Annotated in this window: 54 protein-coding genes and 1 tRNA gene (2 of these 55 only partly in view); 33 read left to right on the top strand and 22 right to left on the bottom strand. The window is 64.8% G+C overall.

Annotated elements, in window-relative coordinates; all coding sequences use genetic code 11:
- Positions 1–194, top strand: the 3' portion of a protein-coding gene (locus tag ACFVV0_RS01435) for a hypothetical protein (protein WP_387057325.1). It extends 181 nt beyond the left edge of the window; 194 of the gene's 375 nt are visible here — the last part of the coding sequence; the start codon falls outside the window, past its left edge; it ends in the stop codon at positions 192–194.
- Positions 184–675, top strand: coding sequence for a hypothetical protein (locus tag ACFVV0_RS01430; RefSeq protein WP_387057323.1), 492 nt, complete (start codon positions 184–186; stop codon positions 673–675). The genes ACFVV0_RS01435 and ACFVV0_RS01430 overlap by 11 nt, the downstream gene beginning before the upstream one ends.
- A 343-nt stretch (positions 676–1,018) precedes the next feature.
- On the opposite strand, the gene ACFVV0_RS01425 is transcribed toward ACFVV0_RS01430, so the two are convergent.
- The 6 genes from ACFVV0_RS01425 to ACFVV0_RS01400 all read right to left on the bottom strand — a co-directional run bounded on the left by ACFVV0_RS01425 (position 1,019) and on the right by ACFVV0_RS01400 (position 9,483).
- Positions 1,019–2,221, bottom strand: a complete 1,203-nt coding sequence (locus ACFVV0_RS01425) for a Wadjet anti-phage system protein JetD domain-containing protein (RefSeq protein WP_387057321.1) — start codon at positions 2,219–2,221, stop codon at positions 1,019–1,021.
- Entirely contained in the window at positions 2,218–5,622 is a 3,405-nt protein-coding gene (locus ACFVV0_RS01420; protein ID WP_387057319.1) for an ATP-binding protein, read from the bottom strand. The genes ACFVV0_RS01425 and ACFVV0_RS01420 overlap by 4 nt, the downstream gene beginning before the upstream one ends.
- The gene (locus ACFVV0_RS01415; protein ID WP_387057317.1) at positions 5,619–6,347 is read right to left on the bottom strand and encodes a DUF4194 domain-containing protein; all 729 of its coding nucleotides are present in this window, start codon (positions 6,345–6,347) and stop codon (positions 5,619–5,621) included. Before ACFVV0_RS01415 ends, ACFVV0_RS01420 begins: the two co-directional genes overlap by 4 nt.
- Positions 6,344–7,819, bottom strand: coding sequence for a DUF3375 domain-containing protein (locus ACFVV0_RS01410; RefSeq protein WP_387057315.1), 1,476 nt, complete (start codon positions 7,817–7,819; stop codon positions 6,344–6,346). Before ACFVV0_RS01410 ends, ACFVV0_RS01415 begins: the two co-directional genes overlap by 4 nt.
- Before the next feature lie 384 nt (positions 7,820–8,203).
- A tRNA-Arg gene (locus ACFVV0_RS01405) sits at positions 8,204–8,275 on the bottom strand.
- Between the two features lie 38 nt (positions 8,276–8,313).
- A complete protein-coding gene (locus ACFVV0_RS01400) occupies positions 8,314–9,483 on the bottom strand; it encodes a tyrosine-type recombinase/integrase (RefSeq protein ID WP_387057313.1) in 1,170 nt (389 codons plus the stop codon).
- Positions 9,484–9,664: 181 nt separating this feature from the next.
- Here ACFVV0_RS01400 and ACFVV0_RS01395 point away from each other — a divergent pair, with 181 nt between their 5' ends.
- Positions 9,665–10,141, top strand: a complete 477-nt coding sequence (locus ACFVV0_RS01395; RefSeq protein ID WP_387057311.1) for a GNAT family N-acetyltransferase — start codon at positions 9,665–9,667, stop codon at positions 10,139–10,141.
- Between the two features lie 32 nt (positions 10,142–10,173).
- Here the strand turns inward: ACFVV0_RS01395 and ACFVV0_RS01390 are convergent, their stop codons facing one another.
- Together ACFVV0_RS01390 and ACFVV0_RS01385 are read right to left on the bottom strand one after the other, a co-directional pair.
- Positions 10,174–10,476, bottom strand: coding sequence for a helix-turn-helix domain-containing protein (locus ACFVV0_RS01390; protein ID WP_387057309.1), 303 nt, complete (start codon positions 10,474–10,476; stop codon positions 10,174–10,176).
- Between the two features lie 61 nt (positions 10,477–10,537).
- Positions 10,538–10,945 carry a hypothetical protein gene (locus ACFVV0_RS01385; RefSeq protein ID WP_387057307.1) on the bottom strand — a complete coding sequence of 136 codons (408 nt, stop codon included), beginning with the start codon at positions 10,943–10,945 and terminating at the stop codon, positions 10,538–10,540.
- 257 nt (positions 10,946–11,202) lie between these two features.
- On the opposite strand from ACFVV0_RS01385, the gene ACFVV0_RS01380 reads away from it, so the two are divergent.
- Positions 11,203–11,958: a hypothetical protein gene (locus ACFVV0_RS01380; RefSeq protein ID WP_387057305.1), complete on the top strand. Its 756-nt coding sequence runs from the start codon at positions 11,203–11,205 to the stop codon at positions 11,956–11,958.
- A gap of 304 nt (positions 11,959–12,262) precedes the next feature.
- On the opposite strand, the gene ACFVV0_RS01375 is transcribed toward ACFVV0_RS01380, so the two are convergent.
- The 3 genes from ACFVV0_RS01375 to ACFVV0_RS01365 all read right to left on the bottom strand — a co-directional run bounded on the left by ACFVV0_RS01375 (position 12,263) and on the right by ACFVV0_RS01365 (position 23,916).
- Positions 12,263–18,679: a DUF3320 domain-containing protein gene (locus ACFVV0_RS01375; protein ID WP_387057303.1), complete on the bottom strand. Its 6,417-nt coding sequence runs from the start codon at positions 18,677–18,679 to the stop codon at positions 12,263–12,265.
- A gap of 234 nt (positions 18,680–18,913) precedes the next feature.
- Positions 18,914–21,022, bottom strand: a complete 2,109-nt coding sequence (locus ACFVV0_RS01370) for a DUF262 domain-containing protein (RefSeq protein ID WP_387057301.1) — start codon at positions 21,020–21,022, stop codon at positions 18,914–18,916.
- Positions 21,023–21,918: 896 nt separating this feature from the next.
- Positions 21,919–23,916, bottom strand: a complete 1,998-nt coding sequence (locus tag ACFVV0_RS01365) for a hypothetical protein (protein ID WP_387057299.1) — start codon at positions 23,914–23,916, stop codon at positions 21,919–21,921.
- Positions 23,917–24,215: 299 nt separating this feature from the next.
- Between ACFVV0_RS01365 and ACFVV0_RS01360 the strand changes: the two genes are divergently transcribed.
- Both ACFVV0_RS01360 and ACFVV0_RS01355 read left to right on the top strand, forming a co-directional pair.
- Entirely contained in the window at positions 24,216–25,130 is a 915-nt protein-coding gene (locus tag ACFVV0_RS01360) for a restriction endonuclease (protein ID WP_387057297.1), read from the top strand.
- Between the two features lie 364 nt (positions 25,131–25,494).
- Complete coding sequence (locus tag ACFVV0_RS01355) at positions 25,495–26,010, top strand: hypothetical protein (RefSeq protein WP_387057295.1); 516 nt, start codon at positions 25,495–25,497, stop codon at positions 26,008–26,010.
- 1,009 nt (positions 26,011–27,019) lie between these two features.
- On the opposite strand, the gene ACFVV0_RS01350 is transcribed toward ACFVV0_RS01355, so the two are convergent.
- Positions 27,020–27,901: a hypothetical protein gene (locus ACFVV0_RS01350; protein WP_387057293.1), complete on the bottom strand. Its 882-nt coding sequence runs from the start codon at positions 27,899–27,901 to the stop codon at positions 27,020–27,022.
- Between the two features lie 467 nt (positions 27,902–28,368).
- On the opposite strand from ACFVV0_RS01350, the gene ACFVV0_RS01345 reads away from it, so the two are divergent.
- From ACFVV0_RS01345 to ACFVV0_RS01330, 4 genes are all read left to right on the top strand, one after another.
- Entirely contained in the window at positions 28,369–28,911 is a 543-nt protein-coding gene (locus ACFVV0_RS01345) for a hypothetical protein (RefSeq protein ID WP_387057291.1), read from the top strand.
- A gap of 93 nt (positions 28,912–29,004) precedes the next feature.
- Positions 29,005–29,772 (top strand): hypothetical protein, encoded by a 768-nt coding sequence (locus ACFVV0_RS01340; RefSeq protein WP_387057289.1) that lies wholly within the window; start codon positions 29,005–29,007, stop codon positions 29,770–29,772.
- 40 nt (positions 29,773–29,812) lie between these two features.
- On the top strand, positions 29,813–30,307 hold the full coding sequence (locus tag ACFVV0_RS01335) for a uracil-DNA glycosylase (RefSeq protein WP_387057287.1): 495 nt from the start codon (positions 29,813–29,815) through the stop codon (positions 30,305–30,307).
- Positions 30,308–30,884: 577 nt separating this feature from the next.
- Complete coding sequence (locus ACFVV0_RS01330) at positions 30,885–31,082, top strand: hypothetical protein (protein WP_387057285.1); 198 nt, start codon at positions 30,885–30,887, stop codon at positions 31,080–31,082.
- A 329-nt stretch (positions 31,083–31,411) separates the two neighbouring features.
- Here the strand turns inward: ACFVV0_RS01330 and ACFVV0_RS01325 are convergent, their stop codons facing one another.
- Positions 31,412–31,936, bottom strand: coding sequence for a hypothetical protein (locus tag ACFVV0_RS01325; RefSeq protein ID WP_387057283.1), 525 nt, complete (start codon positions 31,934–31,936; stop codon positions 31,412–31,414).
- A gap of 213 nt (positions 31,937–32,149) precedes the next feature.
- Between ACFVV0_RS01325 and ACFVV0_RS01320 the strand changes: the two genes are divergently transcribed.
- The 4 genes from ACFVV0_RS01320 to ACFVV0_RS01305 all read left to right on the top strand — a co-directional run bounded on the left by ACFVV0_RS01320 (position 32,150) and on the right by ACFVV0_RS01305 (position 33,750).
- Positions 32,150–32,554 carry a VOC family protein gene (locus ACFVV0_RS01320; RefSeq protein ID WP_387057281.1) on the top strand — a complete coding sequence of 135 codons (405 nt, stop codon included), beginning with the start codon at positions 32,150–32,152 and terminating at the stop codon, positions 32,552–32,554.
- Positions 32,551–32,832 (top strand): winged helix-turn-helix transcriptional regulator, encoded by a 282-nt coding sequence (locus ACFVV0_RS01315; protein WP_387057279.1) that lies wholly within the window; start codon positions 32,551–32,553, stop codon positions 32,830–32,832. The genes ACFVV0_RS01320 and ACFVV0_RS01315 overlap by 4 nt, the downstream gene beginning before the upstream one ends.
- Before the next feature lie 83 nt (positions 32,833–32,915).
- Positions 32,916–33,137 (top strand): GNAT family N-acetyltransferase, encoded by a 222-nt coding sequence (locus tag ACFVV0_RS01310; RefSeq protein WP_387059416.1) that lies wholly within the window; start codon positions 32,916–32,918, stop codon positions 33,135–33,137.
- Positions 33,138–33,231: 94 nt separating this feature from the next.
- Positions 33,232–33,750: a hypothetical protein gene (locus ACFVV0_RS01305; protein WP_387057277.1), complete on the top strand. Its 519-nt coding sequence runs from the start codon at positions 33,232–33,234 to the stop codon at positions 33,748–33,750.
- Between the two features lies 1 nt (position 33,751).
- Here the strand turns inward: ACFVV0_RS01305 and ACFVV0_RS01300 are convergent, their stop codons facing one another.
- A complete protein-coding gene (locus ACFVV0_RS01300) occupies positions 33,752–34,459 on the bottom strand; it encodes a Pr6Pr family membrane protein (RefSeq protein ID WP_387057275.1) in 708 nt (235 codons plus the stop codon).
- A 106-nt stretch (positions 34,460–34,565) separates the two neighbouring features.
- On the opposite strand from ACFVV0_RS01300, the gene ACFVV0_RS01295 reads away from it, so the two are divergent.
- Together ACFVV0_RS01295 and ACFVV0_RS01290 are read left to right on the top strand one after the other, a co-directional pair.
- Entirely contained in the window at positions 34,566–35,186 is a 621-nt protein-coding gene (locus tag ACFVV0_RS01295) for an HdeD family acid-resistance protein (protein WP_387057273.1), read from the top strand.
- The gene (locus ACFVV0_RS01290; RefSeq protein WP_387057271.1) at positions 35,183–35,494 is read left to right on the top strand and encodes a hypothetical protein; all 312 of its coding nucleotides are present in this window, start codon (positions 35,183–35,185) and stop codon (positions 35,492–35,494) included. The genes ACFVV0_RS01295 and ACFVV0_RS01290 overlap by 4 nt, the downstream gene beginning before the upstream one ends.
- Positions 35,495–35,525: 31 nt before the next feature.
- Here the strand turns inward: ACFVV0_RS01290 and purB are convergent, their stop codons facing one another.
- Both purB and ACFVV0_RS01280 read right to left on the bottom strand, forming a co-directional pair.
- Positions 35,526–36,905, bottom strand: a complete 1,380-nt coding sequence (gene purB, locus ACFVV0_RS01285) for an adenylosuccinate lyase (RefSeq protein WP_387057269.1) — start codon at positions 36,903–36,905, stop codon at positions 35,526–35,528.
- Positions 36,906–36,972: 67 nt separating this feature from the next.
- Entirely contained in the window at positions 36,973–37,362 is a 390-nt protein-coding gene (locus tag ACFVV0_RS01280; RefSeq protein WP_387059413.1) for a phage holin family protein, read from the bottom strand.
- Positions 37,363–37,449: 87 nt separating this feature from the next.
- On the opposite strand from ACFVV0_RS01280, the gene ACFVV0_RS01275 reads away from it, so the two are divergent.
- From ACFVV0_RS01275 to ACFVV0_RS01210, 14 genes are all read left to right on the top strand, one after another.
- Positions 37,450–38,559, top strand: a complete 1,110-nt coding sequence (locus tag ACFVV0_RS01275; RefSeq protein ID WP_387057267.1) for a histidinol-phosphate transaminase — start codon at positions 37,450–37,452, stop codon at positions 38,557–38,559.
- Between the two features lie 4 nt (positions 38,560–38,563).
- Positions 38,564–39,700 (top strand): thiamine pyrophosphate-dependent dehydrogenase E1 component subunit alpha, encoded by a 1,137-nt coding sequence (locus tag ACFVV0_RS01270; protein WP_387057265.1) that lies wholly within the window; start codon positions 38,564–38,566, stop codon positions 39,698–39,700.
- Between the two features lie 428 nt (positions 39,701–40,128).
- Positions 40,129–41,094, top strand: coding sequence for an alpha-ketoacid dehydrogenase subunit beta (locus ACFVV0_RS01265; RefSeq protein WP_387059410.1), 966 nt, complete (start codon positions 40,129–40,131; stop codon positions 41,092–41,094).
- 29 nt (positions 41,095–41,123) lie between these two features.
- Positions 41,124–42,545 (top strand): dihydrolipoamide acetyltransferase family protein, encoded by a 1,422-nt coding sequence (locus ACFVV0_RS01260; protein WP_387057263.1) that lies wholly within the window; start codon positions 41,124–41,126, stop codon positions 42,543–42,545.
- The gene (locus tag ACFVV0_RS01255; RefSeq protein ID WP_387057261.1) at positions 42,545–42,967 is read left to right on the top strand and encodes a GNAT family N-acetyltransferase; all 423 of its coding nucleotides are present in this window, start codon (positions 42,545–42,547) and stop codon (positions 42,965–42,967) included. Before ACFVV0_RS01260 ends, ACFVV0_RS01255 begins: the two co-directional genes overlap by 1 nt.
- A gap of 98 nt (positions 42,968–43,065) precedes the next feature.
- Positions 43,066–43,983, top strand: a complete 918-nt coding sequence (locus ACFVV0_RS01250; RefSeq protein ID WP_387057259.1) for a metal ABC transporter solute-binding protein, Zn/Mn family — start codon at positions 43,066–43,068, stop codon at positions 43,981–43,983.
- Positions 43,980–44,846 (top strand): metal ABC transporter ATP-binding protein, encoded by an 867-nt coding sequence (locus tag ACFVV0_RS01245; protein WP_387057257.1) that lies wholly within the window; start codon positions 43,980–43,982, stop codon positions 44,844–44,846. The genes ACFVV0_RS01250 and ACFVV0_RS01245 overlap by 4 nt, the downstream gene beginning before the upstream one ends.
- On the top strand, positions 44,843–45,748 hold the full coding sequence (locus tag ACFVV0_RS01240) for a metal ABC transporter permease (protein WP_387057255.1): 906 nt from the start codon (positions 44,843–44,845) through the stop codon (positions 45,746–45,748). The genes ACFVV0_RS01245 and ACFVV0_RS01240 overlap by 4 nt, the downstream gene beginning before the upstream one ends.
- Before the next feature lie 9 nt (positions 45,749–45,757).
- Positions 45,758–46,150 (top strand): Fur family transcriptional regulator, encoded by a 393-nt coding sequence (locus ACFVV0_RS01235; protein ID WP_387057253.1) that lies wholly within the window; start codon positions 45,758–45,760, stop codon positions 46,148–46,150.
- Positions 46,151–46,318: 168 nt separating this feature from the next.
- The gene (gene rpmB, locus ACFVV0_RS01230) at positions 46,319–46,555 is read left to right on the top strand and encodes a 50S ribosomal protein L28 (RefSeq protein ID WP_055857759.1); all 237 of its coding nucleotides are present in this window, start codon (positions 46,319–46,321) and stop codon (positions 46,553–46,555) included.
- The gene (gene rpmG / locus ACFVV0_RS01225) at positions 46,555–46,722 is read left to right on the top strand and encodes a 50S ribosomal protein L33 (protein WP_085367414.1); all 168 of its coding nucleotides are present in this window, start codon (positions 46,555–46,557) and stop codon (positions 46,720–46,722) included. Before rpmB ends, rpmG begins: the two co-directional genes overlap by 1 nt.
- 4 nt (positions 46,723–46,726) lie before the next feature.
- Complete coding sequence (rpsN, locus tag ACFVV0_RS01220) at positions 46,727–47,032, top strand: 30S ribosomal protein S14 (protein WP_387057250.1); 306 nt, start codon at positions 46,727–46,729, stop codon at positions 47,030–47,032.
- A gap of 235 nt (positions 47,033–47,267) precedes the next feature.
- A complete protein-coding gene (locus ACFVV0_RS01215; protein ID WP_387057248.1) occupies positions 47,268–47,555 on the top strand; it encodes an HU family DNA-binding protein in 288 nt (95 codons plus the stop codon).
- Between the two features lie 183 nt (positions 47,556–47,738).
- On the top strand, positions 47,739–49,649 hold the full coding sequence (locus ACFVV0_RS01210) for a cytochrome c oxidase assembly protein (protein WP_387059407.1): 1,911 nt from the start codon (positions 47,739–47,741) through the stop codon (positions 49,647–49,649).
- 34 nt (positions 49,650–49,683) lie between these two features.
- On the opposite strand, the gene ACFVV0_RS01205 is transcribed toward ACFVV0_RS01210, so the two are convergent.
- Positions 49,684–50,757, bottom strand: coding sequence for a hypothetical protein (locus tag ACFVV0_RS01205; RefSeq protein ID WP_387057246.1), 1,074 nt, complete (start codon positions 50,755–50,757; stop codon positions 49,684–49,686).
- Between the two features lie 89 nt (positions 50,758–50,846).
- On the opposite strand from ACFVV0_RS01205, the gene ACFVV0_RS01200 reads away from it, so the two are divergent.
- On the top strand, positions 50,847–52,127 hold the full coding sequence (locus ACFVV0_RS01200; RefSeq protein ID WP_387057244.1) for an ATP-dependent RecD-like DNA helicase: 1,281 nt from the start codon (positions 50,847–50,849) through the stop codon (positions 52,125–52,127).
- Between the two features lie 37 nt (positions 52,128–52,164).
- Positions 52,165–52,518, top strand: coding sequence for an FHA domain-containing protein (locus ACFVV0_RS01195; protein ID WP_387057242.1), 354 nt, complete (start codon positions 52,165–52,167; stop codon positions 52,516–52,518).
- A gap of 10 nt (positions 52,519–52,528) precedes the next feature.
- Here ACFVV0_RS01195 and ACFVV0_RS01190 read toward each other — a convergent pair whose 3' ends face one another.
- The 4 genes from ACFVV0_RS01190 to ACFVV0_RS01175 all read right to left on the bottom strand — a co-directional run bounded on the left by ACFVV0_RS01190 (position 52,529) and on the right by ACFVV0_RS01175 (position 54,720).
- Positions 52,529–53,176 carry a heme oxygenase (biliverdin-producing) gene (locus ACFVV0_RS01190; protein WP_387057240.1) on the bottom strand — a complete coding sequence of 216 codons (648 nt, stop codon included), beginning with the start codon at positions 53,174–53,176 and terminating at the stop codon, positions 52,529–52,531.
- A gap of 116 nt (positions 53,177–53,292) precedes the next feature.
- Positions 53,293–53,874 carry a hypothetical protein gene (locus tag ACFVV0_RS01185; RefSeq protein ID WP_387057238.1) on the bottom strand — a complete coding sequence of 194 codons (582 nt, stop codon included), beginning with the start codon at positions 53,872–53,874 and terminating at the stop codon, positions 53,293–53,295.
- A gap of 32 nt (positions 53,875–53,906) precedes the next feature.
- Positions 53,907–54,320 carry a DUF4383 domain-containing protein gene (locus ACFVV0_RS01180; RefSeq protein WP_387057236.1) on the bottom strand — a complete coding sequence of 138 codons (414 nt, stop codon included), beginning with the start codon at positions 54,318–54,320 and terminating at the stop codon, positions 53,907–53,909.
- 103 nt (positions 54,321–54,423) lie between these two features.
- Entirely contained in the window at positions 54,424–54,720 is a 297-nt protein-coding gene (locus ACFVV0_RS01175; RefSeq protein ID WP_387057234.1) for a DUF2470 domain-containing protein, read from the bottom strand.
- A 58-nt stretch (positions 54,721–54,778) separates the two neighbouring features.
- Here ACFVV0_RS01175 and ACFVV0_RS01170 point away from each other — a divergent pair, with 58 nt between their 5' ends.
- Complete coding sequence (locus ACFVV0_RS01170; RefSeq protein ID WP_387057232.1) at positions 54,779–56,047, top strand: serine hydrolase domain-containing protein; 1,269 nt, start codon at positions 54,779–54,781, stop codon at positions 56,045–56,047.
- Between the two features lie 28 nt (positions 56,048–56,075).
- On the opposite strand, the gene ACFVV0_RS01165 is transcribed toward ACFVV0_RS01170, so the two are convergent.
- Positions 56,076–56,231: the final stretch of a flagellar assembly protein FliW gene (locus ACFVV0_RS01165; RefSeq protein ID WP_387057230.1), read on the bottom strand. It continues 225 nt past the right edge of the window; 156 of the gene's 381 nt are visible here — the last part of the coding sequence; its start codon lies off the right edge, out of view; its stop codon occupies positions 56,076–56,078.

The raw sequence follows: 56,231 nt of genomic DNA, 5'->3' as shown, positions 1-56,231 counted from the left end.
CCCACCATCTGCTCGCGAAGGAGCTGAAGGCCAACGTGCGGCAAGTTCTCCGCGCCATAGATGCCGCACCCCCTCCGACAGGCGCATCGGTAACGCCCGCCGTTTGGAAGGAGATCTTGCCTCCACGGGGATACAAAGCACCCCACTTGCTGATGGGACTAGCCCGATGTCAAGGAGTCCACCATGACGAATGAAGACTTGAACAGGAGCGAGCTGAAGCCGGACCAGATCGCCTATCTGCTTCGGTCCGGCGAGTTCACGGCGGAAGAACTCGCCGAATCAGTTGCGACCGGCACGCGCGGCGGAGCTTGGCCGGATCTTCACGCCAGCCAAGAGGCTAGAGGTCTCCCGATCGATCAGATCGTGACGCGGCTGCGGGCCACGATCGGTGTCCGCCTGGTGGCGTACATCGGGGGCGTTGGCACGACCAGTGCCGTGGCCGCTTGGGCGGAGGCGCGCGATGTTCCTGATGCGGATAAAGTGACGCGGCTCCGAACAGCCTTCCATGCGCTCGGCATCCTTCTTGAACGCTGGGATCCAGTCACAATCGAATCCTGGTTCAAAGGTATGAACCCCGATCTGGGCGACGAATCGCCCGCACGCGTGATCAGAGAAGCTGCGCCGGACGGTGCCAATGAGGTCCTCATCGCGGCTCGATCCGCGATGATCAACTAGCGCATTGCGGTGGCCATAGAGGCGCTGGTGGAGTTCGTGCGGTTGTACTCGACCAACGTCTCTCCTGCGGCTCGGGGATCTGGGCACTCCATCCACCGAGGAAGGGCGTGAGTTGCTTCGGGCTTCGTTCGGGGATGTTCGGGACTGTCAGGATCGGGTCGCAATCGGATCGAGTTTGTCGATGATTGAGCGCATCTCTCGGCGCGGCGCTGCAGGCAGCACGATCCGCGGAGGCCCGCGCGGTGGATGACCGGAGTGGCCGTCGAGGCGTGCACGGCCTTGGAGCGGCAGCTGGCAGAAGAACGCGCCACGAATCAGGCGCGAGGGGAGACGCTCAATGCCCTCATCGCGCGAATCCCGGCAGCGGACGAGGGCGAATAGCCCCTCGCTCTTCGCAGGCGGCGAACGCCAAGGCTGCGCGGGCCACGTCCAAAGGGACCCTCTCCTGTTCGATGCGGCGCGCACGTGACCATTCGGGATGCACCAGGCCGAGGTAGAGCGCGCGCTCGTCGTCAGTGAGGTTCGGCACAGGACGAGGCTCCCGCGCCGTCAACGCTGCGCCGTGCTTGTCGACGTTCGTGCCGTACCTCTCCCAGCGATCGAACGACTCCGTATCCATGAAGATCGAACGCGCAGGCACGCCGGCTGCGCGGAAACCGTCGAGGATCTCCAGCCCGTCCGCATCCATGTCACCCCAGTAGACGACCACCGGGGCCTGAACAAGCCAGTCGAAGGATGCGAGTGTGCTTCCGCCCTTCCCGACTCCCTCGACGCTGATCGCGCCATCGAGGTCGGGGAAGTTGATGGCGGTGTCCTTGTTCTCGGAGATGATCACGATCTGCGGGGCATACGCCGGCATGAAGCTGTCTCCGAAGGTGGCGCTGTCGTGCTTGCGTCCTCCCCGTGCGAGGTGGCCGGGGTCGAGATAGCTGAAGTGGATCCTCGGCGGATGATTCCGGGCAAGCCCAAGATCGGCCTTTCCGGCGAGGGCGGCCACCAGATGCTGTCGGGTGTTCAACCACTTCGCCTGGAATCCCTCCAGCGGAACCTGGCGCGGCGTGAGTCCTGCCGCGGAGTTCTCCGCGAACCACGCGCCTGCCCGCAGCAGCAACTCGAAGTCGACGTCGTCGAAGTCGTCGACTGCTCTTAGCATGCCCGAAAGCTCGGCGAGCTCGGGGAACCGTCGGCGCAGCTCGCCCAGTCGGTCGCGACCTCGCTGCAGCCGGCTCGGCCACACGCCGCCGCAGATGCGTGCAGCCTCGTCGATCGACGGAACGACCAGGTGCGACGGAATCGAGTGAGTGACGACACCGATGCGCCGGTCGCGGTTCACGAGCTCGACGTCGAATCTGGGAGCCCAGGCGCGCAAGTCCGCGACGACGTCCACCAGGGCTGTGAAGTCCGCCGCGATCGTGCGCGAGGATGCGGTGGTTAGCGAGAACCGATGCGGCCAGGCCGCCGCCTCGCTCTCCCCCGTCAGAGTCTGCGCCCACGTCCGCTCTAGCCTTCGCCCTATCTCATGGACGATGTCAGCCGGCCGCTTCACGCTGTGGCGCCCGCGTCGTCCAGCCCGCGAATCTCGAGGACGTAGGACCGGTGCGTAGTGAGGTTCTTGGCGATCTCCACGATGACGTCGGCATGCGGCTCGAGAGCGGGCGCCTTGTCGACCGGGGCACCGATGATCAGCTGGAACCCGAGGCCACGCCACGCCTGGACGGCGCGTGAGGTGAACTGGCCATCCGCCTTGATAAACCCCTCGTCGAGGAAGACCGGCGCGAACCTGGGCCGCGCACGCTGCTGATCCCCGAGCTGGAACCGCAAGGCACTGCCGACGATGAACGCGATCAGCTCCTGCATCTCGCCGCCGCTCTTTCCCTGCAGTGACCGGTAGATGCTCAGCGGCTCTCCGTCCAGGTCGCGGCGCTGGGCTGTGATCTCGACGTGCCGACGAACATCCAGCAACCGATCCCGATCCACCACCTCGACAAGCTCCCGAGGAAGCCGCACATCGTCCTTGCGCCGGAGCTGGGCCATGAACCGCCGGAGATCCTTGAACCCCTGCTCCAGCTGCTCGTCGCCTAGGCCGGTCGTCGCCATGCGGGCATGGAGGGCGAGCTCCCGGCGGAACTTCACCACGGCGTCTGGTTGCAGCCGGCGCAGGTCGATGAAGAGGCGATCGCTCGTGGCCCCGAAAGGCAGGTCGCGCAGGATCTGATTGATCGGGTCGAGGCGATCCTCGATCTCTTCGATGGCTGCAGTCAATGCCGTCGCCAGCTGCTGCAGGTGCTCGCCGCTCCACACCAGCAGGCGCCGCCGCCACTCTTCGCGCCGTTCGCGCAGACCCGATCTCACGATCTCGTCCAGGATGGCTGCATAGTCGTCGTGGAACTCGATCGTCGTGCCGAGGTTCGAGTCGTCCCACTGCGCCTGGTACCGCTTGAAGATCGTCTCGATCTGCTGGGTCAGGCGCGTCACTTCGCTGCGGGCGTCCGAGGCGCGTCGCTCCAGCTCGGCGCGCAGACGCTTGAGTTGCCGATCGAAGGACTCCGGAGTCTCCGGCTCGTCGAGGAGCACCCGTGCCCACAGGTTGTCGAGCTCCTCCGCGAGCTCGTCGCGCAGGATGACAACTCCTTCGTTCTCGATGCGCGCGATGACGGGGTTGACCTCGTCCTCCAGGTCGACGTATCCCCCGTACGCGTGCTCGAGTTCGCTGATCTCCTTCTCCAGCTGGTGGCGATCGCGCTGAACGTCTTCCAGGTCGCCATCGAGCTGGGTGATCTGACGGTCAAGCTCGGCGAGGACATCGTTGTTGTCACGGATCTCGTCGCGGCGCCGCGTCAGCTCATCCTTCTCTGCGACCGCCGTGGCGACATCCAGATCCGTCCATGCCTCGTCAGTGATGCGCGCATACGCGTCCTTCTTCGCTCCGAGAGACTTGATCTCCGACGCGATCCGCGCGGCCTCTACGTCGATGTCAGCCAGCTGTGCGTCCAAATCCTCCTTCTCCTGAGTCAGTTCCTCGCGAAGACCCGTGTTGTCGAAGCCGATGACGTTTCGCGAGGACTGCCGACCGTGGCTGCCTCCCCTGCCGCGCCGGGTCTGGCCGGCGGGGGTGACGCGGAGTCCTTCGCCGTTCAGCTGCCCTGGCCCCGAAACGCACAGTGCGTTGCGGGATTGATGCGACACATGCTCGGTCACCCAGCTCTGGTACGGCGAGTCCTTGAAGAGCAGCTTTCCCGCAACGCGGTCCGGCTCGAAGATCGGCTGCTGCTGGTTCTGGGATCGGGCCACGCCCTCGAAGTTCAGTCGTCCTTTCAGGTGCAGCGGATCGATGGCCCGGGAGAAGTGCTCCAGGTGCTCGAGCGGGACGAGCATGAGCCGTGCGCCGCCGTATAGTGCCGTCTCGATCGCGGTGCGCCAGTGCTCCTCGTCGGGCATCACGTCGATCAGTTCGGCAACGAATGGGAGGTCTGCCACAGCCAGCCCGGATGCCTCTGCCGCGGCCTTGCGCATATCGTGCAGGTATTGGTCGACGCGTCCCGCACGGGTTTCGAAGCTCTTCAGCTCCTCCCGGATCTCCTTCAGACGGTTCTGGACGGGCCAGCTGCGCGAAAGCACTTCATCGCGCTCGGCTTCCAATCGCTTATCTGTGACCTCGTGCTCAGCGACGAACGCTCGCCCGGTCTGTTGGAGATGCTCGAATTCCTCCTGAGTGGCCATCGGCGCGTTCAACACCATCGTTGCTGATACGAGCCGAGAACGTCGATCCTCACGAGCGCTGACCCGACCTGCTGCGATCTCGATCTGGCTGCCGAGCTCGATCAGCAGGTCGCCACCTTGCTCGCTGTGCGCCTTCCTCGCTGCCTCCAGTTGACTCTTGAACGACTGCTCGCTCTCGACGAGGGAGGTCAGCTTGACCCGCGCATCCCGTGCGGTCGTGCGATTGGTGTCGACGGTGACGCGCAGAATGCGGCTGTGTCGCCGCAGTCGCCACAGCCCCGCCGGCGTGTTCGTCGCATCCAGCGATCCGAGCTCGTCGTCCGTGTCGATCGCCTTCTGCGCGCGCACCAGCGCCTCGTAGGCGTTCGTGATCGGCTCGAGTAGATCGGCGCGCGCCTGGGCGGTCACCATCTCCTGGTAGACGTCCTCGAGCCGGTCGAAGTGCTCGATCGCCGCATCCGCCTTCTCGTAGGAGTCGGGCTTCTCGATCACCAACTCCTTGTACAGCCTGTCCACCGTGGGGATGTCCTCGCTGGCCTGAATACGAGCCAGCAGCCGGAGTGCGTTCGTGCCGTCGCCGCCCGTACCGATGCCGAGCTTGACGTACAGCGCCTGTGCGAACGAGCTGTACGAGTCGAACGTGCGGATCTCCGGCCAGGCTGCCTTCAACTCACGCGGAGGGAAGTGGTTCTCGCCGATCCGAGCGAACGCCTCCAGCTCACGCAGGTCGAACGCGTCATTGATCACCATCATCCGCATGCTGATCTCGGCCGTACGCGATGCGCGAGCGGGTACGAAGTACGCCCGCATGGCCGTGAACCGCTCGCCGGCGTCGCTGACGAAGGTCATCGCCACCGCACCCCAGGTGGGCTCCCCCTGGCCCCGCATGACGTCGTCGACGACCTCGCCTTCGTCCAGCGTGTCGTCGAGCTTGCCCCGCAGGTAGCTCAACAGGTTCCGCTGGTCGGCGGAACGAGCGCGCCCTCCGCCCGAGTCGTTGGAGGCGCCATTGAAGGGCACATTCGGGGGCATCATCAGCGCGATGTAGCCATCCATGAACGTGCTCTTGCCCGCGCCGGACTGTCCGCTGAACAGCGTCACCTCGGGCCCGAACTCGGCGCTGGCGTGGCCGTGGAAGCCACCCCAGTTGACCACCTGCATCTTCTCTGCCCGCCACTGCAGCTCGGGGGTCTCGATCATTGCCGAGATCTGCTCGATCAGGCTCATTCGGGCTCCTCCGCCATCGATACTGTGTCGCTGTCTGGCTCGGAGGCTGTTCGCACGTTGAGCCACGCCAGCAGATTGTTCAACGCGGTCGCAGGAAGCATCGGCTCGATCGCGGGTGAGATCCGGAACACGCCGTCCTCGTCGGTCTTGACCAAGAGCCCTGCGCTCTTGAGCGCTTCGATCGCGCGTCCGCCCCTGCGGTCGTCAGCGACACGGTTGGTGGCCGAATCCGGCCGATTCTCCCGGAGGTACTCCAGCAGCTCCGTGTGACTGACCCGGGCGTGTGCCTCCCCGCGAGCCTGCTCGTTCCGGGCCCGGACCCGGAGGTAGACCAGCAGGGCGGTCTCCTCACGTTGCCAGGACGTGTCGTGAAGGAGCGTCGGAAACTCGCGGCTGCCGGTGGCAGCGCGCTTGTAGGCGACCTCGCGTTCCGGGCTGATCACGAGCTCGAGGAAGAGGTCGTTCAGCCGCTCGCTGATCGCTTGCCGCGACTTCACGATCGCCCGCCACTCGCGAGGATGGCTCTCCGAGGTGATGAACCGGTTCTTCAACAGCACCACCAGGGCCCGACGCTCGTCGAGCTCCAGGCCGCCCTCGTCACCATCGAACAGGGCGTGCGTGGATCCTTCCGGTTCGACGGCGGCCTCGGGATCGACAGGCGGGGCCTCCTCTTCCCAGTCCTCTTCTTCCGCGACCGTGTCCGGCTCCTGCTCGACGAACGTCACAGGTTCTCCTCCTCGGGGCCGCTGCCCGGCGTGAGCTGCGGTACTTCGAACATGCGGGTCGATCCGTCGGGACGGATCGCGAAATAGGTCTCCGCGTCGTCTGTCCTCATCAGCTCGTCGCTGTTGGTCGCCAGATGAAGCAGCCCAAGAACGTCCACCGGCCGCCGGAGCTCACTAGGCAACTCGGAGAACAGCTCGCCCAGACTCCACCCGCCCGGGCGCGCCTTCGCTTCCAAGAGCGCAGCGTGGAGTTCAGCCATACGGGGCCCGCCGTAGCGGCGCAGCTCGTCGATCGAGAGCGCTTCGGGCTGCTCATCGTCGCCCTCCGGCATCTGTGGGAGGGGCACATCGTCGGAGGGATCGTAGAACCGCTCACGCAGGTGCTCGACCTGCATCTCCCCCGGCAACAGGCTGACCGGCACCGTCTCTCGCGGACCTGCCATTCCCAGCCATGTCGACACGGCGCCCTCCAGCGACCGCAGAACACGGTCGAGCTCCCGATCCTTCGCTGCGTCCCTCGTGGTGATGTACGTCCGCAGAACGTCGGTGATCCGGCTCCGCTGATCGAGGACGGAGTCCAGCCCCTGCCTCAAGAGGGGCACGATCCCTCGCAGGTCCTTCCGGTCTCGATCCATGAGGAACGACTCGCCCTGCTCGATGAGCGCGCCCACGTCCTTGCGGAGTTGATCGAGGAGGTCGTCGTCGCGCAGGAGCGCGAAGGCGCCGTCGAACGCCCGCCCCTCCGGTGTGGCGGTGATCAACTGATCGATACGCTCGAGATACCGATCGATCACCTCGCCCGGAACGCGACGTTCCGCTCGGAAGTCGTCCAAGATTTCCCCGCGTACCGTGCGGAATGCTTCTTCCACGCGCTTGAAATCCGACGGCAGCTGCGAGACAAGCGAGAGCAGCTCGTCGAACCCCTCGAGCATGCGGTCTTCGGACATCGCCTCGATCTCGCCGCCGGCCTGGAGCCGATCCCGCTCCACCGTCAGCTGGGTGATCTCCGCATCAAGAATGGCGATGCGCGACAGGCGGTCAGGGTTGCTCTCCCGATTGATCCGCCTCGCCGTTGCAACGATATTCGCGATGCGGTGCTCGCTCAGACCAGTGCGCTCCTGCCGCAGGTTGGCGATGAAGTCGAGCGACTGCTGCGCATGCGAGGTCAGCGAGTAGACCTCGCTACCATCCGAAGCGGTCGAGCGGATAAGCCACTGGGCCCTCGTCCAACGCAGGCACACCTCGCGCCCCGAACCCGTGGGCACATCGGCCATCCCCGAGGTAGCCATCTCGGCAAGCATGCCTTCGACCAGGACGTGAAGCCGTGCCGTAGGCACCAACCGAATCTCGCGCGAGAAGCAGGCGTTCAGAATGGTGACGACCACCGGTGCTTGCCGCTGATGCAGGAGCGACAGCGTCGGCTGCTCGAACGCGCTAGAGACCCGAGCAAGCTCGCCGATGGTTCGGCTCACGTCGTCGCCCTCTCGCCGGTGGATGCTCCTGTCGAGCCCAGCTTGGCAGCGACCACGGACATTTCGGCCCAGGTGGAACGCCTTCTCGCCCTTATACGTGGGGAGCGTGACTGAATCAGGATCCAGCACCGCGACATATTCATGGTCGTCGCGGGCCCGATACAGCGCGGAGGCCGCACCGAAGATTACGGATGCGGCCGCGATGCTCCAGGTCTCGTCTCAGAGCTCTGCCGCAGTAGAACCGGCTCCGGCAGCGACGACGCATGAACGAGGGCTGGCTCAGCCGGCACTGACGAATGCCCGGGCAGCGGCCATAAGCCATGTCACGAACTCGAGTTGTGGCCCAGGTATAGCTATCGAACTGATCCCGACACGGATCTTGTGTGCCCCTGAAGGGACTCGAACCCCCAACCATTTCCTTAGGACGGAACTGCTCTTCCATTGAGCTACAGAGGCTGGCTCCCCGAGTATATCGATGAGCCGGGCATCTGCTCCTACTCGTAGCCGCCCCGCCGCTCGAGCCTGACGTTCGCTAGAACTCGCTTGTTTAGACGATCTGCGACGTCGCTGAGGTCGTCTTCGAACAAGTCGGCATAGGTGTCGAGCGTCATGGCAGCCGACTTGTGGCCGAGTATTCGTTGCAGTGCCTTCACGTTCGCGCCGGCGCTGACCGCCAAACTTGCGGCGGTGTGCTTCAGTGCGTGGGGTGTCAAGTGCTGAACCCCGGCGTCGTTCAAGGCCGTTAACCACCATGACTGTCGGTTCTGCGCAGTGTCCGGACGATGCAAGAACCCGCCAGTTGAACTAGGGAAAATCAAGTCGGACGGATCCATGTTTGCTGCCAGCTCTTCGATGCGCGAGTCGAGAAAGGCTGGGAAGGGCACCGTACGAGCCTGCCAGCTCTTCGGTGCGCCGATATGGATCTTCCCGCTCACCTCCGTGGCCGTGCGGCTGACCCGCAATCTGCGTTGAGGGATGTCGACATCTCCCACCCTGAGTGCGACGGCCTCACCCCACCGTATGCCTGTGTATGCAAGGGTGAGGATCAGGGTGCTTCTCATGCTGTCCGGAGCGCAGCGCGCGAAGCGAAAGACCTCATCATCCGTGAGATATGGCCGCCTGGCCGCAACATCTCGTCGCGGCATATTTGAAACTCCGCGCGCTGGATTTGATCGGATCCGACCGTCGCGAACCGCTACGTCAATGATCCCAGCGAGGACTCCGACTGCGCGAAATACGACGCTCGCCGACCGGGGCTTCCCCGCGTAGCTCTGGCGAACGCGATCGGTGATAGCCGCGCCCTGCCCCAACTCGCGAATCCACTTCTCCACAGCCGAGGGCCGGATGGCTCCGATAGCTGTTGTGGCCCAACGGGGTGCTACGTATACCCTCCAAGCGGTCATCAGTGGAGCAAAGCTGGACGGCTTCAGAGCTTGCTGCTTGTTGGCGAGCCAATCCGCCGCAAGACCGTCGACTGTTATGCGCGCTTCCCGCGGAAGGGCACTTCTGCCTCCGGACATCGCAATTTCGATCTCACTAATGTACGCGCGGGCCTCTCGCTTGGTTCGAAATCCGCGCCTTTCGTGCTGGCGTCCGGCTTCGTCTCGCCACCGGCCGCGGTACCGGCGACCCCTGGCGGACTCGTAAGCGCTGATGCTGCCCATGATGCGATTCTTCTCCGACAACCAGAGTGTGCGCTTGCGGGCGTCGCAGCGGGTACTGACCCACGCCAGTCGTCGTCTGAGCTAGTCCCGGCCATGTCGACCGTGGGCACGTCCATTGCCTGCGGATGAGGCGCGGCCGTAGTGATCACAGACGGAGCAATGCTTCCTCTAGCCTGGGCTGGTGAAACCACGAGACGCCCAGGCGGCGATCACCCTATCGGAGCTGCCGGCGAGTGGCCGCACGCGGTCACCATTCAATGGTGCTTCCCCAGGTTTCACCGCGGATTGGTGGGACGCGGAATGGGACTACATCGACAACAGCTCCAGGCACTGCTTCATCGCGCTCGAGGACGATGTCGAGGTCGCGCGAGTGCTAACCGACCCCGAGGCCGAACTCTACAGCTTTCACTACGAGGGTTTGGCGCCACTGAAAGAACCGGTGGAGGTGTTTCGATTCGAGGTGCGAGCAGACCAACGAGGGCGTGGCATCGGCACGCGAGCGCTGCAACTGCTTAAGGATCGCTATGCGGGACGGGACCTGTACGCGTTCGGGGATGAGGTGCGTTTCTGGCGAACCGTGTCGTGGCGGGAGTACTCAAGGCTGGACGGGGACACGATGTTCGTGCCGCTGTTTGTCCACCACCATGCGGCGCAATAAGCATGTCCGCTACGTTGGGCGAGGCTCACTAATCACTCGGGCTGATGGCGCATACCTAGCTGTTCTTCCATCAACGCGCGACCGGCATTCGAATTCCACGGGTCCGCGCTCTTGACGACGGAGTTCACAATTCCGAGAGACGTCAGAACGGCAAGTACGGAGTCGAGGCGTGGTGAGCCAGCACCGTGCTCTAGAGCCCGCAGCGTGTCGCGGGTGACGTGCGCGCGGTTGGCAAGCTGCATAGCGCTGAGACCCTGAAGCTTTCGCCAGCGCTCGATGTTGGCACCGAACTCGCGGAGCGCGCGTGCTCGGGCCGGTGACTGCCGAGTGACCATTCTCGCTCCCAAAAGTGTCGCGATTGCCTGTCAATCAATTGTTCCGTGCAGTCTATAACTGTCAAAAGCGCTCTCTCACCGCGCGGAGGTCGACATTTCTACGCGGTCCAACAATGCTCCAAATATGGCGGATCAGCGCGACATCTGGCTGGTAATTGGCGCGAGCGACGACCGTGGATTCGAATAGGGCCAGCGCAATGCGCGATACTCCGCAGAAGAACTTGCGGTGTGAGCTGCTGCCCGACCTCAGCGTTTCGGCATGCAAGATTCGAACGTTGTTGGGCGACGGGGCTTCGGTGCCCATGCCGACGACCGCCGCACGCGCCTGGTCGCGAAGAAAGCTGGCCATCTCAGATCCCAATCCCTCTTCGCGTTTGCGGGCACCTTGAATTACGGCAGCGCCTGCAGCTTCTACGTCCCGTTGGCGGTCAGCAACCTGGTTCTTGAGTTCGTCGAGACTCTTTGCCATGGGACGGATCACGGCACGTCGGTCAACGAACGAGCATTAGATCGCAGCACGCAGCTACCCAGCGCCTCCGGAAGTCGAGCTGCCGATAAACGCGATTCGAGAGGTAGTTGTGGGTCCCGCGTTGCCGCCTGAGGCCGAGACTGCGCTGTCGGACGTGCTTCGCGCATATTTCGGTAAGGCAGGCGTTGGTGTGCAGATCGCTCGGAGTTCGGCACCTTATCGGTAGGGCGCGGCCGAAGAGCCCCTACGCTTCTATCATGACCCAAGACGCAGCGAATCCGATTTGGGTCGTCATCGTCGTTGGTGCGCTCTCCGGTGTGATCGGCGCGATTGTGGGCCCCATCATCCAGCGAGTCTTCAGCCGAAATGACCGTGCTCTGGATGCCAGGCAATCTTGGGCGAGGGAAAAGCTTCAGCGGGTCTTCGGGTTGGGTGACGAATGGGTACCCACGGATGGGGCTGCCGAGCCGTTTGCTCGCCTGGTCCCGCCCAGCGGGTACAAGCCGCAGCGTTACGACATGCACACCATCAATTGGGCAGTCTTAGAATCCGTCGACCTGATGATGCTCCAGCCGCGCCGCAGCAGGTGGGCTAGGCAATGGCTATACAACTGGCACTTCGTTCTGCAACGCGAATACCACGCCCTCCACACCTGGATGCACGAGCTTCGGGAACGCGGCGTGTGGAACGACAAGGATTGGGACAGGGCAAACGAGAAGTACGAGCGACGTGTGCGGCGTGTAGAAAGTTCGATTTCGATTTGGGCCACGGGCCAATGGCTCACGCATCCCAGCGTGCGCATCTGGATGTCCGGCCGTAATGCTCTTCACGAGCTGCGCCAGAGAAGGGTGACGTCCCAGCTTCACCGCAAGATGCCCGACAGCATTACGCGCGGTGAATACCGCAAGTGTGATTGCCCAGAGTGGGATGTCCTGAACGCCCGGATTGCAGAGCTTGCAAAGCAACACCCGTCTCCGCCGGCAGCGCCGTCGGATGATGGGCCCGTCGGGTAGTAAACCTGGTAAGAACCCGGCGACCGGGTCCGGATGCTCAGCAGGCTGTTCGGGTCCGGATCGCCTACCAGGCCAACCGAATGCTTGCGTTTCGCTATCCCGACGACTTCGTCGGCGACTGGCTCAGACGATCAACGTGCTAGAGGGCCAACGGCCGGCTGACGCGATCGCCGACGATGAGTTTGTCTCGGTGCGGCAGGCCGCGCAACTGGCACGCGAGAGCGGCATGCTTGGTGATCGGGGCGAGGACGCGGAGGACGACGAGCGATTCGGCGATGCTCCCTAACTCAGCATCGGCCCGAGATCACACCGCTCGAATTAGCCCTCGACCATCGCGTTCGATCCGCCCGGTGTCGAGCCCTCGCCGGAGGCCCGCATCCAGACGCGATGCGACGCCTTCGGTGAGTCGCTTGGCTCCGAACAGTGCGAGCGCCTGTCGCTTCAGCTCCTCCTCGCTCATGCCGCCACCCAGTTCTGCGACCACGGCCATCGCATTCGCGATCTCCTCGAGCGGAACGTGATCGACGTTGCGTCCGTCACCTGGTTGACTGCGCCGGACCTCTCGCCAGGTTGCCGGGTCGATGTCGATCGGCCAGGCGCAGGACGTGTCTGTGGTGCGCTGGAATTCGAGGGGGAGGCAGCGCAGGATGGCGTCCGCCCGCGCTGCGGCGACACGATGAAGACCGAACGATTCCGCCGCCAGCCGGGCTAACCTCATCTTGTGGATCGGGCCCTCCTTCTGCACGATTTCACGCAGCACGCCGCGCACCTTCTCCGTTTCGACGCTGCTCGGCAAGCGATCCAGGGTGTCGGTCGTCCCAGACCGGCGCGGCTGCCACTCGATGTACACGCGAAGGTGGGGATGCCGGAGATCCGACGACGGTGGGGCGGAGCGGAGCATGGTGGGAGCTTCGGAAGGATACGGCAGCGACGGGTTCGTCGGTGTGGCCGCTAGGGCCATGTCTGCCTGTTCGGGCGTCTGCTGCTCCAGGCGTTCACGTACCTCGCCAACGGCAGCTGCGAGCCGATCCAGTGTCTGCTCGCGCTGCTGGAGCCATTCGGGCAGCCACACCCGCTGGACGTCTGGCCACTTCATCAGGCCTTTCAGCACGTCAACAGGCAGGCCGTCTCGGTCCGCGACCGTGCGACGTGCCCGCCAGCTCTCGCCGTCGAGCAGGACCGCGACGAGGGGCCGGCCCGGCTCGTCCGTATCCGCGACGGAGATGTCCACCCGAAAATCTGAGAGACCGATGTCGGTTTGCACCGCATATCCGCGGAACCGCAGTTCGTCAGCGATCTCGTCCCTGTGTCGATCGATCAGCCGCTCACGCTGCGCGCTGTCCGTGACGGATTCCACTCCGGAGGCGGCGAGTTCGAGATAGCCCTTCAGATGCTTGATGCCGATCGAGGAGGTCTCCTCGGCACGCAACTCCGAGGGGTCGAAGCTGACGAACAGGATCACTTGACGTCGAGCGCGGGTGATGGCGACATTGAGCCTCCGCTCACCACCAGCACGGGACAGCGGCCCGAAGTTGAGTGGGATCACGCCTCGTTCGTTCGCGCTGAAGGCCACGGAGAACAGGATGGTGTCCCGTTCGTCACCCTGCACGTTCTCAAGGTTCTTCACAAAGAGGCCGTCGCGCTCATCGAGGGCACGGGCGATTCTGTCGTCAGGAACTTCTCGCAGCAGAGTCTCGATCAGTGTGCGCTGCTGCGCGTTGAAGGTGATGATACCCAGCGACGGCGTTGCCTCCGGAGAGAGTTGGAATCGCTGGACGACTTCCCTGACGATCGCTTCCGCCTCCACGGCGTTGGTTCGGAGATCTCGGCCGCGGCCGGACCGATTGAAGTGCCCAGCAACCCTCACGAGAGAGACGCCGTGATCGCGCTCAATCCCAGTTTCATTCGCCTGCCAGGGGGCTGGGAAGGATGAGAGTCGGCTGTCGTAGTAGGCGTGATTGCTGAAGGAGATCAGCGCCTCGTCCTGACTGCGGTAATGCCAGGAGAGCCACTTGCGCGGAACGCGCGCCTGCACACACTCCGTAAGAATCGACTCCTCATCGGCCACGGCGGTGGCGACGGGCGATGCGTCCGATTCGACATCGTTGATGACCTCGGCGAAACTCGTCGGCGGCATCTGCTTGCTGTCTCCGACGACGATGACAGAGGCGGCACGACCCATCGCCCCTACCGCGTCCGCGACACGAATCTGCGACGCCTCGTCAAAGACGACGATGTCGAACATCTTCGCCTTCGCGGGGAGGAAGCGAGCGACCGATTCGGGGCTCATCAGGACGCAGGGCGCAATTTGGGTGATGAGCTCGCCGTAGTTCTCGAACAGGGCGCGTACGCTCATTCCGCCCCGCTGCCTGGCGAGTTGTCGCTTGAGCTCTCCCATCATGCCGCCCTCGTAGGAGGGGTCGACGCGCCGCTTGGCGATGATCTCAGCAGGAATCCATCGGGGCAATTCGTTACGGATGGCGGCGGCGCTCGACGTGAAGCGCTCGATCGTACGGTTGTGCGTTGATACGTCGAAGGCCGACATGGCCTGTGAATCGGCGCGCTCCTGGATCGACACCTGCGCGATGCCCTTGTCGAAGGCGATCGAAGCCAGGTCTGCCGGGATCGCCCCTGTCAGGAGCGACCCGTGGGCGTCCGCCATGTCGAACCGGGTGAGCGGTTCGAGATGACGCCGGAAGGAGACCCACCGATCGAGCGTGACAGGCTCGGACGTCCCGAGGTTGCGGCCCCCGGAGCTTGATCTCCAAGCCGATAGGAACCCGTCGCCCGAGGCCCACCCTGTCATGGCGTCCGCGCCATCTCCACTCGGCTCGGCGACTCGGCTTGCCGACGCTAGTGCACGCCAGGCACTCGCAAGTCGGGTGAGCGCGTCAGCGAGCTCGGCGTCCGGCCTGCTCGCCGCGTAGTAGGTGCGAAGGGCCGCCCGCAGGGTCGGATCGTTGTCGGTCGATGCCAGCGACGAACCCAACCACACCCCCCATCCCAGGCGGCGTTTGACCGGCTCCACGCCATCACGGAGATAGGGGTTCCAGTCGGCGGGCGCGAGATCGAGCGGGAGGCTGTGAAGCGCTAACCGGAGAGCAATGATCTCCTCGGATGCCCGGACGACCTCGGCGGCCAAAGGCGTCACCTCCCGTGCAGGGAAGGAACGGGGTTCGACACGCAAAGCCGGCCCGAATGAGGCGAGCGCGGCACGCTGCCGCTTCCGACGACCGAAGAAGCCCGACGCGTCGGCTTGGATCGCGGCGCGATGTACGGCTTGGACGTCGCGGTCGAGAACCTCGGGCGCCAGCGTGGCGAACCACGAGCGATCGACGTTGCTGGCGTTCAGCCGCTCCTGCAGGGCCGGCACCTCACCGGACAGGGCGCGCGCGTGAACGGTGTCGACCGCCTCCAGAGGGTGCCGTGGCGCAGTCGCGACCGTCGCCCACTGATCGAGCCGAGCCGGGGTGGACATCAGGGCGAGAAGATTCAGATCGGCCGCACGATCGACCACATCGGCAAGGTCGGAATCGAATTCTCGAGCCGCCGAGTGAATTGCCCGGGTTTCGAGCTCGGCGTCCCTCGGCACTGCCACAAAACCCCACGGATGCGTCGGCGACGGGTGGGCGAGGTCAGCGGTCTCCGGCAGACTACGGAGCAGGTTGCGGAGGTAGTGGAAGTCGTCTTCCGTCCCAGTAGTAACGAGACTCTCCGGGATGGTGAGAGCTTCGACGTCCTCGGCGGAAGCGAGCAGCTGTACTCGAGCCGAATAGAGGGACAACCCGGCGGCGTTCGGCTCGTGCAGCCGCTGTGCGTACCGCTTCAGCGACCCGCGGCTGACCGCCGCGGTCTCGGTGTCAGCTTTGAGGGCGGCCGCATCCGGACGCGCGGTCGCGTCGATCGCAGCGCGGATCTGTGTGCGGACAGCGGTTGGTCGCGCGCCCTTGTCATGTAGGTCGAGGGCGAAAGGTCCCAATCCTACCGAGGCCAGACGATCCTTTACGACGTCGAGAGCCGCGCGCTTCTCCGCCACGAACAGAACACGCTTACCTTCCGCAACGGCGTTAGCCAGCAAGTTGGTGATGGTCTGGGATTTGCCCGTACCGGGCGGACCCTCGAGAACGAACGTGCGCCGAGCGCTTGCCTCGGCTACCGCCTCCAGCTGAGACGAGTCGGCCGGCACAGGCACCGCATTGTTGAGCGCGTCAAGGTCGATGTTGGCGGGCGCCGGGAGGGGGTCGACGAATTCGGCGGACGGCGTGTGGATCAGGTGGTTGACTAGAGAGTTGCTCGCCAGTTCTTCCCAGTTCTCGTCGAGATCCTTCCAGAGCCGGTATTTCGCGAATTGCAGGATCGAGAGGTCCACGGTGTCCTCGACCGTAAAGGGGAGATGCGCCGAGGCGAGCGCGCGACGCGTCGCTGTGAAGGCTGCGGCGAGATCAATTCCGGATTCATCCCGTGCAGGGTTGGCGAGCCCCGGAATGTCCAGCCCGAAGCTCAGCCGCAACTTCTCCAGGAGGCAGTAGTTGGGTGTCGATTCTCCCGCTTCGTCGATGCTGAAGCGGAACGTCTTGCCGCCGCCCGCAGCCTCCAACGACACCGGGACCAGGACGAGGGGAGAGCGCAATTCGCGGTCGTTGAAGATCCACCGGAGCATCCCGAACGCCAGGTAGAGGTTGTTGGCGCCCGTCTCCTCGGTGATCGTTCGGGCCTTGAAGGCGAGTGCTCGCAGCCGGGCGGTGTAGGTGGCCTCTGTGGTGCCGACGAAGACCTGCTTGCGTTCGGAAAGCATTCCGGCGCGTACTGCCTCGGGTAACTCTTGGCCCGACCGGACACCGCGGGTGCTCTCGATGGTCGGGATGCGATCGTTCGGCACGAGGGTCACTGTCGTTCCGTTGTTGACCATGTCTTCGAACGCGGCAAGGGACGGCTGCGGGACGGCGAGCGGGTAACCGGATTTCTCGCCGTAGTTGATGAGCCTGTTCCTCAGGCTCAAGTCCAGCAACGCGTTCTTCCATAGGGCGACACGGGGCGGGAGAGTGCGAGCGGCACCTCCGGTGACGGCCGTGTCAGATGGTGCGTAGTGAAGTGCTTCGGGGGTCGGCGCCACGGCGTACTCGACGATCTTCACTTCGCCCGAGTCGGTAACCGTACGACTCGGCAGGGGGAAGATGCGCGCTAAACGCGCTTGCATGATGTCGGTGATTCCTACGACGCCCGAGACATCGGCCGCGAGCGTTGTGAGGTGGTGGTGACGGCGTGCTTGCGAAAAGGGCTTCGAGTCGCCGCCCCCGGTGAGGAATGTGGTTTCGACGACTTCGATCTGACCCATGCCGACGTAGTTGACCGCCTCAGCCGCATCCAACTCGGCTGGCCCATCGAGGCTCGCATCCTCTCGCCAATACCCGAGGAAGATGTGGTTCTTGAGCAGCCACAGCGTCGAGTTAATGCCCGCTTCCTCGAGAGCGGCTGCCAAGGCCAGCGTGGTGTCGAGGCTGGTGCCCAGGCGTCCGTCGAGCACCTCAGCGGGCGTGCGAACTTTCTGGCCCTCGAGACCCCAGCTGGCCGACGGCTCGGTGTAGCGGATGTCGCGCGCCCTCATGCTCTCGTAGATCGCCTCGACTATGGCATCCACCCGCTCGCGGCTGCCCTGCTGATAGCCATCGAGCGCCGGATTTCCCGTTGTGCCTTCCAATCGCTCGGAGGCTTCGACCAGGAGCGGTGCAATCGCTGCGGAATTCGGCTGCACGAAGGAAGCGAGAAGCTCGAGGCTGAGCTGCAGTGGCTTGGAGCGCCATTCGCTTGCGGCGAGAACGGTCACGTTGGTGTCGCACGAGCCGAGCACCGTACCGTCTGGGTCGCGGAGAGTCACTTGCACCACGCCCTGGGTCGGGTGCTCGACCGCGAGCATGCGGGCTGGGTCGAGCAGGAGATCGGCGTTGCGAAGAGAGGTGGGAGTGACTCCATCAAGGTCGACGATGACGACCCTCGGGTCGCCGAGAGGTCCAATGCCGCAAATGGCAGCGACTTCGACCGATGCGCCACGCAGCTCGACGCCCTGGTAGTCGATGACTACTTCGTCTACGACTGGTATGGCGTTGCGTGCGTGTACGTAACTTAGGTCGGGAAGAGCGCTCACCGTAATTGACGCGGTGCCGCCGAGATCGGAGCGCTCGGCCTCGGCAAGGGTGGACGCTCGGTGCGAGATGCTTGCGATGGTGTCGCCGGAGTCTGAACCGGCTGCGGACACCGAGGGCGCGGCAGAGGGAGCAAGAGCGGCCGATTCGGCCGCCATGTCTGCAAGTACGGCGACCTTGAGGCCATGGATCCGGTCAGCGAAGGGACCGGCGCCAAGAGCTCGCAGCAGCATTTCGGCGGAATCGAGCGCTCGATATGTCTCAGCGGTGGTGAAGTCTTCACGATGGGCCCATTTGTTGCGGACAGTGCGAAGCTCGCTCGCCCAATTCTGCGCCTGGCGGTCGAGCTGACCCGCAAACGGGTAACCGAGAGATCCGAATGGCTCAGTGAAGACACGGAGAATCAGCGAAAGGTCACGTCGGTTGTACCGTTCATGCGTCCGCCCTGCCTGCCGGTCCTTGTGCTCGACGATCTCGGTCCAGTCGGCGATAGTGGGCACAAGTTCATGCAAGCGCCCGGCGACCACGGGCTCAAGGCCGTCCGCTAGGGCGCTCAGCGCCTCCTCGATGTGGCCCCGCATGTCTAACTCCGACATTGCACTCCTCGCTCCCGGAAGCCAATCCCATCCGTGAGGAGATCTTGTGCTTCTTGGTCGCGAGCTTATCGTCGCCGGCGTTCGGCCAACCGGGGCGAAGGGGTCGCTGGCTTAGGTGCCGATTGCGTGAGCCGGTCGGTGGTCGGTTCATTTGGCCGCCCGTGACACCGGCAACGCGCCGCCGCACCGAACTTCCTGGCGCGCTATGCGGATGAACGATCAGCTCTCGTCTGCTGGCATGGAGTTCTGGAACTCTGTCCGCACGTCCCGAAGTCTGCGGCCGTCCGCCACCGCCCAGAAGTACCAGCCGTTTGTCGCACGTTGCCGAAGGGCGCGGCCGGCGGCGGACGGTGACGTGTAGCGCTTGCCGTCTAGTTCGATGGCGCCGTCACCTGTCACGGTCGCTTCTTTGCCCTTGTAGTCGCGGTGCGTCGCCAGGAGCTTGTCGCCTGCGCTGAGAAGACCAGCTTCCATTAGGTGCTTCAGCTCGACCCAGTCTCCGGCCTTGGTCTGCGGATCGACGACCTTCCCATGGTGACCCTCGGGGACCGGCCAGACGCGGAGCAGAACGTCGATCAAGTCTTGGGTTCGCTCATCGATGAGCTGCTCGTCCCAGTCGTGCTGCTCAGTGCGCTTGATGACACGCCCAGTGAGGGTAATCGTGTTGTGGTCCTGCAACGCGGATCGCTTTGCACGCCAGGGGCCGTTGGAGACCTTTGAATTGAGGGCGTCGGTGAGGAGTGTCAGATTCCCAATGCGATTGACGTGTTCCTGCCGGGTTTCGGCCTCGTCGGGGGACGATACGGGCCAAGTCTCCTTCCAGCTTCGAGGAAGGAGGTGCTCGATCGGGTAGCCCTTGCGCTCGATCTGCGGTTGCCTGGTCTCGGCGCGGTAATGGTCTTCCGCGGCTTCGAGAATCATGCGCAGCCGGCCGCGCGGATAGCGCGCGTACGCGGCCTCTGTGGTCAAGGTTCGCCGGATTTCTTCGTCTCCTGGCCAATAAGTACTCGTAACGTTGAGTCGCGCGAAGTGACCAATGACCCGCTCGACTAGATCGCTCTTTGGTATCGCGCTGTTGGCTGCGATGACGTCTGCGATGATGCGGCCGAGGTCGCTGCCTGAGAGGCGAAGGAGTTGCCGGCGCACTACCCAGCTCTCCGCGGCGCGGATGATCCGTTGAATGGATTCTTCGGGAATGTCCCTGCCTGGCCCGTGGAGCCAGATGAGTAGTGGCTTGAGGACCTCGACGCCTCCGGCCTGCATCCGATAGACCGCCATCTCGGTTGTACTGAGGCTCCCACTCGGGTGGTTAGCCGCTTCGGTCCATGACTCGTACTGTTGTGCCTGGAGCTTGATCTCAGGGAGCAGATCTGCCATCGACAGGTCACTTTCCAGCTCGACGTAAGACTTGAACCGAGTGAACGTCGACTGAGGGCTGACCTCCTCTCCCGTTCGGGCGGTAAGCCACTGGTTGATAAACAGTGAGCTGCGGCTGACGAAGTTGCGCCCGACGCTGACGTCCTTCATCCAGAACTTGGTCTCGAACGGCCAATCCTCTCGGTACGCCTTCGCCGTATCTCCGCCCTCGGCTTCAAGACGCTGGAACACGAAGTTGCGCACCAGATCTGAGGCGGTCAGCGGGGTTCCGCGCGCATTGAGGGTCTCGAAGATCTCCTGGGAATTCTCCGTTGCCTCGAGCTCAATGGAGACGAGCTGAAGACCATCGAGAAGGACTGTTGTCAGCTCCTTAGCTTTTAGTATGTAGTCGCTTGACGCGGCCTGGCCTAGCCACTGCGCCACGACAGTTGAAAAGTAGCCGTGCGCCCCAACGATCTGAGAATCGGAGTGGACCAGGTCGGAATGGTCGACTGGTGGCTCGGCATACATCACCTCGTCGAACGCGGATCGGTCCTTATTCAGGTGGCGGACCTTCAGTCGACTGTCGCCCTCCTCGACGTAGATCTCGTCATTGTGGGTAAGTCGCTCGAGCTGACCGGCCAGTCGCACCTCGCCCGCCTCCGTTAGGACAGCGCACGTCGCGTCGGCCAAAATCTGCAGCGTCGTCAGGCGTTGCTGACCGTCGATGACGTTCCATGTGGTTAACCGCCGGCTCTGCGCCTCGTGCGACTGCAGGACCACAGCGCCCAAGAAGTGCGTGGCACTGGAACCAGGGTCGGCAATCCTGAGCTCCGTGATGCGGCGGATATCCTTCCAGAGGGGTGCCCACTGCTCGTCCTCTCTCCAGACATAAGGACGCTGGAACAACGGGATCAGGAAGTGCTGAGGCAGGTTGAACAGCTGCAACGGCGTCCGCTTAAAAGTCTCCACTCGGTAGATCCTTCCGCACCGGCCCGACATAGTCGGGCAAGACCGGCTCGCGCGCCATGCGGGCGCGCCCAGAACGCAGGACCGTTTTCTTGCCGCGTGTTCTTTTCGTGGATTTTCGGTTGACTCTGGGCGGCGGGAAGCTAGCATAATTTCGAGGTGGGCTCAATGGACATAGTGCAACGACGCGCAATGCGCACGCCACTTCCGCGAAGACTGGCATTCGGGAGATCACGCGTCGCTTGAACTCGGCCCTTGGCGCGTCGCTTGTCGCATCGATGGCCGGCAGCAAGGACCCGAAGATTAGCTACAAATGGGCCCGCACTGATGGACCGAAACCAAGAAATGATGTGGTGCGACGCCTGCAGTTCGCGCACACTCAATGACTTGCGATAACAGCTTCTGAAGGCGAGCAGGTTGCCCGCATGTGGTTTGTCGGCTCTAACCCGCTGTTGGACTATGACACACCAGTGGATGCGATCCGGGAGGACCGATTCAAGCAGGCAGCTGCGGCGGCCGTGGCGATGGTGGAAGACGGCTTCCTCGGGTGACGACACGGCTTGATTTGATCGGCGTAACGAACACTTCGGATCTGCTCGCGGCGGCACTCTAGGCAGGCATAGTCAGTGATGGAACTTCGGTGATGACCTTGACCCTGCACCCGCAGGTGGAACGGTTGCAAGCTCACGACCCTGCAAGGGAGGAGCGGCTGCATTAGCTGGCTGCCTAGGCTGGCCACAACCATCGGGAAAGGCTCACATGTTCTGCAGCATGGACCACGCACCGCTCGTTGGCCTGGTAGCCGGCACGTCATGTAATGGATCGGTGTCTCGCTGACGCGGAATAGATCTGCGGCGCCGTTTACTGCTTCGGGTGCTCCCCCTAGCTCAGGTTCTCGTTCACCGGTGGATCTTCTCGGTCGAACTTGACGGTAGGTGTTGGCCAATATGACCGATGTAGATCATCTTGTCGGTCGTGACTTGGTCGTAGTAGTGGATCCGTAGCTTTTGATGAGCAGACCAGCTGTATGGCTTGAAGTGCGCCCACATATAGACATGGCCCGACGAATCTACGGACGGGGGCACTGGGAGAAGTCGATGTCCTGCCAAGCGCGTATCTTTCCGGGTACTGCTTGTTTCGTCCTGTGCGTGCTTATTAGGCGGTACATGGAAGGCGTCTGGTGGGCCTGATTCACAGAAAGAGTGAACGTTTGAATCCCATGAACCGTCAAGCCGGGCTGCACGGTACGACGCCAGAGTTCCGAGGGAGTCCCACGCAGCCTGTAGCCCCGCTCCGTCTAAATCTAGACCGGCCACTTCCTTGGTCCGGCGCGGATTGCCGGTGAACGCTAACCCGTGTTCAGCAAGGCGGGAATCGGCAATCAGCGCGTCCCAGTCGGTCGGGCATTCCCCCAGAGGATTCGAGGGCCCGCCGGTGTCAACCCAGCTGTACGCACCCGCCGGGTCAATGTCAGCAACCTTGGCGCGGAGGAATGCAGTCTCTCGAACCTGCGAGTTAAGGTAAACCTCTAAACGATCGCGTTCCATGACTAGATCACTGTTGTTGACCTGTTCATTGATCAGGCTGTCCTCGAGCGCTTCGACGGTGGTCCGCAGGTCGTCATTGTCGCTGAGAAGTTGGGCGATAGCGCCGCTGTCTGGCTGGGTTCGAGTCGCGGCGTCTAAGAGCTCCAAGAGAGATTCTTCTTCAAGATCAGGCAGCGATAGGAATTCCTGTACCTGTTGTAGCTGACCCGCGCTTTTTGTCAATGCAGCCTGGCTCGCTTCAAGCTGTGCCCGCAAGTTGGAGATGGTCGCGTCTTCACTGGGCTGCGACTCGGAACCAGGACGCAATTCTGGCGGCTCGACGATCGGCTGTATGGGGCGTACAGCAGTTGGTTTCAGTTGCAGCTCAGGCTTACGCGCGGCTTGTCGCGCTGCAACGCGCTCCTGCAGCGGTGCGGAAACGGGGCTGACCGCGGATCTCAACTCTTGTGCTGCAAACCGGTCGAATGCTCGCGACCACTCCCGTACCGCCGATGTCAGAGGTACAGGGTGGGTGATTTGGTATCCACGAACGAAACCCTCAATGACGCGAGCGACCCTCGCCTCCGGCCCGGCAAGCGCTCGCGGGGTCAACCATCGCGCTGCTTGTTCTACCGCAGGGTCCGCTAGGTCTGCACCAGGTGGGTATGTTCGCAGGGTGGCGGGCTGAACTCCGCGGCGGTTGTGGCGACGCGCGAATTCCATAGCGGAGTTTGGATCCAGCGACACAACATGCGCAATGCCCGCACAGAGGCGCGTCCATCGCGTCACGGCCTCGAGCCATCGATCAAAATCAACGCCGTCAATAGGAGCGGCAACGATAACCGGGAATCTACGGTCGGGATTATTGATCAGGTCTTCGAGTTCTTCGATCTGGGAGTCCGCAATGTGCTGCGCGGTTGGGCGGAGCGGTCCTACGTCGGTGAAGTCAACGACACTGAGAATTCTGTCTGCTACGGCTGGTTTGTCTGTTCGTCGGGATCGATTGGAGGAGCTCGCCTGCAAGAGCAACCAGCCGCCGCCTGGGCCGTCGACAGCCAAGACCGTGACTGTGAATGTCGTCCCTTGATTGGAGTTCCAGGCCCTGAGGCGTACTCCAGCGTCACGGCCAGCCGACCGATGCAGTACTTGCACACGTCTGCTTTGGTCGGTGTTGGACACTTCACCGTTCTTGGTCAGGTCTACGTCCAGCCCGAGCCGCTCGCGCGCCCAGGACGCGAACTCACCTAGTGCCTGATCGAGCCAACCGGAAGGCGCTTCCGTCGTCCAGAATGCTTGGTAGTCGAGTCCGGAGAGAGGTTGGACCTTGTCATCACCTGACACGAAGGGCGATTCGCTTGGCACGGTCTCCATTGACTTCCCCTCAACCTGCTCGTGCGATCACACTACGCGACGTGCGGCTGGCGATCGACCGCCACACGAGGGTCTCGTTACACGATCGGCCGGATTGTGTGCGGTTGTGAAACTCGGCAGTCAAAATAACCCGCTCGAGCACTGAAACAGTAAGGCGAGGCATCGATAAGCCGCAGCAACAAGCGTGGCGAGGTCGGCATATTCTCGCTGCGTTACAAGCGTGCAGCATGCCGATGCCCCGAGAACTGGGTGCACTACTAGCATCGTGCCGCGATCGGTCCGCCCTTTAGGGTTGCACGGTGATCACTACGTGGGATTCCGCCGAACAACTTGCCGTTGAATACATGCGCCGCCTCGGGTGGGCTCACGCGAGGCTGACCGCGGCGGGTGCCGATGGCGGGCTGGACGCGGTGGCGGCCGGCGTCGGCGCCCAGGTGAAGTTCCTCAGCAAGCCAGTCGGCTCTCCCGACATCCAGCGGCTCCGTGGCGCGACCCACACCATGCCACACGCCCTCTTCTTCTCAAACAGCGGATATACGGCCTCCGCGCGAGACGTGGCTGACGCGACCGGCGTTGCTCTCTTTGGATACAACACCGACGAGCTTGTGTATCCCGCCAACGGCGCCGCCCGCGAGCTGGCCAAGCGAGCGGGCATGGATATCAAGAGTCTGACCGAGCTACAACTAATCCTTATAAGAGCTGAAGAGCTTCTCCGCATCGTCCACGCGCAGCACAAGGCGATGGTGGCCGCGACTAAGGAAAACACTCTCGCGGTGCAGACCGAGGCGATCGCCGTAAAACAGCGTGGGAACCTCACCGAGGAGTCGGTGAGGAGACTCGAGAAAAAATACGCGGATGTGACCACTGACGTGAATCTGGCGCAGGAGTCCGATCGACTCTACGAGTCTTACAGAGGCACAATCAGCGCGCGTTTACGAGAGAACGACCTGATGGCCATTGTCGAGTCTGGAGAGAGCACGCTCGAAGAGTTCGATCGCCTGGCCGCTCAGCTCAGCTTCGGAGCCGATCCGCTCGTCCCGCTCACGGAAAAGTTCGCGGAAGAGTTGCGCTCCGTGGAGGCTGGATCAAACACCGGCACCGGCACCAGCACCCATATGCACCTGGACTTCGCGGAGGCCGTTCGCAAGCTCCGCGCGTGGCAGGCTGACAGAGATAGGCTCGCCCTCGCCGACCCCGCGCTCATTGAATCCTGAGTCCGCAGAGCTTAGCCTCTCGCGCGCCAGCTGACCTGTCCCGAGATGTATGAGAAGGCTATGTAACCGCCGTTGTCGCGAACGCATTAAGCCAGCCAGCGTCGCATGGAGGACATCCGGGGCCGGAAGCCTCCCGCGTCTCAATCAGTGCCGAGACCCCTGAAGTATCGGACGTCTCGGCGCCGTTGTGGCAGCCTCGGTCGATTGCCCAGGCAATAGAGCTTGACGTGCCTTCGTCGTGGCTTCGGAGGCTGATGCCAGAGAATGGCTGCGACAACCGTCTCGTCAAGCCTGGTGGGAGCGTTTCCACGCTCCACGTCGAGCGCGCCCAGGCAAAGCCCTTACGCTGACAGCAATTACGCCGATGGTCTTCTTCGTGATTGAAAAACGCCAGCGAACCTACTGGGGTAGGGCCAAGGGCCGGCTGGAGCTGTGGGAGTTCGGGATCCGAGCATTGGCCGCACTCATCGTCCTTGGCCTTCTGGCTTACACGCTCTACTCGATTGCCTCGGGGAGCGAGTGGCTTGGACTCTCGGACCAGGGCCTAAAGGACGCGGCGCTCATTTTGACTGCCTACATCGTCATTGCCATTAGGCGAGAAAGGCGCGATTGGGTCTTCGTCCTGAATATGGCGCTGTGGTTAGTGCTCGCCATCGCCTGGTGGTTCTCGGCTGCGTTAGGGCACAGTGATGCGTCATTCATCTTGCTCATCACTACAGTGATCCAGGCCCTTGTCGTTCCCCTGCTCGCCGGGCCCTCAATCTTCGCGTGGCAAGCATGGCCGCTCGATTCGCCTTCACAAGCAAAGCCATACAAGCGTGCCGATGCAGGCGATGTCCGTAGTGACGTTGCGCCGTCCATCTTGAATGCGTCGGACTGATCACCTACAAGCGGCGACCGGCGGTGCCGTGTCCGTCGGTTAGGACGCAAATAGGAAAGCCGTCGTCGCCGACACTCCGGGCGCCAGGTATCGAGAGAACAAGGAACCAAGGGGAACCCCTCCGAGCCTTCTTGCGTCACGCCCGTTACCAATCGGACGACGTCTTATCAGCCACTATCGACTATGGCGAGGAGCTTCCATGCAAGGGACAACCGGCTCCCGTATTGCTGATAACAACCGCGCGGGGTGAGATGTGGTTCCCTGAGCGGCGCCCTACGGTGGTGCGGTGGACTTCAACGCTGTGCGTGAAACCGTCGACGACGTGATCGACGCAATGTGGGCTACTGACCGCACAGAGCGACTATTCGTCCGTGACGGATGGCCCGGTGCCTCTTGTGAGCACGTTGCAGTTGCGGTGGCAGCGGTATTGGAGGATCGCGGACTCGGGCGATGGACTTTCGTGCAAGCCTCGCGACCGGGGGAACTGAATGGCCACGCATGGCTTGAGTGGCGGGATGAGCGGGGGCGGTCTTGTTCTCTGTTGACCCGACGCTGCAACAGTTCGAGCACCACCCGAAGCCGTTTGTCGGCGAGGGGACGACGCCCGCCGCCTACGAGTTCACGGACGTGCACTATGAAGGTGCGATATGGGAATGGCCTTAGCTCGGGTCGGAGAACTAAGTCTTCCGACGGCTGATCCGAGCGGTGAGAACACAGCTAGCGGCCTAGCGATCGCGCGTGACGGGTAACCTCGCGAAGCTCAGCGACCCTCCCCAGCGCCTCTTCGAGATCTCCCTTTGCCCGAAGTCTTGCCCACGGTCCGCCCCAATCGCCGGTGAGGAAAGCGCGCTGTCCCGCGAGCACGCCAGGGGCGAGCTTTAGTTCGTCTGCAAGTTGCTCAAGAGCCGCCGCAGAACGGGCTGCAATTACTCTGTTCCGGTGCTCACGTGGCAAGAGGATGTCTTCGGCGAACTCGTTTGCCGCAGTAAGGGTGTCTCCCTGTGTATCGCTAGTCATCCTCGTATGGCTCATCCGCCAGTTCCGTCGTCACGAACTCTTCATCGTCGTCGGACGCCGCAGCGGCATGCCGTGAGTGGAGATGCGGAGCGTCTGGATCCAGCAGGGGAAGATCGAATCGTTCGAACCCGAGGGCGGCCCTCCCTAGAGCATGCGGAACTCCAGTCGCGTCCGGCCACGCAACTGCGAACAATTGGCTACGCATGTAGCTGTATACCTTTCCGAGCTGGGGCGCGCCTCCAATGGCGGGATGCGATCTGTCGCGAATCATGTCGCGCAGTACTTCGAACGGTTCCATGTCAAAGCCGTTTCCAGGCAGCTTGCCGCGTGATCGGAGGAGCTCAACGAGACGATCACGGGCCTCGTCGGTTGCATCTCCAATCATTGCCAACACGCGGCCGCTGTTTCCCCCGTGCCAGGGCTGTACAGGACGAAACGTGAACCGATCGATCGAAGCGTCGTAGTGAAGTTCCCAGATCCGGAATCGCTTCTGGCGCCATTGGTAGCCGCCAAAGATGAAGCGAACGCCAGGGTCTCCCGCCGTCATCTGACCACGAGGCAGGTCATGGATATTCTCGCGCATTTCATTGAAGACCTTGAGAGCGATTCCTTTTGCGACGCTAATGTCATTGCGCCGATCGCGAGACGCAGGGAAGAACCCGATGGCCTGCGACATCTGAACCACGAGAGGATACGCATAGTCCGTCGCGCCCGCGAAAGAGATAAGCGCGTCTGACCGAGGCAAGGTGAAGATTTTGGGCGCCACGTCCCACGCCTGCCCCGCGCGGAGCCGACTGTCGGAAGCGAAGACCAATTCCTGCGTGTTGCCCACAGACCGAATCCACGCCAGTGAGAGTGTGATGGTTGCCTCCATGGATGCTTCTTTTGCCAGTCGTGAGGACGAATATAGCGACTGAGCGCGTATCAATGCGAAGAGACTCCCGGACACCTGTTTGGCGCGACAAAATGCATGGACAACGACGACGACAAGATGTTTGGCAACCAGCGAAAACGGTGTGCCCACGGCGACAACTTGCGTGGCCGTTCACAGATGTGAACGTGCTCTCAAAGTGTCGCCTTTCACCCCAACATTTGGTCTGGGCGCCGGCGGTGACATATACATCGGAGCAAGCGCAATATCTACAAACGCGCGTACCCGGGCCGACCTGACCGGTTGGGACGCAGGGTGGACTGGCGGGGCGGGCTATATCGGTGCGGGGTATACAGGGTCATCGGTAAGTTTGCCCAATCCCTCCGTCTCGACGACTAAAGTCGGTATCGGTGTTGGCGAGGGCCTGTATCTCGGAGGGGAAGTCGGCTACACATGGGCGTGGTGAAGTTATGAGGATTCTCGCTTATGCCCCGATCGCTCTGTATGCGGTCGCGGCGGGTCTCGGTCTGGCCGGTCTGCTCACCGACATGCTGAGCGTGCCCGTGACCAGTGGAATTCTCATCCTTGCTGGTGTCTTCTTCGTACTTTCGTTGGCGCTCTCGTACTTCACCGTGAGGGGCGACACAAGGCCGGCATCCACCGCATTCATCGGGCAACTGTTCGCTGTAGGATTCTGGCGCGGTTCTCGTATGTCCCGTCTGGGCTTTTTGCTCCTGGGAACAATCGCGGTGCTTATCTTCGCCGCTGGAGCAGTGGTTCTTTCTCGCGGGACGACAGTTGAAAAAGTCGGAGACGCCTACTACAGCGTCAACTCCGGTCAGCGCGTGGCGCTGACCTCGGCAGAGGCCCACTATCTCCAGAACGCGCAGAACATTCTCGTGCCGATAGGCGGTGCGATGATGCTTTGCATTTTTTCTGCAGGGTTGCTTCGCGGCGCGTCGATTGTTCGGCGCGAGAGAACCGACGGTTTGATGCCCAACTTGTTGCAGTGATGGGTGCGCAGCGGAGGAGAGCGAGCGCCTCTCGTTCGTGACGTCTGCACTCGACCGCACGCATCTACATGAACGAACGCAGCCAGAAACTCGATGGCGGCAATCCCGGTGGTGGCAAGCGGCGATGAATCGACAACGATCGGAGCACGGATGACCCATCCCACGCCGGATCCTGACCCAGAGTGGGTGCCGGGAAGGGTCACACCTCACAAGCCGGGACCCCCAGCCGTGTGGCTGAAGATGTTGGAACGCATTACCAACGAGGTCATGGTCCTGGCTCGGTACCGAATGACCTGGCGAACCGTGAACGATCTCGTCGACGACAGCGCGGCAATCCAGGAACAGCCCTACTTCGTGGAGTGGATTTCGGAGTTGTACGCGACGACCATGGCACTCGGTGTTCGAAAAATGGCCGACAGGTCCTCCGACGCCGCCTCGTTGTTCATCCTGCTGAAACAGATCGCGGAACACCCAGATGGGCTCACTCGCGAGTGGTACCTCAGCGACATTTACGAGGATTGGGGCAAGAACTTTGATCACGCATTCACCCGGCGAGCCGATCCCAAGAAATTGGGGCACATCGACCCAGACGTTGTGCTCGCTGACCAGCGACGTCTAGTCGAGGCAGCTGATCCACTGCGGTTGTACGTAAACCATCACATCGCGCATGCTCAAGCCGAGCCGAAGGCGACGATCCCGACATTCAGAGATCTACACGAAGCTCTCGATGTCCTGAATGAGCTCTTTCTGAAATACGAACTCCTGCTCACTCGCGGTAACCGTGAGCCCTTCGAGCCGGTGATCCCATTTCCGTGGCAAGGCATCTTCGACCGTGCATGGAGCGAGAAGCGGGAGACTTGACGTCGGCTCCCTCCGTTACGGTCGTGGCATGCCCCGACGTATGGCGGACCCGACCTTCCGCGCCGAGCAGCACGCGACTGCGCACACAGCTCCGCACATTGCTCCCATCAACCGGTTTGTCGACTCGGTACGGGATCGCGACGGCCGCGGATGGGCGCCGTACGTCGCGCCGCTGCATGCGGGAGTTGATGCCCGCGTGCTCTCGATTCTTCGGGATCCGGGCCCGGCGACGCAGGACGGGTTGGGTAGCGGATTCCTCGCGATCGAAAACGACGACCCGACTGCCGAGCGGCAGATGCTCTTGTTCGAGTCCGCCAGGATCACGCCGCGGCAGGTGCTCCCATGGAACGCTTACCCCTGGTACTTCAACCGACAACCCACCGCGTCTGAGCTGGATGCGGGAGCAGAGGTCATCATCGAGCTGCTCGAGCTGCTACCTGACCTCCGGGTTGTTATGTTGCAGGGGCGCGACGCCGGACCGGATGGAAGAAGGTGGCACGCCGGCTACAGACACCGATTGAAGCTCGTGGTGTGAGCGTGCTGGCAACGATCCACCCCGGGCCGTCAGGCGCTGTTCACTCCTGGTCGCGACGAGCGCGCACGGCGAGTGGTCCACCAGGAGGCGACGTTCCTCCGCGTTGGGGAACTCATCAGGGGGTAGCCGCTAGGCGCATTAGGCCGTTGGGGAAGCCGCCGGTTCTGGCGGCCTTGTTCAACTCGGTCACACTATGGCCGCTTCCTGAGACAAAACGGTCCAACCACGAGGCTTCTCTCTGCGCGGATTGTGGCTCCGGTTCCAGATGTGGTCCTTCGACAGAAAATACTCGGCCTAGATCGCTCGAAAGCTCGCTCTTGCGCCGTTACCTCAGAGCTTCATCGCCCGCTAGAGGACGCTTGGACCATCGCTAGCTCGCTGCTCGAGTGAGCGATGACGCGTGCACTTCCCTCCAGGCAGAACGAGCGAGTGCGCACTCCGCGAGATGACGGTCCTTCACCCGCAGGGAGGGTCCTGCGCTTCAAGCGCGGCGCAGAAGTCCTCCCTATCGTGCTCTGCCGTCACCAAATGGGTCCCGCCAAGAGTGTCGCCAATCTGATTGAACGAAATGTCCATCGTGGCTAGACGAGATCGATCGGCAACGATCCAGCCCTGGCTTCGCGCCTACTTCGCCGCCGGAGGCACCTTCCGTCACGCCGTGGAAATCGCGAAACTCCTGGGTGAGATGAAGAAGGGTGTCCGGCACCGCGTCAAGGCTCGGTACCGGGACAACATCGTCGAGATCCTCCGGGAGCGCGTCAACGCGAAGACGTAGCGACCCAACGATGTGTTTGTAATCGCTCTAGATGGCCGCAGTCCACCAAGACTCGCGCGACATCGACCCGATCGCGCTTAAGATCGTCGGAGCGACAAGTTGTCTGGACAACTACAGCGACAACTTATTCGGCATGGCGCACAACTTCAGGCCCCGCGGCGACACATTGCGCGATCGTTCACATCGAGGCTGTCGACCGTCGGCATAGGTTGTCCTTCCGCCACATAGTTTGTCCGTCTAGCGAGGCACTGCGACCGATCTGACGGGTTGAAGCCGTCGGCTGCGCGTGACGTCGCCGGCGCTCGATGGTGGCTGCAACGTGATACCGCTCAGCGGCCGGGCAACAAAAACGCAAACCTGTCGTCGGGCGCGAATCGGTACTCGTCGTCGCAGCGGAAACCGCGCAGCCACTGTTCTCCGTCAACGACCCGCAGATAGAACCCTGTAGGGAAACTCGTGTCGTCAGTCAGCGGCGCCGATGCGACCTTGAGAGCGCCCGCGGGTGACTTGCCGGCCGACAGCACAGAATCCGGAGCGCTCGCCTGGGAAGCCATCGCGAGCCGTAAGTAGGGGCCGGTGTCGGGCGGGGCCAGCTCAAACCCTTGGGACTGTGCCGCTGAGAACACCTCTGGGAGAGTCGCGCTGGTCGTCAGATGCAGATCGCCCACCGCGCACTCTACGATGCTGATCTCCTCTCGGTCTCGTAGGTCGAAGACCGCGTGATCGAGAAGTGTGTCGGCGTATGCGTTGAGGAGGACGCCGCGTGAGCGGAGCGCCGCTCGGAGCTCGGCGCGGGTCAGGCCTCCGACCTGAAGACGAAGGGGCGTCATCTCGTTTGCCTCGGTGGGCTTCACGTGTCAAGGCTAGCCAGGATCACCGATGGTCTCCGTCTCAACGAGGTCGTGGTCGACGAACCCTTGGGAGCGTGCGGCGTTAGGTCGTGCCAGCAAGGAGGCACGCTACGGACAATGCACAAGGCGTCGGGTCCAACTTCAAGATGCTGGATACCTAACCAGGGGTGTGGCCTGGTCTTGACACGGCACTTCCATTTTGGAAGTGTTGGCTGCATGAGCCTATTCATCACCTGCCCGGTCGAGAGTGTCGAGCGCGCGACCACCTTCTATACCGCCCTCGGCTGGACTCTCAACGCCGAGATGTCAGATCAGAACGTGTCCTGCTTCGCGATCGCGCCCGAGCAATACGTCATGCTCGGCAGCCGCGAGATGTACGCGAGCGTCGGCGCCACCGAGGAGCTGGTCGGTGGGCCCGACACCCCTTCGAAGGTGACGGTCTCGTTCGACCTCGGCAGCCGCGAGGCGGTCGATGAACTCGTCGAGCGCGCCGCCGCTGCCGGCGGACGTGTCGGTGACATCGATGACTACCCCTTCATGTACCAGCGCCAGTTCGATGACCCTGACGGCTACCACTACTCGCCGTTCTGGATGAAGCCGGACACCGATCCGATCGCGTGAGCGACCTCGCCGCAGCCCTCGACATCGTCGGAGCACGATGGGCCCTGCTCATCGTGGAGCGGCTGCTCGACGGGCCGCAGCGATACGGGGATCTGCAGCGGGACCTCGGAATGGGGACGAACATGCTCGCAACCCGCTTGCGCGAGCTCGAAGCGGCTGGAGTCCTGCACCGGCTGCCCCTCCGGCACAACACCCGGGCCTACGCGCTGACCGATCGCGGGCTCGCCCTGCGCGCGACTATCATCGCGCTCGGACGCTGGGGCGCCGAGGAATCCTAGGTGCGCCCGAGATCGTCGAATCGTCGCGTCTTCTCGCCAGCAGTCTCCACTAACCGTCCGAGACCTCTGCGTTCAGCCGGCACCTGGCGCAGCTCGCTCGGCGCGACCCACACCTGAACTTCGGCGTATACGATGAGGCCGGAGATCTGTGTGCGTATGCCCGGGTGGTGACCGATCAGGCGACCTTCGCGTGGTTCTGCGATGTCTACCTCGACCGCGACCATCGCGGGCAGGGCCTCGGCCTGCCTCTCGTGCGCGCGGTAGTCGACAGACCGTCCAGTAGCCGATCCCTCCGCTGTAGTTGACGGGGAGCGCACAGCTGAGCAGTCATTCTTCTGGATGACGCCATTCACTCTTTCGCGGGATTCATCGCAGCGGCAGACGGTGTCGAATGGGATCATGAACGTCACACTCCTCAACCTCCTCCAGGGTGTCGGCGCCACGGCGCTCGCGATCGTGGCGTTCACCGTCGCCCTCACCTGGCCGGCACTGGTGCCGTCGATTCGGGCCGTTCGGCCCGATCGCACCCGTCACCTCCTCTTCTCGGGGCTGGGCGTCGCCCTGCTTCTCACGACGGTCCCGCTCTACCTCGCTCCGGGTGTGCTGCTGCACGACGGATTCGATGCCGCGTTGGCGACGATGCTGATCGCGACGTGGGCCATCTCGGTCGGAGCCCTCGTGATCCGCGGGCTCCTGCTGTCAAGCGTGGCCCGAGCGTTTACGCTCGCGTTCGCGGCGGTGGCGGGCACAGGGCTGATCGCGGGCTTCGGCTCGTCGCTGGCCACGCAGAACCACGTCGCCGACACGATCACGCCGACCGGCGCGTTTCTCCTCGTCATCGCCGCGGTCGCAGCAGTGATCTTCTGGTCCAACGCGGACGATCAGCGGAAGGCCGAACCCGCGGGGGCGTCGGCGTAGCTCAGTCGGTCGTGAGTTCCGGATGCGGGACCCGCGCATCCCGGGAGCCCGGCCAGCGGCGTGAGATCCAGACCACGCCGAAACCGACGACGAGGATCACCACGGCGATGAGGATCACGTAGAACGACACCGAGAGGTAGCCGTTGCGTGAGGTGGCCGGGTTGAGGAACGGATACGGGTACCAGGGCATCACACCCGTGACCGGGTCGCCGGCGAACGGACCGCGGATGAGCGTGTAGACGGCCCAGACGATCGGGAATCCGACGATCCACCAGAGTGCCTTGTTCCGCAACGGCGCCCGGCCCGGTGCGAAGAACCAGTCGAGCACGAGGTAGAGCGGGATGACGACGTGCAGAACCTCGTTCGACCACTGCACGGTCTGCCCCTGCGGCAAGGCGATGTTGCGCAACAGGAGGTTGTAGACGATTCCCGTCGTCGCCATGTAGGTGGTCGCGACCGCGCGCAGCACGGTGTACCAGTTCGGATCGGCGTCCTTGCGTGCGAATGCGAAAAAGGCACCGATCAGGAGCACGACGGCGGCGAGCACATTCGAGTCGATGGTGAAGAAGCTGAAGAAGTTGACAACAAAGGCGCCGACGCTCCCGCCCTTGCTCGCGATCGCCGACGCACTGCTCGCGAACTGGGTGACGATCGCCGCGATGCCCAGGGCGGCGAAGACGAGGCGCGCGATGCCGAATCCGGTGCGCATCGGAACTTCCTCACTGGTCGTGGTGCGCTGACGACTGACAGGCCGAGCCTACTGATCGGCGCCGCTCTCACGCGGCAAACGCGCAGCAAGGGCGCGACTAAACTGTATGCGAATCCCTGTTCTGAGAGAGGTCGCCGACGTGGCACCCGCTGTTCCCGCCCCGAAGTCCGCCCGGTACTGGGTCGTCCCGGTCGTTCGGGCCGTGATCGCCCTGATCGCGGCCGCCGTGATCACCTTCACGCGCGACGCGCACACCGCCCAGTTCGGGCTCATCGTCTTCGGCGTCTTCGCCGTGCTCGAGGGCGCGGTTCTCGTCCTGTCGAGCCTGCGGACCCTGGCCGACCGTCTCACCCGCAAGCTCTTCCTGGTGCAGGGGGCGATCGGCGTGCTGGCCGGCGTTCTCGCGCTCGCCCTGTCGGGCAGCGGCCTGGGCCTCTATCTCTTCGTCGTCAGCGTGTGGGCGGCTCTCACTGGCTTCCTGGAGTTGTACAGCGGTCTGCGCTCGCGCACCAAAGACGGCGCGGCCCGCGATTGGATCGTCACGGGGGCGCTGACCGCGGTTCTCGCGCTCACCTTCCTGCTCATCCCGTCGGATGCGATCCTCGCGATCGGACTGTTCGGCGCCTGGGCGGTCATCGTCGGCGTGTTCCAGGCGATCGGGGGCGCCTCGCTGAGGGCATCGGCCCGAGGGGCGACCGCTGAGCACAACGTCGGGAGCGGATCGTGAGCAAGCGCGACAAGAACAAGCCGGGAACGACCGCCGGCGCGACCTCCGGCGCTCAGCCGACCCGGCGCGACCGCTTCCTTCCCGCCGAGCTGCTCGGCATCTCGGGAGCCCTCGGCGTCTTCGTCGGTCTCATCGTGCTCATCGCGACCCGGGAGTTCCTCTTCGCCGGCATCGCGCTCGGGATCGCGTTCATCGTGTCGCTCGTTTTCATGGCGCTCTTCGCGATGGCGTTCAAGCCGAACGCCGCCGAGGTGCATGACATCGAGGAGCAGAACAGGGGCGACCGCCCCTCGTCATCCGGCCACTGATTCCAGCGAGCCGCCCGGGCCGTCCGCCGCTCTAGAGGTATTCGAGCAGGTCGCTGGCCACGCCGGTGTAGGTCTGCGGGGTCAGGTCGAGGAGCCGCTGGCGTGCCGCCTCGCCGATGTCGAGGCCGTTCACGAACTCGGTGAGGGCGGCATGGTCGACCCGCTTGCCCCGCGTGAGCTCCTTGAGCAGGGCGTACGGGTCGGTGATCGTCGACCGCCCGGCGGTGACCTCGGCGCGGATCACGGTCTGGATCGCCTCACCGAGGATCTCCCAGTTGGCGTCGAGGTCGGCCAGCAGCAGCGCGCGGTCGAGAGCGATCTGGCCCAGGCCGCGCTGAATGTTGTCGAGCGCGAGCAGTGAATGGCCGAGACCCACGCCGATGTTGCGCTGCGTGGTCGAGTCGGTGAGGTCGCGCTGCAGCCGGCTGGTGACGAGGGTCGCTGCCAGCGAGTCGAGCACGGCGGAGCTCAGTTCGAGGTTCGCTTCGGCGTTCTCGAACCGGATCGGGTTCACCTTGTGCGGCATGGTCGACGAGCCGGTGGCCCCGGGCTCCGGCGTCTGACGGAAGTATCCGAGCGAGATGTAGGTCCAGATGTCGGTGGCCAGGTTGTGCAGCACGCGGTTGGCGTGGGAGATGCGGTTGTAGAGCTCGGCCTGCCAATCGTGCGACTCGATCTGCGTGGTGAGCGGATTCCAGTCGAGGCCGAGGCCCGTGACGAACTCGCGGGAGATGCGCGGCCAGTCGGCCTCCGCATCCGCCACCCGGTGGGCCGCGAAGGTGCCGGTGGCGCCGCTGAACTTGCCGAGGTACTCGGTGCTCTCGATCTGCTTCCGGATGCGCTGCAGCCGGTACACGAAGACCGCCAGCTCTTTGCCCATCGTGGTGGGCGTCGCGGGCTGGCCGTGCGTGCGGGCGAGCATCGCGTCGTCCCGGTACTCGAAGGCCTGGTCGCGCAGCTCCGCGATGACCGCGCGGAACTTGGGCAGCCACACCTCGTTGACGGCCGCGCTGACGGTCAGAGCATAGGAGAGGTTGTTGATGTCCTCGCTGGTCGCGGCGAAATGCGTGAGCTCGGCGATCTCGTCGAGACCGAGGGTGTGCAACCGCTCGCGCACGAGGTACTCCACGGCTTTCACGTCGTGCTTCGTGGTCGCCTCCAGTTCGGCGAGCCGGTCGATCTCCGGCTGCCCGAATCCGGTCGCGAGAGCCCGCAGCGAGTCGATCTGCTGCTGCGTCAGGGGGCTCGAGCCGAACATCCGGTGACTCGTCAGGTAGATCAGCCACTCGACTTCGACCTGCACGCGTGCGCGGTTGAGCCCCGCCTCCGAGAGGTAGTCGCCGAGACCGAGCACGGCGGAACGGTAACGGCCGTCGAGCGGGCTCAGCGGCTGGGGAGGCAGGGCGGTCATGAGGCTCCTTGCGGGTGGGATACCCCTCTATTGTTCCGCATCCTCGGCGAACGCCTCGCCGCTCGCGCTATGAGCGGCGGGTGAGGGGGCGCAGGATCAGGCCGAGCAGCCAGGCGATCAGGCTCAGCACCAGCGCTCCCAGCACACCCCACCAGAAGCCGTCGATGAAGAGGCCGAACCCCATGAGGCTGCTGATCCACGCGACGAGGAGCAGCAGCAGTCCGTTGACGATGAACGAGATCAGCCCGAGCGTGAGCACATAGAGCGGGAAAGCCACGATCCGGATGACCGTGCCGATGATCGCGTTGACCACACCGAAGATCAGCGCAACCAGTAGGTAGGTGAGGATGGTCGCCAGTTCGTCGGGTGCATACGGTCGAACGGTGACGCCAGAGACGATCAGCGTGGTGAACCAGAGCGCGAGGGCGTTGATGATCAGCCGCAGGAGGAATCTCATGCTGCCCATGATGTCAGGCGGCACGGACACTGACGAGGGGTTGCACGAATTCCCCCGCGAGCATGTGGCCGCCGGTAGGTTTGGTCTGTGAGTACCAACGAAGCCGCTGGCGTGAAGCTCCGTCCCGAGATCGTGGCCGTCGCTGCATACAAGCAGGGGCGCCCCGCGCCGGCCGACGGCTTCAAGCTGTCGAGCAACGAGAACCCGTTCCCGCCCCTCCCCGGTGTCGTGGATGCGGTGTCCGCGGTTCTCGGCGACCTCAACCGCTACCCGAACGCCGGGGGGCTCGACCTCCGAGAGAAGCTGGCGGAACGCCACGGCGTCTCTGCCGGTCAGGTGCACCTGGGCCACGGATCGGTGTCGCTGCTGGCGCAGCTCCTCTCGGCGGCCGCGGGCGCCGGGGACGAGGTCGTGTACGCCTGGCGCTCGTTCGAGGCGTATCCGGGTCTGGTGACGGTCACCGGTGCGACCAGTGTTCAGGTGCCGAACCTGCCGAACGGCGCACACGACCTGGACGCGATGGCGGCCGCGGTCACCGACCGCACACGCGTGGTCATCGTCTGCACGCCCAACAACCCGACCGGGACGATCGTCACCGCCGCCGGGTTCGAGACGTTCATGGCCGCGGTGCCGCCGACGCTGCTCGTCGTGCTCGATGAGGCGTACTACGAGTTCGTGACCGACGAGGCATCCGTCGACGGGATCCCCCTGCTCGGGCGCTATCCCAATCTCGTGGTGCTCCGCACGTTCTCCAAGGCGTACGGGCTCGCTGCTCTCCGCGTCGGCTACGCCGTCGGTGCGGAGGGGGTGCTGGACGCGTGCCGCTCGGCGGCCATCCCCCTGTCGGTCACCGACGTCGGCCGCGCTGCCGCTCTGGCCTCGATCGACGCCGAGGAGGAGCTCATGGAGCGGGTCGCCCGAATCGCGATGCGACGCGACGAACTGCGCGCGGCGTTGCTCGAGCAGGGCTGGAACGTTCCGGAGGCGCAGGGCAACTTCGTCTGGCTGGCTACGGGCGAGCACACGGCTGCCATCAGCGATGCCTTCTTCGACGCCGGGCTCACCGTGCGAGCGTTCGATTCGGAGGGCATCCGGATCAGTGTCGGCGAGGCCGAGTCTGTGGAGAAACTCCTTGATGTGGCCGGGGATATTGTGCGGAACCTACCAAATGGGCACCCCGCCAAGCGGTTAGGTTAGTACGGTGGCTGCAACGAACGATAACCAGCGCCCGGTCGACACCGTTCAGCTCCTGACGGCCGATGGCCGTTTTCAGCCGAGCGACCCCGCCGCTGAGTACCTCCCCTACCTCGAACGCCTCACCGAGAGCGACTATCGGCGGTTCTACCGCGACATGGTCGTGGTGCGCACGTTCGACCACGAGTCCGCGAACCTGCAGCGCCAGGGGCAGCTGGCGCTCTGGGTGCCGAGCCACGGTCAGGAGGCGGCCCAGGTCGGCTCCGCGTATGCCGCGCGGCCGCAGGACCACATCTTCCCGTCCTATCGCGAACACGTCGTCGGGATGATCCGCGGGCTCGACCCGGTGGACATCCTGCGCATGCTGCGCGGAGTGACGCTCGGCGGCTGGAACCCGGCGGAGAACGGCAACTTCCACCTCTACTCGCTCGTACTGGGAACGCAGAGCCTGCACGCCACCGGCTACGCCATGGGCATCCAGCTCGACGGCAAGGCCGGCACCGGCGATCCGAGCAAGGACGAGGCGGTCATCGTCTACTTCGGCGACGGAGCCTCCTCGCAGGGTGACGTGAGCGAAGCGCTCGTCTTCGCCGCCAGCTACCGCACTCCCCAGGTCTTCTTCCTGCAGAACAACCAGTGGGCGATCTCCGTGCCGGTGGAGCGTCAGTCGCGCACACCGCTGTACCTGCGCGGAAGCGGGTTCGGTATCCCGGGCACCCGCATCGACGGGAACGACGTTCTCGCGAGCTACGCGGTGACGGCGAAATGGCTCGACGAGGCGCGCGCCGGCGAGGGCCCTGCCCTCATCGAGGCCATGACCTACCGTGTCGGCGCCCACACGACGGCGGACGACCCCACCAAATACCGCACCGAGGAAGAGCTGCAATCGTGGATCGCCCGCGACCCGATCGCGCGCTACCGCACCTACCTCGCCGATCTCGGTGTCGGGGACTCGTTCTTCGTCTCGGTCGATGAGGAGGCCGCCGACCTGGCCGCCGACGCTCGCCGCCGGCTGCTCGAGGTCACGCCTCCGCCTCTGGACGTGATCTTCGACCACGTCTATGCAGAACCGCATCCGCTGATTGCCGAGCAGAAGGAATGGGCGCAGCGCTACGAAGCGTCCTTCGACGAGGAGCGCGCATGAGCGACCTGAACCACCGTTTTCCCGTGATCGTGGACCGGACCGGCGACGCGGATGCGCACCTCGAGGTGCACGAGGCTGAGCTCGTCGACGAGCCGGTCGAGGCCGAGGTCGAGGTCAACGAGATCAACAGCACCCAGCAGTCGGAGGCGTCGACCGTCGTCGAAGAAGCCGTCATCGTGGAGACCGAACACGCGTATGCGCCCGCAACCGCGTTCGCCGACGACGATCCTGCCGATGCCGGCGCCTCGTTCGCTCCCAAGTCGGAGTTCGACGAGGAGGCGGAAGAAGAGGCTGGAGAAGAGGCCCAGGTCGAGGCCGCCGACGCGGGTGAGGCTGTCGCCGTGATCGAGCGCGAGGCAGCGCCCGAACCGGCCGCAGCATCCCCGGCCCCGGATGCGCCCCAGACTCCCGCGAACCCGATCGTCTCGATGCCGCTCGGCAAGGCCGTCAACAGGGGGCTCCGTGACGCGCTCGCGCGCGATCCCAAGGTGCTGCTCATGGGCGAGGACATCGGCCCGCTCGGCGGCGTCTACCGCGTGACCGAGGGACTGCATGCGGAGTTCGGACCCCAACGGGTGCTCGACACCCCGCTCGCCGAATCCGGCATCCTCGGAACGGCCATCGGTCTCGCGATGCGCGGTTACCGGCCGGTGTGCGAGATTCAGTTCGACGGGTTCATCTTTCCCGGATTCGACCAGATCACGACCCAGATCGCGCGGATGCGCAACCGGCACGAGGGCACCATCACGATGCCGATCGTCATCCGGGTGCCGTACGGCGGCCACATCGGGTCGATCGAGCATCACTCGGAGAGCCCCGAGGCCTACTTCGCTCACACTCCCGGACTTCGCGTGGTCAGTCCCAGCAACTCGCACGACGCGTACTGGATGATCCAGGAGGCCATCGCCTCCGACGACCCCGTGTTGTTCTTCGAGCCGAAGAGCCGGTACTTCGTGAAGAGCGAGATCAACCTCGCCGAGAACGTCTCGCCGCTGCATTCGGCCCGCATCGCGCGCGCCGGAACCGATGTGACCGTGGTCGCCCACGGCGCGATGGTCTCGACGCTTCTGCATGCCGCCGACCTCGCGGCCGAGGAGGGCAAGAGTCTCGAAGTGATCGACCTGCGCTCGATCTCGCCGATCGACTTCGAGCCGGTGCTCGAGTCGGTGCGCAAGACGGGCAGGCTCGTGGTCGTGCAAGAGGCACAGGGCAACGCGAGCGTCGGGTCGGAGATCGCTGCCACGGTCGCAGAGCGTGCCTTCTACTCGCTCGAGGCCCCGGTCATCCGGGTGTCGGGGTTCGACACTCCGTACCCGCCCTCCAAGGTCGAGGCGATGTACCTCCCCGACGCCGACCGCGTGCTCGAGGCCGTGGACCGCAGCCTCTCCTATTGACCGACCTGCGGACTGAAAGAAGTGGCAGCATGAGCGATTCGAAATTCCTCCTCCCCGACGTCGGCGAGGGTCTCACCGAGGCCGAGATCGTCTCCTGGAAGGTCGGTCCGGGCGACACGGTGACGGTCAACCAGGTGATCGTCGAGATCGAGACCGCGAAGTCGCTCGTCGAGCTGCCGTCGCCGTTCGAGGGCGTCGTCGGCGAGCTTCTCGTGTCGGAGGGGCAGACCGTCGACGTCGGCACGGCGATCATCACCGTGTCGAACGCCTCCGGGGCGGGAGTGGCTCCGGCCGCCGAACCGGTGACCGAGGTGCAGGAGGCGGCAGCCGATGCTGCAGCCAGCGTGTCGCACGAGGACGCGCCCGCGGCCGCCGAGCCGGCCAACGCGCCGCTCGTCGGGTATGGCGCGTCCGGGCACGGAAGCAGCCGGCGCCGGCGGGTGACCCACCCGGGGACGAATGCGATCCCGGTCGTGCCCGCTGCCGCAGCCGCTGCCGCTGTCGGCGTGGCTGCTCCTGTAGCTCCTGTCGCGCCCGCTGCGCCCGCCGTTCCACTCACGGTGAGGCAGGAGGTGACCCTGACGCCGAGCGTTCCGGTGATCGCCAAGCCGCCCATCCGCAAGCTCGCCAAAGACCTCGGGGTCGACCTCAGTGCGGTCACGCCGACCGGTCCGATCGGCGACGTCACCCGCGACGACGTCCTGCGGGAGGCCACGCAGGTCAGCGTGTTCCGCAACATCCAGACGCCGGAGTGGCCGAACGACCGCGAAGAACGCATCCCCGTCAAGGGTGTGCGCAAGGCGATCGCCAACGCGATGACGTCCAGCGCGTTCAGTGCCCCGCACGTCAGCCTCTTCGTCGACGTGGACGCCACCCGCACGATGGAGTTCGTCAAGCGTCTCAAGAACTCGGGCGACTTCGCCGGGGTGAAGGTGTCGCCGCTGCTCATCATGGCGAAGGCGATCATCTGGGCCGTGCGCCGCAACCCGACGGTCAACTCGTCGTGGACCGATGAGGAGATCATCGTGCGCCACTATGTGAATCTCGGCATCGCCGCTGCGACCCCTCGCGGGCTCATCGTGCCGAACGTGAAGGAAGCGCAGGACATGTCGCTGCTCGAGCTGGCGGGTGCGCTCGAACAGCTCACCCTCACCGCCCGCGACGGCAAGACTCCCCCGGCCGACATGGCGGGCGGGACCATCACGATCACCAACATCGGCGTCTTCGGGATGGACACGGGCACGCCCATCCTCAATCCCGGCGAGGTCGGCATCGTCGCCCTCGGCACGATCAAGCAGAAGCCCTGGGTGGTCGACGGCGAGGTGCGCCCGCGCTTCGTGACGACGCTCGGCGCCTCGTTCGACCACCGCGTGGTCGACGGCGACGTCGCTTCGCGCTTCCTCGCCGACGTGGCCTCCATCATCGAAGAGCCGGCGCTGCTGCTCGACTGATGATCGACATCGCTCTCGAAGATCCCGGCGCGGTCGGCCGCACCGAGGCGCTCGCGCTGTACAACGCCGTCGGGTGGAGCGCGTATACGAAGGATGCGGACAAGCTGGCGCGCGCGATCGCCGGGTCGAGCCGGGTCGCCACCGCCAGGGAGGACGGCCGGCTCGTCGGTCTGGCGCGCGTCGTCACCGACGGGGCGAGCATCCTGTACCTGCAGGATGTGCTCGTCGAGCCCGCACAGCAGCGCATCGGGCTCGGCCGACGGCTGGTGACGACCATTCTCGACGAGTATCCGGATGTGCGGCAGAAGGTGCTGATCACCGACGATGAGCCCGGCCAGAAGGCGTTCTACGAGTCGCTCGGCTACGGGGACACCCGGGAGGCTCACGGAGGGGCGCTGCGCGCGTTCGTGCGGTTCGATTGAGCCGCGATGCGATGGTTTTGACAATCATTATCAATAAGCTCTAGAGTCGAACGGTGCCCACTCGGGCGCCCCCATCGACTTAGACAGGTCTCCCCCGCATGAAGACGCGTTCCCTCGTCTCGCTCCTCGCCGTTCCCGCCGCTGCCGCGGTCGCCGCACTCGCCCTCACCGGATGCTCGGCGGGCGCCTCAGGAGCCACCTCCGACGGCGAGCTCTCCGTCGTCGCCAGCACCAACGTCTACGGCGACATCGCGCGCACCATCGCCGGAGACGCGGTGAAGGTGACCTCGATCATGGACAACCCCAGCCAGGACCCGCACTCCTTCGAGGCCAGCGCCCAGAACCAGCTGGCCCTGTCGAAGGCCGACGTCATCATCGAGAACGGCGGGGGCTACGACGACTTCATGGACACGATGCTGAACGCGGGCGGCACCAAGAAGGCCACGGTGATCAATGTCGTCGACCTCTCCGGCAAGAAGGCCGCCGGAGGCGAGTTGAACGAGCACGTCTGGTACGACTTCCCGACAGTGCAGAAGCTCACGGACAAGCTGGTCGACGTGCTCTCGAAGGCCGACGCATCCCAGGCCGCGGAGTTCAAGAAGAACGGCGACGCGTTCACGGCCGGGCTCACCGGCCTGGAGAACCGCGAGGCGCAGCTCAAGCAGCAGTACGCCGGCGCCGGAGTGACGGTGACGGAGCCCGTGCCGCTGTACATGCTCGATGCGATCGGCCTCGAGAACAAGACGCCGGAAGCGTTCAGCGCGGCCATCGAGGCGAGCACGGATGTGTCCCCCGCCGTGCTGCAGCAGACGCTCGACCTCTTCTCCGGCGGCAGTGTGAAACTGCTCGCCTACAATGAGCAGACGAGCGGCCCGGAGACCGAGAAGGTGCTGTCCGCCGCGAAGAAGGCCGGCGTCGCGATCGTGCCGGTGACCGAGACCCTCCCGAGCGGCAAGGACTACCTCAGCTGGATGACGAGCAACCTCGACGCCGTGGCCAAGGGGCTGGCCGAATGACGCAGACCGAGCCGCTCGACCTCGTACCGCCGCCGGCTGAGCGCGAGGTCGTGCTCCGCCTGCGGGATGCGGACCTCGGGTTCGGCGATCGCACGCTGTGGAGCGGGCTCAGCATCGACGTGCATGCCGGTGAGTTCGTGGCCGTGCTCGGGCCGAACGGGTCCGGCAAGACCAGCCTGCTCAAGACCATCCTCGGCCAGCAGCAGCTCGACGCGGGCGAGATCGACTTCGACGGGCATCCGGTGCGGCGCGGCGATCGGAGGATCGGGTACATCCCCCAGCAGAAGCTGATCGCACCGGGAACCCCGATGCGCGCACGAGACCTGGTCGCACTGGGCGTCAACGGGCATCGCTGGGGACTGCCGATCACGACACGCTCCGACAGGGACCAGGTCGAGAGTCTCATCGACGCGGTCGGCGCCCGGCGCTACGCGAACGATCCCGTCGGAAGCCTGTCAGGTGGTGAGCAGCAGAGGCTGCGAGTCGGCCAGGCGCTCGCCGGAGACCCCGCGCTGCTCCTCTGCGACGAATCCCTCCTCTCGCTCGACCTGCAGCACCAGCGCGGTGTGAGCGAACTGATCGACCGGCGCCGGCGTGACCACGGCAGTGCCGTCGTGTTCGTCACCCACGACGTCAACCCGGTTCTCGGGATGGTCGACAAGGTGCTCTACCTGGCCGGCGGTCGTTTCCGCGAGGGGACGCCCGACGAGGTTCTGCGCAGCGACGTGCTCACCGACCTCTACGGGACGCCCGTCGATGTGATCCGCAGCCGGGGGCGCATCGTCGTGGTGGGAATCCCGGATGCGGAGACGCACGACCACCACGAGCACGACCGTCACGAGCATCCGGAGCCCGCACAGTGATCGCCCACCTCGCCGGCTCCCCCGACCTCTGGTCGCAGCTGTTCGACTTCGCCAACTACGGTGAGCTGCTCGCACTGGTGAAGAACTCGATCTTCGCCGGTGCGGTACTGGGCATCGTCGGTGGCCTCATCGGCGTGTTCGTCATGCAGCGCGACATGGCGTTCGCCGTGCACGGGATCAGCGAGCTCTCGTTCGCCGGCGCGGCTGCAGCCCTGCTGCTGGGTGCGAACGTGGTCCTCGGATCGCTCGCTGGCTCTCTGATCGCGGCCATCCTCATCGGGGTGCTCGGTGCGAAAGCGCGCGACCGCAACTCGATCATCGCCGTGCTGATGCCGTTCGGGCTCGGCCTGGGCATCCTCTTCCTTGCGCTGTATCCCGGGCGGAGCGCCAACAAGTTCGGTCTGCTCACCGGCCAGATCGTCTCGGTCGACGACCCCCAGCTCGGCTCGCTCATCGTCATCGGCGCCATCGTCGTGATCGGGCTGCTGGTGATCTGGCGCCCGTTGACGTTCGACAGCCTGGATGCGGACGTCGCGGCATCCCGCGGAGTGCCCGTGCGCTTCGTCTCGATCGCCTTCATGGTGCTGCTCGGGCTCGCCGTGGCGGTGTCCGTGCAGATCGTCGGCGCGCTGCTCGTGCTCTCCCTGCTCGTCACCCCGGCGGCGGCGGCGATGCGGATCTCGTCCTCACCCCTGGCCGTGCCATTGCTGAGTGTGGGGTTCGCTCTGGTCTCGGTCGTCGGCGGCATCATGCTCGCACTCGGCGGATCCCTGCCGATCAGCCCGTACGTCACAACGATCTCGTTCGTCATCTACGTGGTGTGCCGGATCGTCGGAGCCCGCCGCGGAGCCCGCCGCAGCGCGGGCAGCGGCTCACGGCGACTCGTGAGCCAGGCGGGTTAGCCTAGAGCCGTGAAACGCAACACCTGGCAGCGAGAAGCCGTCCGCGAGGCTCTGACCTCGACGGAGGGCTTCATCAGCGCGCAGGGGCTGCACATGTCGCTGCACGAGACGGGGTCCCCCATCGGTCTCGCCACGGTCTATCGTGCCCTCGCAGACCTCGCGTCCGAGGGTGATGCCGACTCGCTCCAGTCCCCGGACGGCGAGAGTCTCTACCGGGCGTGCACCACCGGCCACCACCATCACCTCATCTGCCGCAACTGCGGCCTCACCGTCGAGATCGAGGCGGATGCGGTGGAGCAGTGGGCGCAGGCCGCCGCCGCCTCGCACGGCTTCACGCAGGCGCAGCACGTCGTCGATGTCTTTGGCCTCTGCGAGAACTGTTCGAGGCTGGCCTCCAACTGAGCGCATTTGGCCGAGAGCCCATGCGTCACGTAGTATTGATGTTTGGCTGAGTGGGCCTCTCCCATTCAGATCGTACGCAAACCCCCGAACTCTCCGGATCGACGGTGTTGAGCGTGCCGACAAGTGACCTTGGGCGGAGCATTCGGCTCCGCGGTATTGGAGAAAACAATGGCAGCAGTGTGCCAGGTGACTGGAGCCGTTCCCGGCTTCGGGCACAACATTTCGCACTCGCACCGACGCACCAAGCGTCGTTTCGACCCGAACATCCAGAAGAAGACGTACTTCGTTCCGTCGCTTCGCCGTAACGTGACCCTGACCCTGAGTGCCAAGGGCATCAAGGTCATCGACGCTCGTGGCATCGAGTCCGTGGTCAAGGACCTCCTGGCCCGTGGGGAGAAGATCTAATGGCAAAGCAGCAGGACGTACGTCCGATCATCAAGCTTCGTTCGACGGCGGGAACCGGTTACACCTACGTGACCAAGAAGAACCGTCGCAACAACCCCGACCGTCTCGTGCTCAAGAAGTACGACCCCGTAGTGCGCAAGCACGTCGACTTCCGAGAGGAGCGCTAGACACATGGCAAAGAAGTCCAAGATCGCCAAGAACGAGCAGCGCAAGGTAATCGTTGAGCGCTACGCCACGCGGCGTCTCGAGCTCAAGAAGGCTCTGATCGACCCGAACGGTACCGACGAGTCGCGTGAAGCGGCCCGTCAGGGCCTGCAGAAGCTCCCCCGCGACGCTTCGCCGATCCGCGTTCGCAACCGCGACGCCGTCGACGGCCGCCCGCGCGGAAACCTCAGCAAGTTCGGCATCTCGCGCGTGCGCTTCCGCGACATGGCGCACCGTGGCGAGCTGCCCGGTATCACCAAGTCCAGCTGGTAAGCACCGCACGACGCGCTCACGAGAGGGCATTCGGCTTCGGCCGGATGCCCTCTTCGCGTTCCCGGGCCGGAATGAGCCTGGGTAAATCGTGAATTGGGCCCGGAATCCGCGTGTTTCCGCGGGTTTCTGATACATTCGAGGCGGTCAAGTCGACCAAACGTTACGGCCCGCGTGGCCTCAACCGTTCCATCAAGAAAAGCTGGAGAACCAGCAATAGGTCCGAGGAGGACACTCAATGGCTGACAAGTCGCTGAACAAGACCGAGCTCGTTTCCGCTATCGCCGCGTCGACGGGTCAGAGCCAGGCTGCCGTCAGTGGCGTGCTCGACACCTTCTTCGCCACTGTCGCGGAGACCGTCGCCAACGGTGGCAAGGTCACCATCCCGGGCTGGCTCGCCGCCGAGCGCACCGAGACCGCCGCCCGCACCGGCCGCAACCCGCAGACCGGCGCCGAGATCAACATCCCGGCCGGCCACCGCGTCAAGCTGACCGCCGGCTCGAAGCTCAAGGCTGCCGTCAAGTAGTCGCACTCCTCCACCTGGGGGACAGCTTCGCGAAGGGGACGCCGCACTGCGGTGTCCCCTTCGTCGTCCCCGCCGCCTGCCGCTGTGTGCGGCCTCTCAGCGCGTGGGACGTAGGCTTGACGGGTGCCCAGAATCGCCCGGATAGCCGGCCCTGCCGTCTTGCTGATCGTCGCCGTCGTGGCGATGATCGCGGCGCTGGCGTTCGGCGGGGGCGCCGCCGCACCGCAGCTTCTCGACCCGGGCGCGCTCATCCGGTGGGGGCTTCCAGCGTCGACGCTGATCGTCAATCTGAGCGTGGCGGGCGTGATCGGTGCGCTCGTGCTCGCGTGCTTCGCATTCAGCCCCGATCGGGACGAGTACGGCAAGGCACTCGACTTCGCGGCCGGCGCTGCAGCGCTGATGACCGTCGCGAGCGCCGTCACCGGGCTCTTCACGTTCGTGAGCGTCTCGAACGTTCCGCTCTCGTTCGACGAGACCTTCACCAACGGGCTGAGCTCGTTCATCACGAGCGTCTCGCTCGGGCAGGCCTGGCTCGGCATCACCTTGATCGCCGCCGCTACGACCGTGCTCTGCTTCGCCGTTCGCAACCAGACGGCCCTCGTGTTCGTCGCGGCTCTGGCCGTGGCCTCGATCGTTCCGATGGCCCAGCAGGGGCACAGTGCGGATGCGGCCGGTCACGATGCCGCCGTCACCTCGTTCGGCCTGCACGTGCTCTTCGCAGCGCTGTGGCTGGGCGGCCTGCTGACCCTCGTGATCGTGCGGCGCTCGCTCGACGGCGCCCGGATCATCCCGGCGATCGAGCGCTACTCGTCGCTCGCTCTGGTGTCGTTCATCGTCGTGGCCGCCTCGGGCTACGTGAACGCGGAGTTGCGTGTCGGAACGCTGGCTCAGCTGGCGACGCCGTACGGCATCCTGGTGCTGGTGAAGGTCGCTGCGCTCGTCGCGCTCGGGCTGTTCGGGGTGTTCCAGCGCCGGTACCTCATCGGCCGTTTGAAGACGAACGACAAGCGCAGCACGTTCTGGTGGCTGGTCACCGCCGAGCTCGCGTTCATGGGCATCGCATCCGGGGTCGCAGCGGCTCTCGCCCGCACGGCGACCCCTGTTCCGGAGAAGCTCGGAGCGACCCCGACGCCCGCCGAGATCCTCACGGGCCAGAAGCTCCCGCCCGAACTCACCTGGGACCGGATGTTCACCACTTGGAACTTCGACCTGCTCTGGGTTCTCGGATGCGCGTTCGCGCTCTTCTTCTACCTGGCGGGCGTCTGGAGACTGCGCAAGCGTGGCGACAAGTGGCCCATCCACCGCACCGTCTTCTGGGTCGCCGGGATCGTGCTGTTGTTCTACATCACCTCCGGCGGCATCAACGCCTACGAGAAGTACCTGTTCTCCCAGCACATGCTCGGGCACATGGTGCTCACCATGATGGTTCCGCTGCTGCTGGTGCCGGGCGCGCCCGTGACCCTCGCGCTGCGCTCGATCCGCAAGCGCAACGATGGATCGCGCGGCGCCCGCGAGTGGATCATGCTGGCTGTGCACTCGCGCTTCGCCGACTTCATCACCAACCCGATCGTCGCCGCGATCCTCTTCGCGGCCTCGCTGTGGCTGTTCTACTACACCCCGCTGTTCCGCTGGGCGACGACGGACCACGTCGGGCACGAGTGGATGATCACGCACTTCCTGATCACGGGCTACCTCTTCGTGCAGTCGCTGATCGGCATCGACCCGGTGAAGTACCGCCTCGCCTACCCGTTCCGGCTGCTCCTCCTGCTCGGCACGATGGCCTTCCACGCCTTCTTCGGACTCTCGCTCATGACCAATCAGGGTCTGCTGCTCGCCGACTGGTTCGGGGCGATGGGTCGAACGTGGGGTGCGACGCCCCTGGTCGATCAGCAGACCGGCGGCGGCATCGCGTGGAGCGTGGGCGAGATCCCGACGGTCATCCTCGCCATCGTCGTCGCCATCCAGTGGAGCCGCAGCGACGACCGGGAGACCAAGCGGCGCGATCGCAACGCCGACCGCACCGGGGAGGCCGAGCTGAACGCGTACAACGCGCGACTGGCGAGGCTCGCGGAACGCGACGGCGCACCGCGCTGAGCGCATCCCGCTACGTGGGCCGGTTCTTCGGGCCTCAGTCCGCGACGGTGATGTCGAGCGCGCCGTCGTCGTAGATCGTGATGGCGGAGATCGACATCTGGAACGGCTCGTCGGATTCGCGCTGCTCGATGGTTCCGTCGAACAGCGACTGCACCTTCACCGACAGGTGCGCGGTGCCGTCGGAGGGAGGCATCGTCCAGCTGCTCTCGCCGGCGACGATCGCGACCGGCGGATAGGCGGCGATCGACCAGGTGGGCAGGCCGAGGACCCGGTCGTCGATGGAGACGCCGAACGGGCACCCTGCGGGCTGGAGCACCTGCTGTTTCGCGCATCCGTCGAGGTAGGTGTGGAGCTGCTTGTCGACCTGGGCGACGAAGGCGGCGTTCGGATTCGCGACCACGTCGACCGGGACCACCCGGCCGGGCGAGTCGGCCGTGAACACGGCGGGCTGTGCATCCAGGTACCGCGACGTGTGGCCGAGTTCGTACACACCGGGGGCGAAGACGAGGTAGTCGGCGCTCGCCGTGAACGCACCTGCCGGCTCGCCGGTGATGGCGCGAGGTTCGACCGTGTGACCGGCGATCGTGAAGGTGTCGGCATGCTGGACCGTGACGTGTGCGACGGCCAACGGCGTCTGGGCGAAGCGCCAGGTGGGGAGGAAGCCCAGCACCGACCCCGTCTGGCGCACGCTGAATCGTGCGGCGACCGGATGCCCGTTCGCGGTCGCGCGCACCTCGACCAGGTGCTCCCCCGAGCCGAGCTCGTCGTCGGAGACGACACGCACGTCCTGCAGGCGAGGGATGACGTCGGTGCGCAGCAGCTCACGCGATGGCGCCGCCGGGAGCCCCTGTGCTCTGAGCGACGCCGCCGTCGGGTTCGCGCCCGGCATGGTCATCGCCGCGGCGAGGTCGTGCCGGCTGAGGGCGCCGACGTACGAGGACACGAATCCGCTCGCGCTGTAGAAGGTGCGCTGCATGGCGCCGGCGGCCGCGATGAACGCGAGCACGAGCAGAACCGCGACGCCGGACCAGATCAGGATGGCGCGCGTGCGGGCCGAGAGGGCGCCCAGGGGATGCGAGGGAGCACCGTCGATCTCATCCCCAACCATGATGTCATCCTAGGGTCCTGTGGACAGCGGCCCCGGCGTGCCCGGTCGAGTTAGAGTAGTGCGGCAGGTCGCGCGAGGAAGGAACTCGGATGAGCCGACTCTCCCTCACCCCCGAGCAGCAGGGCGTGTTCGACGTGATCGAGCACTCCCGCGAGCACGTCTTCGTCACAGGCCGAGCGGGCACGGGAAAGTCCACCCTGCTGAATCACCTCGCGTGGAACACGGAGAAGTCCCTCGTCATCACGGCGCCGACGGGTGTGGCGGCGCTCAATGTGGGCGGTCAGACCATCCACTCGCTGTTCCGCCTGCCGATCGGGGTGATCGCCGACCACGACATCGACCAGAGCGCCGAGCTTCGCAAGCTGCTGAACACCATCGACACCCTGGTGATCGACGAGATCTCGATGGTCAATGCCGACCTGATGGATGCGATGGACCGCAGCCTGCGCCAGGCGCGGCAACGGCCCAAAGAGGTGTTCGGCGGCGTTCAGGTGGTGCTGTTCGGCGATCCGTATCAGCTGGCCCCGGTTCCGGGCGACCCGGAGGAGCGGGCGTACTTCAGCGACACGTACCGGTCGATGTGGTTCTTCGATGCGAAGGTCTGGGAGGAAGCCGACCTTCGGATCGTCGAGTTGCTCGAGGTGCACCGGCAGCACGAATCGGACTTCAAGTACATGCTGAACGCGGTACGGCACGGTCAGGTCACCAAAGAGATCGCCGACCGGCTCAACGAGACCGGGTCCCGCGCAGCGCCGCAAGACGGCACGATCACCCTGGCGACCCGCAACGACACGGTCAACCGCATCAACTCGCAGGCTCTCGGGCGGCTGCCCGGGCGGGCACTCACGGCCAAGGCGGAGGTCAGCGGCGACTTCGGTGGCCGCACCTATCCGGCCGACGAGTCGCTGGAGCTGAAGGTGGGCGCGCAGGTGATGTTCCTGCGCAACGACACCGGTCAGCAAGACGGCCCGCGCTGGGTGAACGGCACGATCGGCACGGTCACGCGAATCGACTCGAACGTGTACGTCGACGTCGACGGCGAGATCCATGAGGTCGAGCCTGCCGTCTGGGAGAAGTTCAAGTACTCGTACTCCCCCGCCACCAAGAAGCTGACGAAGGATGTGGTGGCCGAGTTCACCCAGTTCCCGCTGCGGTTGGCGTGGGCCGTCACCATCCACAAATCGCAGGGCAAGACGTACGACTCGGCGATCGTCGACCTCGGGCACCGTGCGTTCAGCCCGGGACAGACCTACGTGGCGCTCAGCCGCATCACCTCGCTCGAGGGGCTCTACCTGACCCGGCCGCTGCGGCCGAGCGATATCATGGTCGACCCCGACGTCGAGCGGTTCATGCGCTCGCGGCGCGAGTAGGCCGGCCGACGCCGAAAGGCATCGATGGGAGAAGAACATGGCGGAGACGTTCATCCTCGACTTCAGTGACGGTCAGCGCGTTGAGACGCGCGGGAACGGCGTGATCGGGCGCATCCCGTCGGTTCACGTGCCTGGAACCGAGATGGACGACCCCGACCATGTCGAGCTGATCGCGGTCGCCGACGACACCAAGTCGGTGTCACGGGCGCATTTGGCGTTCGGCCAGTACGAGGGCGTCTTCTGGGTGATGGATCTGGGGAGCGCCAACGGTACGACCATCGTCTACCCCGGCGACGGCGCGTACTCGTGCGATCCGAATACGCGGCATGAGGTCGATCCGGGGTCAGTGGTGCGGTTCGGGCGCGAATCCTTCGCGCTCAGCCGCCGGTAGGTCGCGCGGGCTAGGCGGCAGCCTTGGCCAGGGCGAGATCGTCGAAGAGCTCCGTGTTGAATCGGTAGGCGAGGATGACCTCGTCGATGACCCGCTCCCGCTCCGCGTCGTCCCAGTCGACCGCGTCGAGCTGGGCGCGGTACACGTCTTTGAACTCGCGGGGCTTGGCGATCTCGGCGAAGAGGTAGAACCCGACACCGTTGGTCTCGAAGCCGAACTGGCGTTGCATCAGGGTGCGGATGATCTGGCCGCCGGAGAGGTCGCCGAGGTAGCGGGTGTAGTGGTGGGCGATGAAGCCGCCGCACCAGGTGCCGCCGACCTCGTGGATGCGGTCGACGTAGCGCACGGTGGTCGGCAGCGGGGTGATGCGGTCGCGCCAGTCCGGTCCGAGCAGGAACTCGAGGTCGGCGACGATGGCGGGAAGGCGGGTCAGCTTCGGAGTGATGAAGGTCGCGGCGACGGCGTCGTCGCGGAGCTCGGCCGCGGCCGCTTCGAGCGCCTCGTAGATGAAGTAGTGCTGGGCCACGAGGGCGATGTAGTCGTCGCGGGTGCCTTTGCCGCTCATCAGGTCTTGCATGAAACCGGCGCCCTCGCTCGACCCGTGATCAGTGCGCGTGCGCTCGCGGAGCGCCTGGGAGAAGGGGATCACGTCAGCCACGGTGCTCCTGAGTTCGGGGAGGTAAGGCAAGCCTAACTACGACTCTCAGCTTAGGGCAGCGACAGGCGAATGCGAACCCCCGAATGGGAGTCGCATCGCACACTCCCATCCGATGCTCAGTGGCCGCCGTGCTCCAGGTGCACCGTGACCGCGCCGATCCCCGCATCCGTCACCGAGAGGGCAGGGACGGTCACACCGCAGACCGCCACGGCGCTGAGAGCGAGCGAGGCGAGGAATCGTGCGGCGCCGGTGTTCTGCGCGGCCGGGCGACCGCGGCGCAGCACAACCGCGATCGTGAGGGCGACAGCGAGGTCGAGGGCAGACGCGACAGCCAAGGGCAGGGGAGGCAGGGCGAGGATCGTGCCCGCCTCGGAGGTCGCGCCGACCGTGGCGACTGCGGCCCAGGCGGCCACGGGAACGAGTGCGAGGTAGAGGGACGCTCGCACTGCGGGAGGCCGGTCGCGAGCGAGGGTCACGACGGCCCAGCCCAGCTCCGCGGCCCCGATCGCCACGAGGACGATCAGGGCCGGGAGAGGTGCGCTCGCCGCGAGAGCTGCGTGCAGCAGTCCCGCGCCGAGCGCTGCCACGGCCAGCCAGGCCCGCACGGCTGGAGCGACGGTCAGGGTCGTCGGCAACGACCCGGATCGACGTCTCTCAGCCGGCTTGTCGGGCGCCCCCAGCGATGTCCCCATCATCATGCTGTCCACCTTCGGGCAGGCCGTGGCGGTCGTCAGGCGACGGCCGAGTTGGCGCGGACGGTCTTGTCCGCGGCGAGGCCGACACCGAGCAGCACGATGGCGCTCACGAGGTGCAGGAAGTGGTCGGGGGTGTTGAGGGCGAGGATGTTCGCCCCGGTCCCGACCAGGAAGAAGCCGATGATGCCGAGCAGCAGATACACGGCGCCGACGGTCGTGTTCGCGGCCTTGGCCGCCCCGACCCTGGTGAGCCCGGCGATGAGCAGCACAGCGCCGATCAGCAGGTGCGCGATGTTGTGCAGCGGGTTGACTTCGAAGATGCCGAGCAGCAATCCGCCGCTGGTGGCGACGAAGCCGACGCCGCTGGTGACTGCGAAGCCGAGCAGGCCGACGAGTATGTAGACGGCGCCGAAAACTGTGGCGACCAAGCGATTCGGTGAGTTGCGCATGTTCGTTCCCTCCTAGTGGACGAGCACGACGACCGTCGTGTTCATCTGCTAGTTCGGAGGGTGGCCCCGACCGGATTGGATCGCGAGCCCGTTGCGGTTCCGCCTAGTCTGTGCGTGGTTCGATGCCGAGCTGCCTGCACGCATCCCGGTAGAGGAATACGACGGCCTTCCGGATGTCGGCGCGCTCGGCGACGGGGACGGTCCACGGGATGCGCAGCTCGGCGTCCTCGTCGCCCACGCGAACCGACCAGACGCCCGCATTCTCGTCGAGAGCGATCATCGTCGCCGCGGAGGCCTCCGGGGCGCCGTTCGCACGCGCGATGATCAGGTTGTCGTCGCGATGGTCGCCGTTCATGTGGCGGAGCACCGCGTTCACCACGTCTGGATCGAAAGTCGGCATACGCCGATGCTACGGATAGAATCCGTGTTACGAGCAATCGACCATCGGGGGGTGGCACATGCGCCGACCGGCGAGTGGGACCCGACGGATCACCGTCGTCGCTCTGGCGAGCATCGTCGCGATCCTGCTCGCCGCCTGCACGCCGTACGGCAGCTCGGGTCCTCAGCTCCCGACGCAGGTGCAGGGCGGATTCACCAGCGAGGTGCAGACCAAGCTCGACGCGGCGATGACGGATGCGATGAAGCTGTCAGGCGCATCCGGTGCTGTCGTCGGAGTGTGGGCGCCGTGGGCGGGCAGCTGGGTCTCCGGGCTGGGCCGCACGACGGCCAAGGGCTCGGTCCCCGTCTCGGCCGACATGACGTTCCGCATCGCGGAGAACACGATGCCGATGACCTGCACCGTGCTGCTCGCGCTCGTGGACGAGGGCAAGGTGAAGCTCGACGATCAGGTCTCCAAGTACCTCCCCGGTTTCGTCGGCGTCGACGGGGTGACCCTCCGGGAGTTGTGCCAGAACACCTCGGGCATCGGGGACTACGTCGGTTCCCTGAACACCCAGTTCGTGAACAATCCGACCCGCCAGTGGCCGGAGCTCGAGCTCGTGAGCGACGGGATCGCGGCGGCCCCGTTCGGACGGCCGGGTGAGAAGTTCGGACTCTCGGCGACCAATTTCGTGCTGCTGGGCATGGCGCTGGAGAACGCGACGGGGTCGGGCTGGCAGGACCTCTACCAGAAGTACATCTTCGGCCGGCTCGGGATGACCTCGAGCTCGCTGCCGTCCTCCGGCGTGCTCGATGTGCCTGGCAAGCATCCCGCCGGATATGCGACGGCGCTCGATGCGGCCGGCGCACCGGTCTGCGGCACCGTGATCGACGTGAGCAGTCTGTCCCCGTCGATGGGGGCGACCGCGTTCGGAGCCGTCTCGAACGTCTCCGATCTGAAGGCCTTCGTGGAGTCGCTCGCCACCGGCTCGCTGCTCAGCGAGAAGTCGGCGAAGGCGCAGACGTCGGGGGTCTCCATCGGTGCGAGCTGGCAGCGGTACGGGCTCGGCGTGACGATGCTCGGCCCGCTGCGCGGGAGCGTGGGTGCGATCCCGGGCTACCTGTCGGCGATGTTCAGCGACCCGAGCTCGGGTCTGACGGTCGTCGTCGCGCTCAACAACTCGACCTCGGGCGAGCCGTTCATCCAGGCGCTCACCCAACGACTGGTCTCGATCGTCGCCAAGGCTCCGGCCGAGCAGAGCGGCGCCAAAGTCGTCACCGGTCTTCCCTGGTCGGAGGAACAGGCCGTCGCCGCCCTCCAGGCGAACACCGTCTGCCCGCCGGCCTGATCGCGGGTACCGACTCCGGATGCGGCGGTCAGGCTCCGGCGAGTGCGGCGAGTTCGGCGCGCACGGGGAAGTCGTCGTCGAGCACGAGCTGCAGGCTGGCGCCGGTGCTGCGGTTCACCAGAACGGGAGCGAGCAGGTTCACCGTGCTGCCCTCGCGCGAGGGGTTGACCACGACGAGGGCGAG

This window comes from Leifsonia sp. NPDC058230 (assembly GCF_042882245.1).
Classification (GTDB): Bacteria; Actinomycetota; Actinomycetes; order Actinomycetales; family Microbacteriaceae; genus Leifsonia.
Note: the sequence above shows the minus strand (reverse complement) of the source record. Positions and strands in the feature narration are given on the sequence as shown.

Excerpts from the sequence above, each read along its gene's own strand:
- ACFVV0_RS01430 (WP_387057323.1), top strand. The coding sequence starts at position 184 with ATGACGAATGAAGACTTGAACAGGAGCGAGCTGAAGCCGGACCAGATC.
- ACFVV0_RS01420 (WP_387057319.1), bottom strand. The coding sequence starts at position 5,622 with ATGAGCCTGATCGAGCAGATCTCGGCAATGATCGAGACCCCCGAGCTG.
- ACFVV0_RS01400 (WP_387057313.1), bottom strand. The coding sequence starts at position 9,483 with ATGGGCAGCATCAGCGCTTACGAGTCCGCCAGGGGTCGCCGGTACCGC.
- ACFVV0_RS01390 (WP_387057309.1), bottom strand. The coding sequence starts at position 10,476 with ATGGTCACTCGGCAGTCACCGGCCCGAGCACGCGCGCTCCGCGAGTTC.
- ACFVV0_RS01385 (WP_387057307.1), bottom strand. The coding sequence starts at position 10,945 with ATGGCAAAGAGTCTCGACGAACTCAAGAACCAGGTTGCTGACCGCCAA.
- ACFVV0_RS01380 (WP_387057305.1), top strand. The coding sequence starts at position 11,203 with ATGACCCAAGACGCAGCGAATCCGATTTGGGTCGTCATCGTCGTTGGT.
- ACFVV0_RS01375 (WP_387057303.1), bottom strand. The coding sequence starts at position 18,679 with ATGCGGGGCCACATCGAGGAGGCGCTGAGCGCCCTAGCGGACGGCCTT.
- ACFVV0_RS01365 (WP_387057299.1), bottom strand. The coding sequence starts at position 23,916 with ATGGAGACCGTGCCAAGCGAATCGCCCTTCGTGTCAGGTGATGACAAG.
- ACFVV0_RS01355 (WP_387057295.1), top strand. The coding sequence starts at position 25,495 with ATGGTCTTCTTCGTGATTGAAAAACGCCAGCGAACCTACTGGGGTAGG.
- ACFVV0_RS01350 (WP_387057293.1), bottom strand. The coding sequence starts at position 27,901 with ATGGAGGCAACCATCACACTCTCACTGGCGTGGATTCGGTCTGTGGGC.
- ACFVV0_RS01345 (WP_387057291.1), top strand. The coding sequence starts at position 28,369 with ATGAGGATTCTCGCTTATGCCCCGATCGCTCTGTATGCGGTCGCGGCG.
- ACFVV0_RS01340 (WP_387057289.1), top strand. The coding sequence starts at position 29,005 with ATGGCGGCAATCCCGGTGGTGGCAAGCGGCGATGAATCGACAACGATC.
- ACFVV0_RS01335 (WP_387057287.1), top strand. The coding sequence starts at position 29,813 with ATGGCGGACCCGACCTTCCGCGCCGAGCAGCACGCGACTGCGCACACA.
- ACFVV0_RS01320 (WP_387057281.1), top strand. The coding sequence starts at position 32,150 with ATGAGCCTATTCATCACCTGCCCGGTCGAGAGTGTCGAGCGCGCGACC.
- ACFVV0_RS01305 (WP_387057277.1), top strand. The coding sequence starts at position 33,232 with ATGAACGTCACACTCCTCAACCTCCTCCAGGGTGTCGGCGCCACGGCG.
- ACFVV0_RS01300 (WP_387057275.1), bottom strand. The coding sequence starts at position 34,459 with ATGCGCACCGGATTCGGCATCGCGCGCCTCGTCTTCGCCGCCCTGGGC.
- ACFVV0_RS01295 (WP_387057273.1), top strand. The coding sequence starts at position 34,566 with ATGCGAATCCCTGTTCTGAGAGAGGTCGCCGACGTGGCACCCGCTGTT.
- purB (WP_387057269.1), bottom strand. The coding sequence starts at position 36,905 with ATGACCGCCCTGCCTCCCCAGCCGCTGAGCCCGCTCGACGGCCGTTAC.
- ACFVV0_RS01280 (WP_387059413.1), bottom strand. The coding sequence starts at position 37,362 with ATGAGATTCCTCCTGCGGCTGATCATCAACGCCCTCGCGCTCTGGTTC.
- ACFVV0_RS01265 (WP_387059410.1), top strand. The coding sequence starts at position 40,129 with ATGCCGCTCGGCAAGGCCGTCAACAGGGGGCTCCGTGACGCGCTCGCG.
- ACFVV0_RS01260 (WP_387057263.1), top strand. The coding sequence starts at position 41,124 with ATGAGCGATTCGAAATTCCTCCTCCCCGACGTCGGCGAGGGTCTCACC.
- ACFVV0_RS01255 (WP_387057261.1), top strand. The coding sequence starts at position 42,545 with ATGATCGACATCGCTCTCGAAGATCCCGGCGCGGTCGGCCGCACCGAG.
- ACFVV0_RS01250 (WP_387057259.1), top strand. The coding sequence starts at position 43,066 with ATGAAGACGCGTTCCCTCGTCTCGCTCCTCGCCGTTCCCGCCGCTGCC.
- ACFVV0_RS01245 (WP_387057257.1), top strand. The coding sequence starts at position 43,980 with ATGACGCAGACCGAGCCGCTCGACCTCGTACCGCCGCCGGCTGAGCGC.
- rpmB (WP_055857759.1), top strand. The coding sequence starts at position 46,319 with ATGGCAGCAGTGTGCCAGGTGACTGGAGCCGTTCCCGGCTTCGGGCAC.
- rpmG (WP_085367414.1), top strand. The coding sequence starts at position 46,555 with ATGGCAAAGCAGCAGGACGTACGTCCGATCATCAAGCTTCGTTCGACG.
- rpsN (WP_387057250.1), top strand. The coding sequence starts at position 46,727 with ATGGCAAAGAAGTCCAAGATCGCCAAGAACGAGCAGCGCAAGGTAATC.
- ACFVV0_RS01215 (WP_387057248.1), top strand. The coding sequence starts at position 47,268 with ATGGCTGACAAGTCGCTGAACAAGACCGAGCTCGTTTCCGCTATCGCC.
- ACFVV0_RS01210 (WP_387059407.1), top strand. The coding sequence starts at position 47,739 with ATGATCGCGGCGCTGGCGTTCGGCGGGGGCGCCGCCGCACCGCAGCTT.
- ACFVV0_RS01205 (WP_387057246.1), bottom strand. The coding sequence starts at position 50,757 with ATGGTTGGGGATGAGATCGACGGTGCTCCCTCGCATCCCCTGGGCGCC.
- ACFVV0_RS01200 (WP_387057244.1), top strand. The coding sequence starts at position 50,847 with ATGAGCCGACTCTCCCTCACCCCCGAGCAGCAGGGCGTGTTCGACGTG.
- ACFVV0_RS01195 (WP_387057242.1), top strand. The coding sequence starts at position 52,165 with ATGGCGGAGACGTTCATCCTCGACTTCAGTGACGGTCAGCGCGTTGAG.
- ACFVV0_RS01185 (WP_387057238.1), bottom strand. The coding sequence starts at position 53,874 with ATGATGATGGGGACATCGCTGGGGGCGCCCGACAAGCCGGCTGAGAGA.
- ACFVV0_RS01180 (WP_387057236.1), bottom strand. The coding sequence starts at position 54,320 with ATGCGCAACTCACCGAATCGCTTGGTCGCCACAGTTTTCGGCGCCGTC.
- ACFVV0_RS01175 (WP_387057234.1), bottom strand. The coding sequence starts at position 54,720 with ATGCCGACTTTCGATCCAGACGTGGTGAACGCGGTGCTCCGCCACATG.
- ACFVV0_RS01170 (WP_387057232.1), top strand. The coding sequence starts at position 54,779 with ATGCGCCGACCGGCGAGTGGGACCCGACGGATCACCGTCGTCGCTCTG.